The 57491-nt window shown below is 68.1% G+C and carries 50 protein-coding genes (1 of these 50 running past the window's edge); 15 read left to right on the top strand and 35 right to left on the bottom strand.

Translation table 11 applies throughout. The annotated features are described in order from the left end of the window. From ACHAA4_RS13725 to ACHAA4_RS13670, 12 genes are all read right to left on the bottom strand, one after another. Positions 1-1023, bottom strand: partial view of a glycosyl hydrolase gene (locus ACHAA4_RS13725; RefSeq protein WP_435774736.1) — the start only. It extends 1674 nt beyond the left edge of the window; 1023 of the gene's 2697 nt are visible here — the first part of the coding sequence; its start codon is at positions 1021-1023; its stop codon lies beyond the left edge, outside the window. Positions 1024-1144: 121 nt separating this feature from the next. Beyond that, complete coding sequence (locus tag ACHAA4_RS13720; protein ID WP_435774735.1) at positions 1145-2428, bottom strand: ABC transporter substrate-binding protein; 1284 nt, start codon at positions 2426-2428, stop codon at positions 1145-1147. Positions 2429-2753: 325 nt separating this feature from the next. Then, positions 2754-3935 carry a multiple monosaccharide ABC transporter permease gene (gene mmsB, locus ACHAA4_RS13715; RefSeq protein WP_435774734.1) on the bottom strand — a complete coding sequence of 394 codons (1182 nt, stop codon included), beginning with the start codon at positions 3933-3935 and terminating at the stop codon, positions 2754-2756. A gap of 3 nt (positions 3936-3938) precedes the next feature. Beyond that, a complete protein-coding gene (gene mmsA / locus ACHAA4_RS13710) occupies positions 3939-5480 on the bottom strand; it encodes a multiple monosaccharide ABC transporter ATP-binding protein (RefSeq protein ID WP_435774733.1) in 1542 nt (513 codons plus the stop codon). A gap of 116 nt (positions 5481-5596) precedes the next feature. Then, positions 5597-6757, bottom strand: a complete 1161-nt coding sequence (gene chvE, locus ACHAA4_RS13705; protein WP_435774732.1) for a multiple monosaccharide ABC transporter substrate-binding protein — start codon at positions 6755-6757, stop codon at positions 5597-5599. A gap of 80 nt (positions 6758-6837) precedes the next feature. Further along, positions 6838-8364 (bottom strand): L-arabinose isomerase, encoded by a 1527-nt coding sequence (gene araA, locus ACHAA4_RS13700; RefSeq protein WP_435774731.1) that lies wholly within the window; start codon positions 8362-8364, stop codon positions 6838-6840. Continuing rightward, a complete protein-coding gene (locus ACHAA4_RS13695) occupies positions 8361-9134 on the bottom strand; it encodes an L-ribulose-5-phosphate 4-epimerase (protein WP_435774730.1) in 774 nt (257 codons plus the stop codon). Before ACHAA4_RS13695 ends, araA begins: the two co-directional genes overlap by 4 nt. After that, positions 9131-10810 (bottom strand): ribulokinase, encoded by a 1680-nt coding sequence (araB, locus tag ACHAA4_RS13690; RefSeq protein ID WP_435774729.1) that lies wholly within the window; start codon positions 10808-10810, stop codon positions 9131-9133. The genes ACHAA4_RS13695 and araB overlap by 4 nt, the downstream gene beginning before the upstream one ends. Before the next feature lie 136 nt (positions 10811-10946). Continuing rightward, complete coding sequence (locus ACHAA4_RS13685; RefSeq protein ID WP_435774728.1) at positions 10947-11987, bottom strand: LacI family DNA-binding transcriptional regulator; 1041 nt, start codon at positions 11985-11987, stop codon at positions 10947-10949. 69 nt (positions 11988-12056) lie between these two features. Further along, entirely contained in the window at positions 12057-15713 is a 3657-nt protein-coding gene (locus tag ACHAA4_RS13680) for a right-handed parallel beta-helix repeat-containing protein (protein ID WP_435774727.1), read from the bottom strand. Between the two features lie 134 nt (positions 15714-15847). After that, positions 15848-17158, bottom strand: coding sequence for an ABC transporter substrate-binding protein (locus tag ACHAA4_RS13675; protein WP_435774726.1), 1311 nt, complete (start codon positions 17156-17158; stop codon positions 15848-15850). A gap of 128 nt (positions 17159-17286) precedes the next feature. Beyond that, the gene (locus ACHAA4_RS13670; RefSeq protein ID WP_435774725.1) at positions 17287-18303 is read right to left on the bottom strand and encodes a LacI family DNA-binding transcriptional regulator; all 1017 of its coding nucleotides are present in this window, start codon (positions 18301-18303) and stop codon (positions 17287-17289) included. Between the two features lie 153 nt (positions 18304-18456). Between ACHAA4_RS13670 and ACHAA4_RS13665 the strand changes: the two genes are divergently transcribed. Genes ACHAA4_RS13665 through ACHAA4_RS13640 form a run of 6 tightly spaced genes read left to right on the top strand, consistent with a single transcriptional unit; the run spans position 18457 to position 25542 of the window. Next, positions 18457-19623 (top strand): Gfo/Idh/MocA family protein, encoded by a 1167-nt coding sequence (locus tag ACHAA4_RS13665; RefSeq protein ID WP_435774724.1) that lies wholly within the window; start codon positions 18457-18459, stop codon positions 19621-19623. 44 nt (positions 19624-19667) lie between these two features. Continuing rightward, entirely contained in the window at positions 19668-20882 is a 1215-nt protein-coding gene (locus ACHAA4_RS13660) for a dihydrodipicolinate synthase family protein (protein ID WP_435774772.1), read from the top strand. Further along, positions 20879-21790 carry a sugar phosphate isomerase/epimerase family protein gene (locus tag ACHAA4_RS13655; protein WP_435774723.1) on the top strand — a complete coding sequence of 304 codons (912 nt, stop codon included), beginning with the start codon at positions 20879-20881 and terminating at the stop codon, positions 21788-21790. The genes ACHAA4_RS13660 and ACHAA4_RS13655 overlap by 4 nt, the downstream gene beginning before the upstream one ends. After that, a complete protein-coding gene (locus tag ACHAA4_RS13650; RefSeq protein WP_435774722.1) occupies positions 21787-23934 on the top strand; it encodes a DUF6807 family protein in 2148 nt (715 codons plus the stop codon). Before ACHAA4_RS13655 ends, ACHAA4_RS13650 begins: the two co-directional genes overlap by 4 nt. After that, positions 23924-25057 (top strand): M24 family metallopeptidase, encoded by a 1134-nt coding sequence (locus ACHAA4_RS13645; protein WP_435774721.1) that lies wholly within the window; start codon positions 23924-23926, stop codon positions 25055-25057. The genes ACHAA4_RS13650 and ACHAA4_RS13645 overlap by 11 nt, the downstream gene beginning before the upstream one ends. A gap of 56 nt (positions 25058-25113) precedes the next feature. Then, positions 25114-25542, top strand: a complete 429-nt coding sequence (locus tag ACHAA4_RS13640; RefSeq protein ID WP_435774720.1) for a universal stress protein — start codon at positions 25114-25116, stop codon at positions 25540-25542. Positions 25543-25683: 141 nt separating this feature from the next. Here ACHAA4_RS13640 and ACHAA4_RS13635 read toward each other — a convergent pair whose 3' ends face one another. The 4 genes from ACHAA4_RS13635 to ACHAA4_RS13620 all read right to left on the bottom strand — a co-directional run bounded on the left by ACHAA4_RS13635 (position 25684) and on the right by ACHAA4_RS13620 (position 30056). Next, a complete protein-coding gene (locus tag ACHAA4_RS13635) occupies positions 25684-26613 on the bottom strand; it encodes an NAD-dependent epimerase/dehydratase family protein (protein ID WP_435774719.1) in 930 nt (309 codons plus the stop codon). Beyond that, entirely contained in the window at positions 26606-28009 is a 1404-nt protein-coding gene (locus ACHAA4_RS13630) for a Gfo/Idh/MocA family protein (RefSeq protein WP_435774718.1), read from the bottom strand. The genes ACHAA4_RS13635 and ACHAA4_RS13630 overlap by 8 nt, the downstream gene beginning before the upstream one ends. 138 nt (positions 28010-28147) lie before the next feature. Beyond that, entirely contained in the window at positions 28148-28996 is an 849-nt protein-coding gene (locus ACHAA4_RS13625) for a carbohydrate ABC transporter permease (protein WP_435774771.1), read from the bottom strand. A gap of 130 nt (positions 28997-29126) precedes the next feature. Continuing rightward, positions 29127-30056, bottom strand: a complete 930-nt coding sequence (locus ACHAA4_RS13620; RefSeq protein WP_435774717.1) for a carbohydrate ABC transporter permease — start codon at positions 30054-30056, stop codon at positions 29127-29129. A 414-nt stretch (positions 30057-30470) separates the two neighbouring features. Here ACHAA4_RS13620 and ACHAA4_RS13615 point away from each other — a divergent pair, with 414 nt between their 5' ends. Then, positions 30471-31610 (top strand): mandelate racemase/muconate lactonizing enzyme family protein, encoded by a 1140-nt coding sequence (locus tag ACHAA4_RS13615; protein WP_435774716.1) that lies wholly within the window; start codon positions 30471-30473, stop codon positions 31608-31610. A gap of 34 nt (positions 31611-31644) precedes the next feature. Next, positions 31645-32814, top strand: coding sequence for a glycerate kinase (locus ACHAA4_RS13610; protein ID WP_435774715.1), 1170 nt, complete (start codon positions 31645-31647; stop codon positions 32812-32814). A 116-nt stretch (positions 32815-32930) separates the two neighbouring features. Here ACHAA4_RS13610 and ACHAA4_RS13605 read toward each other — a convergent pair whose 3' ends face one another. From ACHAA4_RS13605 to ACHAA4_RS13585, 5 genes are all read right to left on the bottom strand, one after another. Then, a complete protein-coding gene (locus tag ACHAA4_RS13605) occupies positions 32931-33734 on the bottom strand; it encodes a SurA N-terminal domain-containing protein (RefSeq protein WP_435774714.1) in 804 nt (267 codons plus the stop codon). A 134-nt stretch (positions 33735-33868) separates the two neighbouring features. Continuing rightward, positions 33869-34201, bottom strand: coding sequence for a DUF202 domain-containing protein (locus tag ACHAA4_RS13600; RefSeq protein ID WP_435774713.1), 333 nt, complete (start codon positions 34199-34201; stop codon positions 33869-33871). Then, the gene (locus ACHAA4_RS13595) at positions 34201-34593 is read right to left on the bottom strand and encodes a YidH family protein (RefSeq protein ID WP_435774770.1); all 393 of its coding nucleotides are present in this window, start codon (positions 34591-34593) and stop codon (positions 34201-34203) included. The genes ACHAA4_RS13600 and ACHAA4_RS13595 overlap by 1 nt, the downstream gene beginning before the upstream one ends. 160 nt (positions 34594-34753) lie before the next feature. Then, on the bottom strand, positions 34754-35941 hold the full coding sequence (locus ACHAA4_RS13590; RefSeq protein WP_435774712.1) for a pirin family protein: 1188 nt from the start codon (positions 35939-35941) through the stop codon (positions 34754-34756). Between the two features lie 153 nt (positions 35942-36094). After that, the gene (locus ACHAA4_RS13585) at positions 36095-36517 is read right to left on the bottom strand and encodes an organic hydroperoxide resistance protein (RefSeq protein ID WP_435774769.1); all 423 of its coding nucleotides are present in this window, start codon (positions 36515-36517) and stop codon (positions 36095-36097) included. Positions 36518-36635: 118 nt separating this feature from the next. Between ACHAA4_RS13585 and ACHAA4_RS13580 the strand changes: the two genes are divergently transcribed. The 4 genes from ACHAA4_RS13580 to ACHAA4_RS13565 all read left to right on the top strand — a co-directional run bounded on the left by ACHAA4_RS13580 (position 36636) and on the right by ACHAA4_RS13565 (position 39770). Next, positions 36636-37970 carry a galactokinase gene (locus ACHAA4_RS13580; protein ID WP_435774711.1) on the top strand — a complete coding sequence of 445 codons (1335 nt, stop codon included), beginning with the start codon at positions 36636-36638 and terminating at the stop codon, positions 37968-37970. 61 nt (positions 37971-38031) lie between these two features. Next, complete coding sequence (locus ACHAA4_RS13575) at positions 38032-38691, top strand: pyroglutamyl-peptidase I (RefSeq protein ID WP_435774710.1); 660 nt, start codon at positions 38032-38034, stop codon at positions 38689-38691. 124 nt (positions 38692-38815) lie between these two features. After that, the gene (locus ACHAA4_RS13570; RefSeq protein WP_435774709.1) at positions 38816-38998 is read left to right on the top strand and encodes a hypothetical protein; all 183 of its coding nucleotides are present in this window, start codon (positions 38816-38818) and stop codon (positions 38996-38998) included. A 100-nt stretch (positions 38999-39098) separates the two neighbouring features. Continuing rightward, the gene (locus tag ACHAA4_RS13565) at positions 39099-39770 is read left to right on the top strand and encodes a hypothetical protein (protein ID WP_435774708.1); all 672 of its coding nucleotides are present in this window, start codon (positions 39099-39101) and stop codon (positions 39768-39770) included. A gap of 23 nt (positions 39771-39793) precedes the next feature. Here ACHAA4_RS13565 and ACHAA4_RS13560 read toward each other — a convergent pair whose 3' ends face one another. Next, positions 39794-40816 carry a helix-turn-helix transcriptional regulator gene (locus ACHAA4_RS13560; RefSeq protein WP_435774707.1) on the bottom strand — a complete coding sequence of 341 codons (1023 nt, stop codon included), beginning with the start codon at positions 40814-40816 and terminating at the stop codon, positions 39794-39796. A 93-nt stretch (positions 40817-40909) separates the two neighbouring features. Here ACHAA4_RS13560 and ACHAA4_RS13555 point away from each other — a divergent pair, with 93 nt between their 5' ends. Further along, positions 40910-41986, top strand: coding sequence for an SDR family oxidoreductase (locus ACHAA4_RS13555; RefSeq protein ID WP_435774706.1), 1077 nt, complete (start codon positions 40910-40912; stop codon positions 41984-41986). Here ACHAA4_RS13555 and dnaB read toward each other — a convergent pair. Beyond that, complete coding sequence (gene dnaB / locus ACHAA4_RS13550) at positions 41983-43344, bottom strand: replicative DNA helicase (protein WP_435774705.1); 1362 nt, start codon at positions 43342-43344, stop codon at positions 41983-41985. The genes ACHAA4_RS13555 and dnaB overlap by 4 nt on opposite strands. Continuing rightward, positions 43341-44906 (bottom strand): condensation domain-containing protein, encoded by a 1566-nt coding sequence (locus tag ACHAA4_RS13545; RefSeq protein ID WP_435774704.1) that lies wholly within the window; start codon positions 44904-44906, stop codon positions 43341-43343. The genes dnaB and ACHAA4_RS13545 overlap by 4 nt, the downstream gene beginning before the upstream one ends. An 84-nt stretch (positions 44907-44990) precedes the next feature. On the opposite strand from ACHAA4_RS13545, the gene ACHAA4_RS13540 reads away from it, so the two are divergent. Beyond that, positions 44991-45773: an alpha/beta fold hydrolase gene (locus ACHAA4_RS13540; RefSeq protein ID WP_435774703.1), complete on the top strand. Its 783-nt coding sequence runs from the start codon at positions 44991-44993 to the stop codon at positions 45771-45773. A gap of 680 nt (positions 45774-46453) precedes the next feature. After that, complete coding sequence (glsA, locus tag ACHAA4_RS13535) at positions 46454-47464, top strand: glutaminase A (protein ID WP_435774702.1); 1011 nt, start codon at positions 46454-46456, stop codon at positions 47462-47464. Between the two features lie 77 nt (positions 47465-47541). Here glsA and ACHAA4_RS13530 read toward each other — a convergent pair whose 3' ends face one another. From ACHAA4_RS13530 to ACHAA4_RS13480, 11 genes are all read right to left on the bottom strand, one after another. Beyond that, positions 47542-48663 carry an LLM class flavin-dependent oxidoreductase gene (locus tag ACHAA4_RS13530; protein WP_435774701.1) on the bottom strand — a complete coding sequence of 374 codons (1122 nt, stop codon included), beginning with the start codon at positions 48661-48663 and terminating at the stop codon, positions 47542-47544. A gap of 199 nt (positions 48664-48862) precedes the next feature. Further along, on the bottom strand, positions 48863-49315 hold the full coding sequence (gene rplI / locus ACHAA4_RS13525) for a 50S ribosomal protein L9 (RefSeq protein ID WP_106122656.1): 453 nt from the start codon (positions 49313-49315) through the stop codon (positions 48863-48865). A gap of 33 nt (positions 49316-49348) precedes the next feature. Continuing rightward, a complete protein-coding gene (rpsR, locus tag ACHAA4_RS13520; protein ID WP_036475751.1) occupies positions 49349-49588 on the bottom strand; it encodes a 30S ribosomal protein S18 in 240 nt (79 codons plus the stop codon). Positions 49589-49704: 116 nt separating this feature from the next. After that, positions 49705-50286 (bottom strand): single-stranded DNA-binding protein, encoded by a 582-nt coding sequence (locus ACHAA4_RS13515; protein WP_106122657.1) that lies wholly within the window; start codon positions 50284-50286, stop codon positions 49705-49707. A gap of 56 nt (positions 50287-50342) precedes the next feature. Continuing rightward, positions 50343-50642 carry a 30S ribosomal protein S6 gene (rpsF, locus tag ACHAA4_RS13510; protein WP_036475747.1) on the bottom strand — a complete coding sequence of 100 codons (300 nt, stop codon included), beginning with the start codon at positions 50640-50642 and terminating at the stop codon, positions 50343-50345. Positions 50643-50816: 174 nt separating this feature from the next. After that, the gene (locus ACHAA4_RS13505) at positions 50817-52136 is read right to left on the bottom strand and encodes a M18 family aminopeptidase (protein ID WP_435774700.1); all 1320 of its coding nucleotides are present in this window, start codon (positions 52134-52136) and stop codon (positions 50817-50819) included. A 36-nt stretch (positions 52137-52172) separates the two neighbouring features. Then, positions 52173-52982 (bottom strand): response regulator transcription factor, encoded by an 810-nt coding sequence (locus ACHAA4_RS13500; RefSeq protein WP_435774768.1) that lies wholly within the window; start codon positions 52980-52982, stop codon positions 52173-52175. Positions 52983-53079: 97 nt separating this feature from the next. Continuing rightward, a complete protein-coding gene (locus ACHAA4_RS13495; protein WP_435774699.1) occupies positions 53080-54459 on the bottom strand; it encodes a sensor histidine kinase in 1380 nt (459 codons plus the stop codon). Positions 54460-54552: 93 nt separating this feature from the next. Next, complete coding sequence (locus ACHAA4_RS13490) at positions 54553-55455, bottom strand: DUF2705 family protein (protein WP_435774698.1); 903 nt, start codon at positions 55453-55455, stop codon at positions 54553-54555. Then, the gene (locus ACHAA4_RS13485) at positions 55452-56363 is read right to left on the bottom strand and encodes an ABC transporter ATP-binding protein (RefSeq protein ID WP_435774697.1); all 912 of its coding nucleotides are present in this window, start codon (positions 56361-56363) and stop codon (positions 55452-55454) included. The genes ACHAA4_RS13490 and ACHAA4_RS13485 overlap by 4 nt, the downstream gene beginning before the upstream one ends. Before the next feature lie 34 nt (positions 56364-56397). Next, the coding region (locus ACHAA4_RS13480; protein ID WP_435774696.1) for a DUF418 domain-containing protein at positions 56398-57491 on the bottom strand (1094 nt) is incomplete at its 5' end.

The following is a 57491-nucleotide window of genomic DNA, read 5'->3' as shown; positions in this document are numbered from 1 at the left end:
GCCCCAGCCCTCGCCTTCGAAGGCGTCGGCGTGCCGGTAGGAGCTGATGGTGACCGGGGGCTGCCCGTAGCACTGGATGCGGAACTTCAGCCCCTTCGCGCGCGCCCAGTCGCCGATGACCTGGATGAAGTTGGTCTCCACGAGCTCGGTGAGCGTGCGGTGGTAGTCGGCCTGGAACGCGGCGCCTGTTCCATCGGTCAGCGTGAGCTGCCAGAGCTTCGGCAGCGGGTCGTAGCCTCGGCGGGCGGCGAATTCTGCGGGGACGGATGCGCTGTAGTCGGCGTTGAAGACCTCCAGGCTGTCGCAGAACACGGTGGTGATCCGGTCGACTCCGGCAGCGGCGACCAGCGGCTCGGCCACGGCGTCGATGTGGGACTGGGCGGCGGCGGGATTCATATGATCGAGCACCCAGCCCTCGGCACCCTTAGAGGCGCGCTTCAGGGTCTGGCCGCTGAGCCGGCTGATGGCGAGCAGGATCACTCGCGGTCCGTGGCCGGCGGGGATGATCAGCTCGCCGTCCTCCACCTCGAGCTGGACGCAGCTGGTCGGGGGCTCCCACCGGGTGCCCTCCCCGATATACCCGGCGATGAACTCGTCGCTGGGCCAGGTCTGCGGGATCGGGAGCCGCTGAGCAGCCATGAGGACCTCCTCGCGCTCCCAGTGCAGCCGACGCGAGGCGGTGGTCTCATCGATATGCGGTCCGCCATAGGGCCAGCCGGACCCCAGCGTGACGTCGAAGCGCAGCCCCCGGTCCACGGCTACGCCCGCGGCGAAGCCCACGTCCTCGAGGAAGCTGGGCGAGCCGAAGGAGTCGCTCTCGGAGCCCATCGGATACACGAAGGAGCATTCGACGCCGCCGATGCCCGCGGCGTCCATCTCATCAAGGTCCCGCAGCAGGTCCTCGCGGACGACGTCGGGGCCGAACCACCACCACCGCATCATCGGACGGGCGGCGGGATCTGGCGCCAGGAATCCGGCGTGCAGCTGTTGAACCTCGGTCATCATGCGGGTCTCAGTCTCCATTTCTGGTGTGCGCGGGCAGCCGCCGACACGACCGCCGCCGCCCTCTCCGGGAAATCCCAGAGCGGACGACGGCGGACGATGGAGCTCGGTCAGCGGCTCAGCTGATCAGTCGTGGCGCTGATCACTCGTTGCCGGCGAGGATCTCTTCGACCTCGGTGACGAAGGACTCGGCGGCCTCGGCCGGGGTCATCCGCTCGAAGTAGACGTCCTGCTGGCGGTTGGTCAGTGCATCGGAGATTCCGGTGAAGCCCACGGGAGGCAGGACCTCGGAGTCCGTGATCTCACCGTCGAGGTCGGCCACGAACTCGGCGGCGACGAGGTCCTGGCCGTCGACCTGTTCGATGACGCTCTCGCGCACCTCCTGGTTGGAGGGCAGTCCACGGTCCATCAGGTTGGCCTGACCAGCTTCTTCTGAGTTGACCATGAAGTCGATGAACTGCTGGGCCTCCTCCGGGTGGTCCGTGGAGCCGGTGGCGGCGACCAGCATGGTGTTCTTGAACCAGAGACCGTTGTCCTCGACGTTGCCCGACTCACTGGGGAAGCGCAGTGGGATCAGCTCGTTGCCGGAGGCCTCGGACATCACCGGGAGCTGGTTGGTCCAGGACATGCCCATGGCGGCCTGGTTGGTGGCGATCAGCGCGTCCTCCAGAGTGGCGGACTCCTCTTCGACCAGCTCGGACGCGCTGGCCAGTGCGTGGGAGTCCATCATGTCCACCAGCAGGGTGAAGTATTCTTCGGCGTCCTCCTCGGTGAAGCCGATGCCGCCGTCCTCGGTGAACATCGACTTGTCCTGCTGGCGCAGCCACACCATCATCGTCTGCGCGATGGGCTTGTTGGTGCCGTAGGCGCCGGTCTCCTCGTGGATGGTCTCGCTGATCGCGAGGTAGTCGTCCCAGGTCCAGGTGGTGTCGTCGGGGATCTCCACGCCGGCCTCGTCGAAGAGCTCCGGGTTCGCCAGCATCACCAGCGCGTTGACCCCGGTCGGGATCGCGTACTGGGTGCCGTCGGCCTGACCTCCCTCGACCACGGCGGGATCCATGTTGGAGGTGTCGACGTCGGTGAGCTCGAGCAGCGCGCCGCGGTCGGCGTATTCGCTGATGAACTCATCGTCGAGCTGGACGATGTCGGGGCCGTCGCCGGAGGCGACCTGGGTGGCGAGCTGATCCTGGTAGCCGGTCCAGTCGTTGTAGCTTCCCTCCACCGTGATCCCGGGATTCTCGGCCTCGAAGGCGTCGATGATCTCCTGGGTGCTGGCGTTGCGGTCCTCGGAGCCCCACCAGGCGAAGCGCAGCTCGATGGGATCTTCTTCGGTTCCCTCGGCCTGGCCTCCGCCGCCGCATGCGGTCAGGGCAAGGGCGCCGATGGTGGTGGCTGCTGCGAGTTTGCTGAATGTCTTGAAGCTCATGTGATCCCTCATCTTTGATGGGCGAGTGTGCTGAATCGATTCAATTGGAGATTGTGCAAATCACCGGAATCCCTGGACGACACGTTACTTGTGATGTGTGACACACGCAATAAATCGATTCAAAGAATCCCCTATGGCTATGGCGTGATGCCAGTCCAGCATGACCGGGCTCCTCGAACCGCGAGGCGCACCGGCCGCTCGCCTGCAGCACCCCGACACATGGGGAGGGCCGCCCCCGTCGTCGTGACCGGGGGCGGCCCTCGCCGCGTGTGCTCATCGCTCAGCGTGGATCACCCGTGGACCGCGCGATCCGAATGGGCCGGCGTCAGGCGCTCACCGATGACCGCTTCTTGCTCCATACGTCGAAGGCCACTGCGAGCACCAGCACCACGCCGCGCACGACGTTCTGAGTGGACTGGTCGATGCCCAGGATCTGCATGCCGTTCGACATCACCGCCATGATCAGTCCGCCGATGATGGCGCCCTGGACCTTGCCGACACCGCCGGTGACGGCGGCCCCGCCGATGAACGCCGCAGCGATCGCGTCCAGCTCGAACATGTTGCCCGCCGCCGGCTGCGCCGAGTTCGAACGCGCCGAGTAGACGATGCCGGCGATGGCGGCCAGCACGCCCATGTTGACGAAGAGCATGAAGTTCACCCGCTTGGTCTTCACACCGGAGAGCTTCGCCGCATCGAGGTTGCCGCCCATCGCGTAGATGTGGCGCCCGAAGACGGTGCGCTGGGTGACGAATCCGTAGATCAACACCAGTGCGGCCAGCAGGATCAGCACGATCGGCATGCCGCGGGCGTTGGCCAGCTGCCAGCCGAAGGCCATGATCACGGCCACGACGGCGAGCACCCGGATGGCGAAGAGCCACAGCGCCTCCACCGGCTGCTTGTATTCGAGCTTGCGCATCCGCCCGCGCCACTGCTGCACAGCGAAGCCGACCGAGGCCAGCGCGAAGATCAGCAGCGTGAAGACGTCATACCCGGGCCCACCGAGAAGCCCGTTGAGGAAGCCGCCAGCAATCTGTCGGTATTCCCCGGGGAACGGGGAGAGCGAGACGTTGTCAAGCACCTGCATCGCGAGACCGCGGAAGATCAGCATGCCCGCAAGGGTCACGATGAACGCGGGTATCCCCACGATCGCCACCCAGAAGCCCTGCCAGATGCCCACCAGGACACCGGTGATGAGCGCTGCGATGATGCCCACCCACCAGGGCATGCCCTCACGGATCACGACGACCGCGGCCACGCCGCCGGTGAGTGCCACCACCGAGCCCACGGAAAGGTCGATGTGGCCCGCCACGATGATCATCACCATGCCGATGGCAAGGATCAGGATGTAGGAATACTGCAGCACCAGGTTCGTGATGTTTCCGGGGCTCAACAGCGTGCCGCCGGTGAGGACCGTGAAGAGCAGCACGATGAGCACGAAGGCGATGTAGATGCCGCTCTGACGCAGATTCCGCGTCAGAAGCTCCATGAGATTAGATGTACCGGTCATGCCTCAGTCCCTCTCCATAGTCATGAGCTCCATGAGGCGCTCCTGGTTGGCATCTTCCACGGGAAGCTGCCCGGTGATCCGGCCACTGGACAGCGTGTAGACGCGGTCACACATGCCCAGCACCTCCGGCAGCTCGGAGGAGATCACGATGATCGCCTTCCCGGAGGCCGCCAACTTGTTGATGATCGAATAGATCTCGTACTTCGCTCCGACGTCGATCCCGCGGGTGGGCTCATCGAGGATCAGCAGCTCCGGTTCGGTATAGAGCCATTTGCTCAGCACCACCTTCTGCTGGTTGCCTCCTGAGAGCTTGCCCAGGACCGACATGACCGTCGGCGCTTTGATGTTCATCGACGTGCGGTAGCGATCGGCCACCGCGATCTCTTCGTTCTCGTTGATCCAGCCGCGGGGGGCGATCCGTTTCAGCGCGGCCGAGCTCACGTTGCGACGGATGTCGTCGATCAGATTCAGCCCGTAGCGCTTCCGATCTTCACTGACGTAGGCAATCCCCGCCTTGATCGCGTCGGAGACGGTCTCGATCTTCACCGGCTTCCCGTGCATATACACGGTTCCTGTGATGTCTCGGCCGTAGGACTTCCCGAACACGCTCATCGCCAGCTCGGTGCGTCCCGCTCCCATGAGGCCCGCGATGCCGACGACCTCTCCTGCACGTACGTTCAGCGCCGCACCGTCCACGACCTTGCGTTCCCGCTGGGTCGGGTGCCTGACGTGCCAGTCCTCGATGCGGAAGACCTCTTCTCCGAGGGTCACGTCCCGCCCCGGGTACATGTTCTCCATGTCCCGTCCGACCATGTCGCGGATGATCCGTCGGGTGAGATCCTCACCGTTGGCGGAGGCTTCCGCCATGTTGATCGTCTCCACGGTGCTGCCGTCGCGGATGACAGTGGTCGAGTCGGCCACCGCAGCGATCTCGCCGAGTTTGTGCGAGATGATGATGCAGGTGACGCCCTCGTCGCGCAGATCGCGGATGAGACCGAGCAGGTGGGCGGAGTCGTCGTCGTTCAGCGCGGCGGTGGGCTCGTCGAGGATGAGCAGCTTCACATCTTTGCTGAGCGCCTTGGCGATCTCGACGAGCTGCTGTTTGCCCACGCCGAGGTGACCCACCGGGGTCACCGGGTTCTCTCGCAGACCGACCTTCTCGAGCAGGGCCGCCGCCTCAAGATTGACGTCGTGCCAGTTGATGATTCCTGCGCGACTCTTCTCATTTCCCAGGAAGATGTTCTCGGCCACCGAGAGGTGCGGCACCAGCGCCAGCTCCTGGTGGATGATGACGATGCCCAGGTCCTCCGAGTCGTTGAGTGAGGAGAAGCTCACCTGCTTCGACTCGAAGTGGATCTCGCCCTCGTAGGTGCCTGCCGGATGCACGCCGGAGAGCACCTTCATCAGGGTGGACTTTCCTGCCCCGTTCTCGCCGCAGACCGCGTGGATCTCTCCCCGTTGCACCTGCAGGTTCACGTCTTGGAGCGCCACCACCCCGGGAAACTTCTTGGTGATGGAGCGCATCTCAAGGATGTTCTCATTCATGGGCCCTCCTTAGAACCTCTGCCGAAGGTCGGGCCCGGGGCTTCCGCCCCGGGCCCGACCGGCGAAACTGGTGAGCCGTGCTCAGCTCAGTGGTAGATCAGGGACGCTGATCCGGATCACTGCTGGCCGGACTCGACCTGCTCCTCGGTGTAGAAGTCGGAGTCGACGAGGATCTCCTCGTAGTTCTCCTCCAGGATCATCTCCACCGGCAGCAGGTAGGAGGGGATCACCGCGGAGCCGTTGTCGTAGCTCTCGGTGTCATTGGCCTCGGGCTCTTCGCCGTTGAGGAAGGAGTCTGCGGCGTTGACAGCCTCATCGGCGAGGTTGCGGGTGTCCTTGAAGATCGTGGAGTGCTGCACGCCGTCGGCGATCAGCGAGACCGACGCGATCTCGGCATCCTGACCGGTCACGATGGGCAGGCCGCTTTCGATGTCGTTGCCCATGCCGGCGCTGCGCAGGGCGTTGATGATGCCGCGGGAGAGCGGATCTGCCGGGGAGAGCACACCGTGGAGCTCCTCCTCACCGCGGTAGTCGCTGGTGAGCAGGTTCTCCATGCGCTCCTGGGCGGTCTCCTGCTCCCAGCGCTGGGTGGCAGCCTGTTCGATCGTGGTCTGGCCGGAGGGAACCGCCAGGGTCCCGTCCTCGATATAGGGCTCGAGCACATCCATGGCGCCGTCCCAGAAGAAGCGGGCGTTGTTGTCATCCAGGGATCCGGCGAAGAGCTCCACGTTCAACGTCTCCTCGGGGGCATCCTCGGCCTCCTCGAAGTTCTCGTCGAAGACTCCCAGGCCGTAGAGCAGCGCGTTGGCCTGCTCCTGGCCCACGGCGAAGTTGTCGAAGGTGACGTAGAAGTCGACGTTCTCGCTGTTGGTCAGCAGGCGGTCATAGGAGATCACCGGAATGTCTGCTGCTGCGGCGGCATCGAGCTGGCTGGTCAGCGCCGAGCCGTCGATGGAGGCGATGATCAGGGCGTCATACTCCTGGGTGATCATCTGGTCGATCTGCTGCTGCTGGGTGGGGATGTCGTCGTCGGCGTACTGCAGGTCAGCCGTGTAGCCCAGCTCCTCCAGGCCCTCCTCCACGGAAGCGCCATCGTTGAGCCAACGCTCGTAGGTCTGGGTCGGCATCGCGACGCCCACTGTCATGTCCTCCGGTGCGGCGTCCCCGCCACCGGCGTCATCGCCGCCGTCGCTGCCGGCGCCTCCGCCGGAGCATGCGGTGAGGCCCAAAACCAGGGCGGCCGAGACGCCCAGCATCTTCATTGATCGGTTCTGCATGATGTTTCCTCCTGGGTTTCGTGCCTGCCCCTGCGGTAGGCACGTGGTGCGAGTGAGTGGTTCATATTCCAGCGCCGGGTCTAAAGCCCCTGCGCAAGTCTGTAGTAGGCCGCGTTGTGTCGCAGCTCCTTCGCGAACCCCCGAGCCGTGGTGTCGGCATCGATGACCGCCAGCTCCATGCCCGCGATCTCCGCGAGGTCCTCGAAAGCCCCCAACCCCGCGCCGGTGGAGAGCACTGTGTGATGCGCGGCTCCAGCGGTGAGCCAGCAGGTCGCGGACGTGGCGAAGTCAGGGCGCGGCTCCCACACCGCGCGGGCCACCGGAAGGTTCGGCAGCGGCTCGTCCGGGGCCACGAGATCCACCAGGTTCGCGGTCAGCCGGAACCGTTCGCGCAGATCAGACATGGCCACCACGACGCCCTCGCCGGGATCGGTGTCGAAGACCATCCGCACCGGGTCCTCCCGGTCCCCGATGCCCAGCGGGTGGATCTCGATCCGCGGGGTGGAGGTGGTCAGCGAGGGACAGATCTCGAGCATGTGCGCGCCGAGGATCTTCTCCTTCCCCGGTGTCATCTCGTAGGTGTAGTCCTCCATCAACGAGGCACCCCCGGGCAGCCCATGACCCATGACCTTCGCGGCCCGAACGAGCAGCGCGGTCTTCCAGTCCCCTTCGGCGCCGAACCCGTAGCCGGCGCTCATGAGTCGCTGGACGGCCAGGCCGGGGAGCTGGCGCAGGCCGCCGAGGTCTTCGAAGTTGGTGGTGAACGCGGAGAACCCGCCCTCTTGAAGGAAGGACCGCATCCCGGCCTCCTGCCGGGCGGCGTAGGCCAGGGATTCCCGACGCGCCCCGCCTGCCTGAAGCTCGACCGCGACGTCGTAGTTCGCGTCGTAGACGGCCAGCAGCTCATCGACCTGGTCATCGGTGACGGCGTCGACCCGGGCCACCAGATCGTTGACAGCCCAGGTGTTGATCGAGGTGCCCAGTCGAATCTCGGCCTCGGTCTTGTCTCCCTCGGTGACCGCGACGTTGCGCATGTTGTCCCCGAAGCGGCAGACCCGCATGTTCTGCAGCGCATTCCACCCGGCCGCCGCACGAGCCCAGGTCGCCACCTCGTCCTGCACCCTGGGGTCGGTGCTGTGCCCGACCACGGTCTTCCGAGCCACCCCGGTGCGGGTCGCGATGTAGCCGAACTCCCGGTCCCCGTGGGCGGCCTGGTTCAGGTTCATGAAGTCCATGTCGATATCAGCCCAGGGCAGCGCCTGGTTGGCCTGGGTGTGGAAGTGCAGCAGCGGCTTCGCCAGGGCCTCCAGTCCGGCGATCCACATCTTCGCCGGGGAGAAGGTGTGCATCCACACGATCACCCCGAGGCAGTTCTCATCCGCGTTGGCCTCGCGTGCGGCGGTGCGGATCGCGTCGCGCTCGGTGAGCACCGGCTTCCACACGATCTGAACCGGGATCTGTTCTGCCGCGTCGAGGGCGGCGGTGACCTGCTGGGACTGCTCCGCCACCTGATCCAGGGTCTCGGGCCCGTAGAGGCCCTGAGATCCGGTGAGGAACCAGATCGACTTGCCCTCGAAGGGCGAGGAATCCGGGGTACGAGTGCTCATGCGTGGTCCTTCTGTCCATAGACGTTCTGGTAGCGGGCGTAGAGCGCATCGATCTGGTCCTGGTCGATCCGCTGCGGATCCCCGTAGGCGCGGGCGAAGTGCACGGTGCGCGCGACCTCCTCGCAGAGCACCGCGGCCTTCACCGCCTGGCGGGCGTCGGCCCCGATGGTGAAGGGCCCATGCCGGTCCATCAGCACCGCCCTCGACCGGGAGGCCTCCAGGGTCTCCACGATCCCGCGGCCGATGGAGTCGTCCCCGATCAGCGCGAAGGGCCCGATGGGGATGTCTCCGCCGAACTCATCAGCCATCATCGTCAGCACGCACGGGATCGACTCACCCCGGGCCGCCCAGGAGGTCGCGTAGGAGGAATGGGTATGGACCACCCCGCCCACGTCAGGCATGTGCCGGTAGACATACGCGTGGGCGGCAGTGTCTGAGGACGGGGAGAGCCCGATGGAGGTGTCGTCGTCGATCTTGACCCCGTCCAGGGTGCAGACCACCATGTTCCCCGGCTCGAGCTCGTCGTAGCTGACCCCGGAAGGCTTGATCACGAACAGTCCCGACACATCACCCGAGACGTGGCCAGCAGCCTCGGCGGCGGCCTGCGCAGCCTCCTTCGGCAGGTCCACCCGGGCCGAGACGTTGCCGGCGGTCCAGGCCACCAGGTCATTGCGCGGCAGCTCGGCATGCAGCGCGGCCACAATCTCTCGGGCCTCAGCGATGGCCTCGCGGGCGGTGAGCGAGAAATCGTTCAGATGCAGGGCGTTCATGCGGTGACCTCCTGGTGGTGTGCCCGACGCCGGATGGCCTTGAGCCGGCGCATGACGTCGTTGCCGCCGCGTCCGAAGTGGTCATGCAGCGCCCGGTATTCGGCGTAGAGCTCGTCATAGGCGGCGGCCGCCTCCGGCTGAGGGGTGTAGGCGTTCTTGCGGCGTCCGCCCATGACGGCACCGGCGGCGGAGGCGTCCGGGTAGGCGCCGGCGGCGACGGCGGCGTGGATGGCCGATCCCAGGGCGGGGCCCTGGGTGGAGACGATGGTCGAAATGGGCAGCCCGGTGATGTCGGCGTAGAGCTGCATCAGGAAGGCGTTGCGCAGCAGTCCCCCGGCGACGACGAGCTCGGTCACCGGCACGCCTGAGTCGTTGAAGGCCTCGATGATGGTGCGGGTGCCGAAGGCGGTGGACTCCAGGAGGGCTCGGTAGCCGTCCTCGGGCTTGGTGGCAAGGGTCTGGCCGAGCACCAGGCCGGAGAGCTCGTGGTCCACCAGCACCGAACGGTTGCCCGAATGCCAGTCCAGGGCCACCAGTCCGTGCGCGCCGACCGGCTGCACGGCGGCCTTCTCGGTGAGCAGCTCGTGTACGCTCAGGCCCCGGCTCTCGGCTTCGGCGCTGACGCTTCCCGGCACCTGGTTCTCCACGTACCAGGCGAAGATGTCGCCGACCCCGGACTGTCCGGCCTCATAGCCCCAGAGCCCGTCGGTGATCCCGCCGTAGACGGCGCCGCACATCCCCGGCACCTCGGCGAGGCGGTCTCCGTTCATGACGTGGCAGGTCGAGGTGCCCATGATGGCGACCATCTGTCCCGGCGCCACCGCATCGGCGGCGGGGGCGGTGACGTGGGCGTCCACGTTGCCGACGGCGACGGCAATGCCCTCGGGCAGCCCGGTCCATGCGGCGGCCTCGGGGCTCAGCCCGCCGGCGCGCTCTCCGAGCTGGCCGATCCGGTGGTCGAGCTTCTCCGTTACAAAGCCGGAGAACTCGGGGTTCAGGGCGGAGAGGAACTCCGCGTCGGGGTAGCTGCCGTCCTGGTAGATGCCTTTATAACCGGCCGTGCAGGCGTTGCGCACATACTCACCGGTCAGCTGCCAGACGATCCAGTCAGCGGCCTCGACCCAGTGGTCCATGGCCGCGTAGATCTGCGGGTCCTCCTCGAGGATCTGGAGTCCCTTGGCGAACTCCCATTCGGAGGAGATGAATCCGCCGTAGCGGTTGATCCAGGACTCCCCGCGGGAGTGGGCCAGCTCATTGATCCGGTCGGCCTGCGACTGCGCGGCGTGGTGCTTCCAGAGCTTCACGTAGGCGTGGGGGCGGTCGGCGTATTCGGGCAGCTCGCTGAGCGGGGTGCCCTGGGTCGTCGTGGGGACCATGGTGCAGGCAGTGAAGTCGGTGGCGATGCCGATGACCTGTTCGGGGGCGACGCCGGCCTCGCGCAGGGCGGCCGGGACCGCGGACTTCAGCACGTCGACATAGTCACCGGGGACCTGCAGCGCCCATTCCGGAGGAAGCGGCTCCCCGCGGTGAGCGGTGAGCGTCGCATCCATGACCGCGTGCCCGTAGGCGTGGACGGCGGAGCCCAGCTCTGCGCCGTCGCTGACCCGGACCACCAGGGCCCGTCCCGAGAGCGTGCCGTAGTCGACACCGATGACGACTGCGTCAGCAGCAGGCATTGAACACCGTTCTTCCTTGAACCGAATCGGGCTCCGGGCCGGTCATGACCGCGGGCTGGTGGTGGGGTGATGTGAGTCACGTGATCCACGTCTCAGCAATGTTAACGTTAACATCGACCTTCGCGTCAAGACCCTTTCAAATTTTTCTTTCCGCTGCGGGGGCGGTGGACCCACGTTCGACCAGTTCCGGGGAGATGAAGTTCGGCACGTGGGTCAGTCCGTCGCTCACGTCGAGCAGCAGCTCCAGCGCGGCACGGCCGGCATCCTCGAAGGGCTGGCGCACCGTGGTCAGCGGTGGGGAGAAGTACCCCGCGGCGTCGACGTCGTCGAACCCGACCACCGAGATGTCCCCCGGGACCGAGAGTCCGCGTTCGGAGAGCGCACGGATCAGTCCCAGCGCGATGAAGTCATTGGAGGCGAAGATCGCGTCCGGCAGCACCGGCAAGCTGAAGAGCTGCTGGGCGGCCTCATACCCGGCCTCTGCGGTCCAGCCTGAGGCGCGGATCATCCGCGGAGCGCTGAGATCGGCGACGGCGAGCGCCTGTCGCCACCCGACCACACGTCCACGGGCGTCGAACCAGTCCATGGGTCCGGCAATGTGTGCGATCGAGCGATGGCCACAGTCGATCAGATGCTGGGTGGCCCGGCGAGCGCCGAGCTCCTGGTCGATACCCGCCACGTTCATGTTCCCGGCGGGCCAGAGCCCGGAGGTGACCAGCACCAGCGGGACCCGGGTGGAGAGCTGCTTGGCCGCCTCGGCCAGGGCGGGCACCGGGGTGATCACCACGATCCCCTCGATGCCGTGGCTGAGGAAGAAGTCCAGCGTGGAGTCCACCGTCTCGGCGCCCTGATCGCGGACCACGCTGAGCGCGGTGGCGTAGCCGCGCTGTCGAGCGGCATTCTCGATGGCCCAGGTCATCCGGGTCGGTCCGAAGTCGGTATCGCCCTGGCTGACCACCCCGATGAGTCCGGTGCTCTGGGTCTTCAGCGCTCGGGCCTGGCTGTTGCGCCGGTATCCCAGGGTGACCATGGAGCGTTCGATCCGCTCGCGGGTGTCCGGATGGACCGTCTCGGGAGCGTTGAGCACACGGGAGACGCTCTGATGCGATACACCGGCATGCTTGGCGACGTCGACCATCGACGGCCGCCTCGCACCTTTGCGCTTGGCCACGCTCACCCCGCGGCTCCTCTCCCTCGCCCGAGATGATCCTGCCACATCCGCGCGCGAGGGAGATCAGCTCGGCCCTCAGCCCCCGAAGACGGGGTGATCAGGCCGCTGCGGGCCCTTGCCGTTCCCCGGCCCGTTGCCGTTCCCCGGCCCGTTGCCGTTCCCCGGCCCGTTGCCGTTCCCGGGCCCGTTGCCCTGGCCCGGACCGCTCCCGTTGCCGTTGTTGTTGCCAGGTCCGCGCGGCGGGCCGGACTGCTCCTCCTCCTGGTCCTCCCCGTCGCCTGTGGAGCCCACGGGGGGCAGCACCTCAATACGGGTGGGGTCTGGATTCGCCGTCAGCCGAGCACCGGTGTCCTCCGGCGCCCCGCTCGTGAGCTCCAGCAGCCCGTCCATGTCGACCGACCCGTCCTCCGCGATGCTCGGTCGCAGCGAAAAGTCCATGGAGCTGAACCAGTCCTCACTGACCTGCACCGAAGAGTCATCTGCGCGAAGACCGTCGAAGTAGTTCGTGGGATCACTCAGCGCGGAGGTGTCCTCCTGGTCGAGCTGGATCGCGTCGGCACGGCCGCCGCGGAAGGAGAGCACGCCGCCGAGCTGATAATCGGTCTGCTCGGCGTTGGTGTAGAGGTTGATGTTCGACCCCTCCCGACCCTCGGTCACGGCGCCGTTGGCCACGGCGGTGACGTCCTGGACCCGGACATCGGGCCCGGAGTTCGAGGTGACGCCGCTGGCGAGGTTGTTGAAAGAGATGGAGTTGCTCAACAGGTGATCGCCGGGCATGGACTCGCCGCCCAGCTTGAACCCGTTGCCCTCACCGAGCAGGTCGAACCCGCTCTCCTCGAGCCAGCCGTTGTTATAGGCCACCGAGTCCTCGATGAGCACAGTGCCGATGGGGCCTTCAGTGGACTTCGCGTAGAGGTCCCAGCCGTCGTCGATGTTGTGGTGGGCGATGCTGTCCCGGAACTCGTTGCCCTCCCCGACCGTCAGCTTCGCGGCGAAGCCGTCGGCGTCGTTGGCCGTGGGGTCCACGTTGTTGTGCGACTCGGTGGAGAGCACCAGGTTGTTCGAGGGCCACATCTCGGTGGGCTCCTCGGCCAGGCCGGAGATCTGGACGCCGGTGTCCTGGTTGTGGTGGGATTCGATCTTTTCGATGGTGTTGTGATGGCCCTGGATCAGCAGCGGCTTCTCATAGCCGCGCGATTCGGTGATCTCCAGGTCATAGAGATGCCAGTGGTCACCGCGCAGGAGGATGCCGCCGCCCACCGATTCGGAGAGGTCCAGCGTCACCTCTGCCCCGGGTTCCGCCAGCATGGTGATGGGGTCCTCGGCGGTGCCGTCGCGTCCACGTTCGATCACGATCGCTTCCTCGGGACGGTAGGTGCCGCCGGTGAGCACGATCTGCTGCCCGGCGTCAGCGTAGGCCACCGCGGTGTGCACATCGAGCGGGCTCTCCTGGGTCCCCTCTCCCTCCGCGGAGCCATCCGGGGAGACCCAGATGGACTCTCCGGGACTGCCGTAGGAGTCCACGGTGAAGCTCAGCTCCAGCTCCACCGGCTCGCTGGATTCGAGCTCCTCGCGCTCGGTGAACTGGGGCTGCTCCTCGTCCGGGGTGAAGACCGCGGTGTAGGAATTCTCGCCCGGGTTGAGCCCCTGCAGATCCAGCAGGCCCTGTACGCCGGGGTCGAGGCGCACCGTGTCGGTCACCGCCTCGCCCTGGGCATCCACGATGGCGGCCTCACCGTGCAGGTTCGCCACCAGGGGCACCTGGATCCGATCCTTCGGCGTCGTGGAGGTGATGTCCGCGCTGAGCTCCGGGGTCACGAACTGGGCCGGCGCCTCCTCGGCAGGCGCGTCCTCCTCGGGTGCGATGGTGGTGAAGTCAAGGTCCGAGACGGTGACGGCGATGTCCCGTGCGGCGAAGACTCCCAGGGAGAAGCTCTCCGAGTCCTGGACCAGCAGCGCATCGGGGTCGTACTGGATGACCTCTTCGATCTCGCCGTCGCGCTCCCAGATGGAGTGGAACCCGGTGTTCGAGCGGCGCAGCGTGAACTCGTAGGTCTCGCCCGCCTCGAAGCGCGGCGGGTTCGCGTTGCTTCCCTCGGTGTAGTCGGCCTTGTAGTCCCAGTCGAAGGCGCGAGAGTCGCTGAGGTCGCGTGCCGCGCTCGAGGTCGAGGGGCCTTCGGTGTAGCCGTTGACGAACTTCGCACCGGGAGTGCCGTAACGGACCCCCTCCTCGCCGTCGGCGCCGAAGGTGTACTTCGCCGCCATGGTGCCGGCGGAGTTGAAGTAGCGCGCCGAGCTGTCCCCGGGGATGAAGTCGTCCACCGCGATGATGCCGAAGCCGCTCTGGTTGTCCTTCCCTGCGTCCTCGTCCACGGTGAAGCTGGCGCTGAGGGTGAAGTTCTCGCTGCTCGGGTCGATCTCGGTGTAGTGGTACCAGAAGCCGTCCTCGGAGTCGGCGATCTTGGAGTTGTTTCCGAGCAGGTCGAACTCGAGGCTGCCGTCCCCCTGTTCAGTGACCTCGCCTCCGGATCCGACGCCGGCGTGGGCAGTGTCCCACCGCTGGACCGCACCGGCCACGGTGAAGTCAAAGGCCTCCGACGACGACGTCTGCTCGCCCCGCTCGGCCGTGACCTGCAGCTCATAGCTGCCGCCCACCTCAAGGTCGCTGATCACCGCCTGGGTCTGTTCGGTGGAGTCCACCGCCGCGGTGAACTCTCGCTCTCCGAATTCCCGCACGCCCACGCTGTAGGACTCCGCTTCGGGCACCGCGTTCCATTGGGCGGTCGCCGCTGCGTTCTGATCCTGCACCTCCGTGGTGAGCACCGAGGTGATCTCAGGGGCGCTCAGCGGCAGCACGAACTCCTCGTGCAGGACCGGATCTGAGACCAGCGGCTCCTCCTGGTCCTCGCGCTCGATCTGGACCGCCACCTCATAGTCTCCGGAGGCGGGCGGAGTCAGCGCGATCGTGCCACCTTCCCCGGGGGTGACGCTGAGCTGTTCGTCGATGACTTCGCCGTCGCCGTCGAGCAGCTGGGCACGGGCACGGTCACCGCCCTCGGGGCCGACAGTGCCGCGGTAGCTGACCTGGATCCGAGCCGGGTCCTCCTGGCTGACCGCCGTCTCCTCGATGACCGGCGCGGAGACCTCCTCCCAGGCTGGCCGCTCTGGAGCGTCCTGGGCGTCGCCGAGGGAGAGCTGGTAGATGTTCACACCCGAGCTGGGCGAGGCGATCCAGTAGCTGCCGTCTGCCTCGATCTCGAACGTCTGGGCGGGGAGAATCTCCCCGGAATCGCCTCGATAGGCCGGAACCTGGTCGAGTTCGCTGAAGGACTCGTCGTAGAGGCCCAGCGCCCGGTCCTCGGCGCCGCCGCCGGACTGGGCGTAGACGGTGACCTGCTCGCCGGCCTCGGCCTCGAACTGGACCGAGCGGCCGTCTGCTCCGCCGGCGCCGTTGAGCTGCAGGCGCTGCGAGAAGGCGGTCCCCTGATCCGATTCGCGCTCGTGCTCTGAGACCGTCACGGGGGAGGAATCCGTCGCGCGGATGGTGAAGTCCCCGGCCACGAGATCTTCCTGGATGTCTCCCAACGGAAGATCGTCGGCATTGAGCGTGCCGGCCGGCGCGCTCGATGCCGCGGCCTGTGGGGCGAGCCCGGCGATCAGCAGTGCGGCGGCGCTGAAGGTCGCAAATGGTCTGCGCAGCGGACGGGATCGCGGGGTGGGTGAGTGCGACATGGATCTCCTCATCGAGATGTATGTGATCCGGTCACACTATGTATGAGCCAGGTCACACTCAATGCAGATCAGCTGTTTCGGCATGACTACTTCGACATGCGGCGATACCCCACCCCGCGCACCGCGGGCGCCGGCTACTGCACCTGGGACTGCATCTCGGCGTACATCGCCTCGGCTGCGTCGGCCGGGCTCATCCGCTCGAAGAGCACCTCGTCGTGGTACCGGTAGAGGATGTCCGGGAAGGTGGAGCCGCCCATCGCGGGCACCGGTTCGGACTCCCCGAGCTCACCCTCGATGGAGTCGATGTACTCGGCCACGGCCAGCTGCGGGCCCTCGAGCTCGGCGGAGATCAGTTCACGCATCTCGGCGTTGGGCGGAATGCCCCGTTCGGCCCGATCGATCTGCGCGGCCTCCTCCGAGTTCACGAAGAAGTCGATGAACTCCTGGGCCTGTTCCGGATGTTCGGTGCCCGCGCTGGCGGAGAGGAACATCGAGGACTTGTACCAGGGCTCTGCGGCCCCGGGCTCCCCGGTGGGGCTGGGGAAGCGCAGCAGCTCAAGGTCCACCCCGGCAGACTCCGAGAGCGCCACCGACTGGTTCGACCACCAGGGACGCATCGCAACCTCGCCGGTGGTGGTCATGGACTGGTCGGGACTCACGGCCTGATCCTCCGACATCGCCGAGGCCGGCGGGGTGCCCCCGGAGTTCATCAGCTCGAGGAAGAACTCGAAGTAGCTCTGCGCATCCTCCACGGCGAAGCCGAGCTCGCCCTCCTCGCTGCTGAGGTGCCCGCCGCGCTGGCGCACCCAGGTCTGGAAGCCGCCGGTCTCGTCGAAGTTGCCCGAGCCCCACGCATCATCGAGGTTCTCGCTGAGCTCCTGCGACATCTCGGTGTAGTCGTCCCAGGTCCAGGTGGTGTCATCGGGCAGCTCCACGCCGGCCTCCTCAAAGAGGTCCGGGTTCGCGAGCATGGTGAACGCGTTGATCCCGATGGTGACCCCGTAGAGCCCGCCCTCGGTGCGCCCGCTGTCCACCACGGTCTCTTCGAACTGGGAGACGTCGACCTCGGCCAGATCCAACAGCGCGCCGCGGTCGGCGTATTCACGCAGGTAGAGCTCGTCCATCTGGATGATGTCGGGGGCATCGTTGCCCGCGGTCTGTGTGGCCAGGGAGTCCCAGTAGCCGTCCCATTCCCGGTAGGTGGGTTCGATGGTGATCTCCGGGTGCTCTTCCTCGAAGGCGTCGATGATCTCCTGAGTGTTCTGGTGCCTGGCCTCCGAGCCCCACCAGGTGAAGCTCAGCGTGACCTCACCGTCCTCAGCGTCCGCATCCCCGGAGCCACATCCGGCGAGCAGGAGAGCGACGGCGCTCAATCCCGCCACGGCCCGCGGCAGCCCGCCGCGCAGCTTGATTCTGCGATGCTCCGTCGCTGGTCTGTGCCCCATCACCCTGCACCTCCACTCATCAGGCGCCACCCCTCCGGACGCCTCGCAGCTGCTCGCGTGGTCCGCGAGCTGAGCCCGATGCTACGTGAGCTGGATCACAAGGAAAAGGCTTGCCTGGATTCCGCGGGTCAGCGCAGCCGGGTGGAGTCGCGCAGCACCGGTGTGCCCTCGACGACCAGGCGGCGGTCCATGTCCCCGTCGGCGAGCAGCATCTCCGCACTCATCCGTCCGATCTCCTCCAGCGGCAGCCGCACGGTCGTGATGGTGGGGTGCTGATCCGCCAGCGTGGGGATGTCGTCGAACCCGGCCAGGGCGATGTCCTGGGGCACCGAGAGCCCGGCCGCCCGGACGGCCGCCAGGGCGCCGAGCGCCATCACATCGTTGACGCAGAACACGCACAGCGGTCGGCGCGACTCGGCCTGCAGCACGCCGGACTCGATGAGCTCAGACATCATCAGATACCCGCCATCCCGCGTGAATGCGCCTTCCAGCACCACCTCTGGGGCGACGGCGGAGGCGCGGAGCTTGCCCAGGAACCCGGCGGCGCGCTGCGCGGAGGTCGAGAGCGTGGGCTCCCCGGAGAGCACCGCGAAGCGGCGATGACCCTGCCGCAGGAGCGCCTCGGCAAGATCAGCGGCCCCGGACTCGTTGGCGATCTGGACTCCCCCGGCATTGGGCAGCGGCTGGCCGATCATCGCCACGCGGCCGCCGTTCGCGCGGTAGATCCGCAGCACCTGGTCCAGCAGGGCGTCGTCGGCGAGGCCTCGGGAGCCCGCAAGAAGAATCGCATCAGTCCGATATGACATGAAGGTGCGCACCGCGTCGACCTCCGCCTCGGCCCCGCGCTCGGTGGAGGCGAGCATCAGCTGGATGCCCGAATCGGCCAGGGCGCGCTGGGCTCCGCGGGCGATGGAGGAGAAATAGGGGTCAGCGATGTCGTGGACCACCAGCCCCATCAGGCCTGCGCTGGAGCGGGCCAGCGCCTGCGCCTGGGCGTTGGGGAAATAACCGAGGCGCTCGGCCGCGTCCCGCACCCGGGCCGCGATCTCGGGCTTCGGACTGCGCGCTGAGCCGTTGAGCACACGGGAAGCCGTGGACTGGGAGACTCCTGCCGCGTCGGCAACATCTGCCAGGCGTACCGCCATTGCACTTCCCTTCGATTCTTTTCCGGTGCCGTCGCAGACCCCCGCACGGGGTGCGGGGAGCTCATCGGCCACTGTGACGGTTGACACAGTGCACCTTACGATACTAGCTTGGAAAGCGCATTCCAATGCCTGTCGACCAAGGAGTCCCCCACAATGTCTGAGCCCCGCGTCCTGCGCATCGCCATGAACGGCATCACCGGCCGAATGGGATACCGTCAGCACCTGCTGCGGTCGATCCTGCCCATCCGCGACCAAGGCGGCATCACCCTGGCCGACGGGTCCAAGGTCACCGTCGAGCCCATCCTGATCGGGCGCAACGAGGCGAAGGTCAAGGAGCTGGCCGCCAAGCACAACGTCGAGCACTACAGCACCGACCTCGACGCCGTGATCAACGACCCCTCCGTGGACATCGTCTTCGACGCCTCGATGACCTCGCTGCGCTATGCCACCCTGTCCAAGGCCATCGGCGCCGGCAAGCACATCTTCACCGAGAAGCCCACCGCCGAGACCCTGGAGGAGGCCGTGGATCTGGCGCGCCAGGCCAAGGCCGCGGGCATCACCGCCGGCGTCGTCCACGACAAGCTCTACCTCCCGGGCCTGGTCAAGCTGCGCCGCCTGGTGGAGGAGGGCTTCTTCGGCCGCATCCTCTCGCTGCGCGGGGAGTTCGGCTACTGGGTCTTCGAGGGCGACCACCAGCCCGCCCAGCGCCCCTCCTGGAACTACCGGCTCGCCGACGGCGGCTCGATGACCACCGACATGTACTGCCACTGGAACTACGTGCTCGAGGGCATCATCGGCAAGGTCAAGACCGTCACCTCCAAGACCGCCACGCACATCCCGCAGCGTTGGGACGAGCAGGGTGAGGCCTACACCGCAGACGCCGACGACGCCGCCTACGGCATCTTCGACCTCGAGACGCCCCAGGGTGATCAGGTCATCGGCCAGATCAACTCCTCCTGGGCCGTGCGGGTCTACCGCGACGAGCTGGTGGAGTTCCAGATCGACGGCACCCACGGCTCCGCGGTGGCCGGTCTGAACAAGTGCGTGGCGCAGCAGCGCGCGCACACCCCGAAGCCGGTCTGGAACCCGGATCTGCCGGTCACCGAGTCCTTCCGCGACCAGTGGAGCGAGGTGCCCGCCAACGGCGACCTGGACAACGGCTTCAAGGCGCAGTGGGAAGAGTTCCTGGCGGACGCCGTCGCCGGACGCGAACACCGCTTCGGTCTGCTCTCCGCAGCCCGCGGCGTCCAGCTGGCCGAGCTCGGACTGCAGTCTGCCGCAGAACGCCGCACCCTCGACATCCCGGAGATCACGCTATGAGCACCCCCAGCGCTGTCGGCACCGCCGGCACAGAGACCGCCACCCTGCCCACGCTGCGCCTGCCCTCCCCCGAGGGACAGCTGCTGGACTACACGATGTCCGGTCCCGCAGACTTCGCTCCGCCGAGCAAGCCGCTGACCTCCCGGAAGGTCTACGCCGCGGCACACGTGGTGCCGGTGATGACCGCTGAGAACGTCCCCGGCGCACCCGCGCAGCTGGACTGGGAGGCCACCCTGGCCTACCGGCATGAGCTGTGGTCCTACGGGCTCGGCGTCGCCGATGCCATGGACACCGCCCAGCGCGGAATGGGTCTGGACTGGGCCGCGACCCAGGACCTGATCCGCCGCTCCGCCGCCGAGGCCGCCACCGTGGTGCGCACGCAGCGCCACCCCGCGGTGATCGGCCGCTCGGTGCGGGACCTGATCGCCTGCGGCGCCGGCACCGACCAGCTCGATCCCAGCTCCGTCGAGCCGGGACGGACGGGGCTGCAGGCCGTGCTCGCCGCCTACCAGGAACAGCTCACGGTGGTCGAGGATTCTGGGGCCAAGGTCATCCTGATGGCCTCCCGCGCCCTGGCGAAGGTGGCCGGCGGACCCGAGGACTACCTCGCGATCTACTCACAGCTGCTCGATCAGGCCAAGGAGCCGGTCATCCTGCACTGGCTGGGCACCATGTTCGACCCCGCGCTCACCGGCTACTGGGGCTCCACCGACGTCACGGCGGCGACCAGCACGTTCCTGAAGCTGATCCAGGACAACGCCGAGAAGGTCGACGGCGTGAAGGTCTCGCTGCTCGACGCCGCCCATGAGAAGCAGCTGCGCGCCGACCTCCCCGAGGGCGTGCGCCTCTACACCGGCGATGACTTCAACTACCCGGAGCTGATCCACGGCGAGGACGGCGTCCACTCCGATGCGCTGCTGGGCATCTTCGCGGCGATCTACCCGGCGGCCTCGGCGGCGCTGCAGGCCTATGACGCCGGAGACCCGGAGCGCGGCCTGGAGATCATGGACTCCACCCGGGCGCTGGGCAAGCACATCTTCGCCGCCCCCACCCTTTACTACAAGACCGGCATCGCGTTCCTGGCCTGGCTCAACGGCCACCAGAGCGGCTTCCAGCTGGTGGGCGGGCTGCACTCAGGACGCTCGCTGAGCCACCTGGCACATACCTTCGTGCTCGCCGACCAGGCCGGGCTGCTGCGTGACCCGCAGCTCGCGGCCGAGCGGATGACCTCGCTGCTGAAGACCGGAGGACTGGGATGAGCTTCGAACTCTCACTGAACACCGGCACGACCCCGAACCTGACCCTGGAGGAGGCGGCCGAGGCGGTCGCCGCCGCCGGGCTCAAGCACATCGGCCCCTGGCGGCACCTGCTGGAGCAGGCCGGCGGGGCCGAAAAGGCTGCAGGCATCATCGCCGGCGCCGGCCTCACCGCCACCACTCTGTGCCGCGGCGGGTTCCTCACCCCGGCGGACCCGGAGGGCCGCCGGGCCGCCCTGGAGTCGAACCGCGCCGCGATCCGCGAGGCGGCGACCATCGGGACGGGCGAGCTGATCATGGTGGTCGGCGGACTGCCGGCCGCCGCGCATCTCATCGGCGGCCGCGGCGACGCCGCGGAGAGGAACAGCGCGGACAAGGACATCCTCGGGGCCCGGGGACGCGTCGCCGAGGGCATCGCCGAGCTGGTGCCCTACGCCGCCGAACACAAGGTCCGACTGGTCCTGGAGCCGCTGCACCCGATGTACGCCGCAGACCGCGCGGTGCTCTCCACCCTGGGCGAGGCCCTGGACCTGGCGGCCCCGCACCCGGCGGAGACGGTCGCCGTCGTCGTCGACACCTTCCACGTCTGGTGGGACCCGCAGCTGCGCGAGATGATCGCCCGCGCCGGCGCCGAGCACCGGATCGCCAGCTATCAGGTGTGTGACTTCAACCTGCCGCTGGCCGCGGACGCGCTGAAGTCTCGCGGCATGATGGGCGACGGCTACGTGGACTTCCCGACGATCAGCCGCTGGGTGGCCGAGGCCGGCTACACCGGTCCCGTGGAGGTCGAGATCTTCAACCAGCAGATCAATGACCAGGACGCCGCGACCACGCTGGAGACCATGAAGCAGCGCTACGCCCAGCTGGTGCTGCCCTCCCTGGAACAGTCCCCCGCCGGGACCCCCGCATGAGCACAGCAGAGCTGAGCTCGGCCGATCCGGGCCTGGAGAAGCACGACGTCGAGAAGTCGGACCTCGCGGCGTCGAGCGAAGCCGTCCGGACCGTGGTGCTGATCGGTCTGGACGGCTTCGGCCGTCAGCACCTGCTCAACCTTGCCCGGCTCGCCGAGCTGGGCAAGGTCCGGCTGATCGCCGGCGTCAGCTTCTCAGACCCCGGGCCCGAGGTCCGCGGGGACATTCCGGTCTTCGAGACCTTCGCGCAGGCCCGGGCCGCCGGTCACCAACCCGACATCGTGATCGTCTCGACACCGATCAACACACACAGCGAACTCGCGATCGAGGCGCTGCGCTCCGGCGCCGACGTGCTGCTGGAGAAGCCGCCCACGGCCACGCTGGAGCAGTTCACCCAGCTGCAGACGGTCGCCGAGGAGGTCGGCGGACGGGTCCAGGTCGGCTTCCAGTCGCTGGGCTCGCATGCGCTGCCCGCGATCACCGACCTGCTCACCGGCGCCCAGGGCGAGCCTGGGGTCATCGGGCGGCTGCGCGCCGTCGGCGCCACCGGCCTCTGGGTGCGCAGCCTCTCCTACTACCAGCGCTCCCGCTGGGCCGGGCGGCGTGAGATGGACGGAGTCCCGGTGGTGGACGGGGTGGTCACCAACCCGCTGGCCCATGCGGTGAAGACCGCCCTGCACATCGCCGGAGCCAAGACCCTCGAGGATGTGGCCTCGCTGCACACCGAGCTGCATCACGCCCACGACATCGAAGCCGACGACACCTCGATCGTGGCGCTGCGCACCCGCGCCGGGATCCCGGTCACGGCCGCGCTGACCCTCTGTGCTGCGCAGCAGCAGGACCCCTGGATCACCATCTCCGGGACCGAGGGCGAAGCGATCTTCTACTACACCCGCGATGAGCTCGTGGTCCGGCCCAACCCGCAGCGACCCGGCTACGCCGAGGTCGCGCCGCAGACCTATCAGTTCGAGCGCACCAACCTGCTGGAGAACCTGATCGACGTGCAGCGCGGGGCCCGCGACGACGACGGCGCCCCGGTCACCCTGCTCTCCCCGCTGCGCGATCAGGGCGCCTTCATGCAGGTGCTCGAGGCCGTGCGCACCGGGGACGCCCCGGCCGGGATCGACTCCGAGCATGTGCAGTGGCTCGGAGACGACCAGGAGGCCCACCCGGTGATCGCGCACATCGAGGACTACCTCGCCCGCGCGATCAAGGCGGCCCCGTCGAGCTTCTCCTCGCTGGGCGCACCCTGGGCCGCAGAGCCTGCCGGTGCCGGCGAGCTCAGCGTGGTCCGTGGCGAGCAGCGCAGCCCGGTCGCGACCCTGCGCACCGGCGCGGACATCTCCCCCACGGACTCCCCGCGACCCTTCCTGGATCAGGTGCGGACCCTGGGCGGCGTGGTGGTCACCGACCAGCAGCCGCTGGATCACACCTGGCACCTCGGCGTCGGGGTGGGGCTGCAGGACGTCAACGGCACCAACTTCTGGGGCGGACGGACCTACACCCGTGAGGCGGGCCGCTACATCTGGCGGGAGGACCACGGCCGGATCGAGACCACAGACCAGCGGCTCCTCGAGACCGGTGCCGGCACCCAGCTCACCAGCCAGCTGGTCTGGATCGACCCCGCCGGCACCGCGCTGCTGCACGAGCAGCGCGAGGTGACGGTGTCCGGCGGACCCGCTGCGAGCGCCTGGGACATGGACTTCTCCACCACCCTGCGCAACCCCGGAGAGCTCGACGTCGCGCTGGGCAGCCCCGGGTCCAACGGGCGGGTCGAGGGCGGCTACGGCGGATTCTTCTGGCGGCTGCCCGCACTGGGCGCCGCGGAGTTCTTCACCGCCGAGGCCAGCGGGGAGGACGCCGTCCACGGCAGCCTCACCGACTGGCTGGCGGTCAGCGCCGAGTTCCTGCCGCTGCCCAGCCGCGCGGGCGGCCCCGGCGAGGCCACGCTGGTGTTCCTCCGCGAGGAGTCGAACCCCGACCCGTGGTTCGTCCGCCATGCCTCCTACCCGGGCGTGGGAATGTCCCTGGCCTGGGACGCCACAGTGACCCTGACCCCCGGAGAGCAGCTGACCCGCCGGGTCCGCGTGCTCATCCTCGATGGCCGGCTCGATGCAGAACAGGTGGCTCGACATGTGCGCTGAGAACCCAGTCGCGACGGAGTTCGCGACCAAGCATGCGCGATTGGTGCGCATCCTTGAAGAGCGCGGCGCCGACGCGCTGCTGCTGAGCTCCACCGGGGCGCTGTCCTGGCTGCTGATCGGCGCGCGGGTGCACATCTCGCTCGCCGGACCACCGATCCTCGCCGCCGTGGTGCATCGCGACGGGGTCGAGGTCGGGGTCTTCTCCAACGAGTCTGGCCGGATCCGCGAAGAGGAGGTCGGCGCGCTGCTGGAGGGGTCCGGGCCGCTGCTGCGAATCCACGAGCTGCCCTGGTACGGAGATCTCGGCGCGACCGCGGACTGGCTGCCCGGCAGCGCCCCGTGGGAACTGTTGGACGAGGACGCGGCGGCACCGCAGCTGCGCGCCGCCCGGGCCGAGCTGCTCCCCACCGAGATCGAGCGGTATCGCGGCCTGTGCACCGATGCCGCCGTGGCGCTGACCGATGTGCTCACCGAGGTCACCCCGGAGACCACCGAGCGGGAGCTCGCCGCCGCGCTGGCCCCCCGCGTCATCGACGCCGGGGCCGACCCGGTGGTGCTGCTCGTCAACGGGGCCTCCCGAGCCGCCCACCGCCACCCGCTGCCCACCGACGCCGGACTCGGCCACCGCGCCATGGCCGTGGTCTGCGCCCGCCGCGGCGGGTTGATCGCCAATGTGACCCGCTGGGTCGGCTTCGAGGCTCCACGCCCGGGTGAGGCCGAGTGGGACGCGGCGATCAGCGCCGTGGAGGCGGACGCGTTCGGCGCGCTGGTCCCCGGCGCCGAGCTGGCCTCGGTGCTGCAGGAACTCAGACTCGCGTACCCGCGTCACGGCTTCGACCCGCAGGAGTGGACCCGGCATCACCAGGGCGGCGCCGCCGGATACCAGGGCAGGGACCCGAGGCTCAGCCCGGGGGTCCCCGACCTGATCCATCCGAACCAGGCCTTCGCGCTGAATCCCACCGGCTTCGACCCGCAGCGAGGCCTCCCGGCCAAGGTCGAGGACACGGTGGTGCTGCGCACCGACGATGCGTCCTCGGCCTGGATCGACGTGCTCTCGGTCGACCCGCGCTGGCCCACTGTGGAGGTCTCCGGACGACCGCGACCCGGCGTTCTGCGTCGCTGAATCACCTCGACTACGCTGAAGCGTGGCAAAGCTCACAACACGAGAAGGAGAACATCATGACCGGACCGATCGTCGTCGGTGTGGACGGAAGTCCGACAGCCCAGCGCGCCGCCCATAAGGCACGCGACCTCGCGCTGCGCCTGGAGGTGCCGCTGCACGTGGTCTCCGCGCACACCGATGCCACCATCGAGCACGTGAACAGCGGCTCGGACCAGTGGGTCGTCTCAGGGGCCGACAATGCGCTCTACATCGCGGAGAGCGTCGTCAAGGGGCTTCGCACTCCGGGGCTGAAGATCCAGGCGGGCTCCGCCCAGGGGAAGCCTGCAGAGGCGCTGATCGACTACGCGGAGAAGACCGGTGCCGAGATGATCGTGGTCGGCAATCAGCGGATGCGCGGCGCCAAGCGGGTGCTGGGCAGCGTGGCCAACTCGGTCTCGCACACCGCCGCCTGCGACGTCTACATCGCGAACACCTACTCCGAGTGACCTCAGCAAACTGAGCACCACGATCAGAGGCCCGTTCCGCTCGATGGCGGAACGGGCCTCTGGCGTCTCAGAGTGCCAGACGTACGGCCGCGTGACACCGGAGGGCACTGCCGCGCGGGCATCTGAGGACACGCCGACGCGTCAGTCCGCGCGCACGCCCGGCTCCCCCGCCAGCTCGGTGCGCCAGGACCGGGTGGGCTCCCAGCCGAGCACCTCTTTGGCCTTGCTGATCGAGAACGCCGGGGAATCCCCGGTGAGTCCCTCCGCCAGGTGGGCCAGCGCCGGGAAATGCTCAGGCACCAGCTCGGCCAGCGGTCGGCGCGCCATCGCGTCCTTGGCGCCGACGAAGAACACCGCCCCGTTCTGGACCCGATCGATGTTGGCCAGCGCGGTCAGCAGGAAGTCCGTCACGTCGCGGGCGTCGACATAGTTGAACAGCGCCACCGCCGAGAGCGCCGGATCATCGAGCCGTTCCGCGATGGTGTGGCCCTGCTGGGTCGGTGCGCCCGCCCACTCTTCGGGGGCGATGACGTAGCAGGGGCGGAAGCTGATGAACTTCACGTCCTCGGTCTGCTGGGCGAACATCGCCGCGACCTGCTCGGCCACGTACTTGCTCAGCCCGTAGGCGTGCCAGGGCTGCGGCGTCACCTCCTCGTCCAGCGGCAGCCGCGGCGGGACCCAGCCTGCTGGTGAGCCGTACCCCATGATCGAAGGGCTCGACGCGATGATGACCTTCTTCGCCCCGGAGGCCACCGCCGCCGCGGTGACGCTGTGGGCGATGCCCGCGTTGGTCCGCAGGATCACCTCCTCGGGGGCGCTGAAAGGCACCGCGATGGCCGCCAGGGAGACCACCGCGCTGGGCTTGAGCTCCTCGAAGAGCGCTCGCGTGGCCGCTGCGTCAAGCAGGTCGATGCTGCGGTAGGTCACTCCTTCGGCGGGGTCCTCGGGCATCGACTGGTCCAGGCTGATCACGTCGTGGCCTGCCTCGGTGAAGCCGGCGACCACGCTGCGCCCGAGCCGACCGGAGCCTCCGGTGATGATCACCCGCTCAGACATCTCGCGCTCAGACATCGGCCGCGGCCTCCAGTCCCAGATCGAGGTCCGCGACCTTCACGGCGCTGCCGGTGGCCAGCGACTCGTTGCCGCAGACGCCGACCGCGATGGCCTGGATCCCGTCGACGAGTCCTGCAGGGCGCTTATAGGGATCCTCACCGGCGCCGCGGAAGACGTCCGCCAGCAGCAGCCGGTCACCGCCGCCATGGGCGCCCTCGCCGTTGACGATCTCGAGCTCTCTGGCCTCTTCCCAGTGCCGCTGCAGCAGCAGCCGCTCGCCCTTGGCGCGCAGCCGGTTGGACTGGGCGTCGTCGCTGACCGAGGGGTCCACCGGGGAGCCCCCGGCTGCGGGCAGCACCGCCGCCCGTTCGATCACCTCCAGTTCGAGCCGGCCCTCGGTGCCGTTGACCGCAACCCGGTAGCCCTCCCAGGGGCTGTGCGCGTTCAGCGAGTAGTTCAGGATGGCGCCGCGGGAGTAGTCCACCACCAGGGCGAGGTTGTCCTCGATGGTGATTCCGGGGGAGAAGACGTCCTGGTCACGCCGGTATCCGTCGTGGTGCTCATTGTTCAGGTACAGCGCCTGGAGCCGTTCGTCCGAGCGCAGATCCAGCGCGAAGGGGTCGGTCTCTGAGCCGTCCCGGGTGCCGCGCTCGGCCGCGTCGATGCCGCGCTTCGACGCCGATTCGGACCCGTAGAACTTCAGCCCACCGGAGGCATAGACCCGCTGCGGGGTGTCGGCGATCCACCAGTTCACAAGGTCGAAGTGGTGGCTGGCCTTGTGGATGAGCAGGCCCCCGGAGTTCTCCTTGATCCGGTGCCAGCGCCGGAAGTAGTCGGCGCCGTGGACGGTGTCGAGCACCCAGGTGAAGTCCACCGAGGTGACCTCGCCGATGCTGCCGTCCTGGATGGCCGCCTTCAGCGCAGTGTTGCGTGGGGAGTAGCGGTAGTTGAAGGTCACGATGACCTCGCGCCCGGTCTCGCGCACGGTCTGTGCGATCCGGGCGCTGGCCTCGGCGCTGACGGTCAGCGGCTTCTCCACGACGACGTCGGCGCCCGCGGTGAGCGCCTCGACGATGTAGTCCGCGTGGGTGAAGTCGGGGGTGGTGATGATGACCCGATCGATGCCCTCGGCCTGGATGTACCCGGTGAGCGTCCCGGGGTCGAAGCTCGCCGGTCGCTGGCTGTGCTCGGTCTCGACCTGATCCTGGTAGAAGTGCACCCGTCCCGGGTTGGTGTCGGCCAGGGCCACGAGCTCGGCCACGTCGGCATGCGGTCCGGCGATGGCGTGGATGTACATCTCGCACCGGTTGCCCATGCCCAGAATCACGTAGCGGGTGCGGGCCGGCTGGGACGAGGCCTCCTGGGCTGAGGGATCTTCTGCTGTCGTGGGGTGTGCTGTGGCTGCTGCGCTCATGGGGAGCCGCTCCTTGATGCTGGTCTCGAGGATGGGGGTATCGCGGGGTGTCGGGGAGGTATCGGTGGGTGTCAGCGAAAAAGCGACCGCCCGCCGTCGTGGACGGGGACGGTCGCTTCTCACGGAACCGGCGGGGTGCTACTTGATGCCGGTGGTGGCCATGCCCTTGATCAGGAAGCGCTGGCCGAAGAGGAAGATCAGGAACAGCGGCAGGATCGAGACGATCGACATCGCGAACATCCCGCCCCAGTTCGATTCTCCGGTGGAGTCGATGAACGCCGAGAGTGCCAGCGGGACCGTGTACATGTCCGGCGAGGTCAGGAAGATCAACTGGCTGAACAGGTCGTTCCAGGTCCACATGAACGTGAAGATCGTCGTGGTCGCCAGCGCCGGGATCATCAGCGGCAGGATCACCTGGAGGAAGATCCGGATGTGCCCGGCGCCGTCGATGCGGGCCGCCTCATCCAGGTCCTTGGGGATGCCGCGGATGAACTGGATCATCAAGAAGATGAAGAAGGCATCCGTGGCGAGCATCTTCGGCACGATCAGCGGCAGGAACGTGTTCACCCAGCCGAGGTTCGAGAACAGGATGTACTGCGGGATGATCACCACGTGCACCGGCAGCATGATGGTCAGCAGCATCAGCGCGAACATCGGCTTCTTGAACCGGAAGTCCAGCCGGGCGAAGGCGTAGGCCGCCATGGAGCACGAGACCAGGTTCGCCAGGATCGAGCCGAAGACCACGATCGCCGAGTTCATCAGGAAGTGGCTGAAAGGGTGGCTCAGCGCGTTCCAGCCCTGGACGTAGTTGTTGAACTCCAGGGTGGTCAGCAGGATGCCGGGTTCGCGGAAGATCAGATCGTTGGGCCGCAGCGAGGAGACGAGCATCCAGAGCAGCGGGTAGATCATCACCAGCGAGGCCAGGACCATCAGGATGTGCTTGATGACCGCTTTCACACCCCGCTTGCGCGGGGAGGTGGAGCGCATCGGGCGCTTCTCGTTGGAGGCGCTCGTGGCGGCGTCGGCCAGGGAAGATGTCGCGACGGACATCTCCTTCTCAGCACGGGTGTCCGTGATCGCGCCGGACTTGGTGCCGGTGGAGGAGGTGTAAGTGGAATCAGTCATCGTAGTGCACCCAATACTTTGAGAGCCAGAAGTTAATTACCGTGATGGCGGAGATGATCAGGACCAGCAGCCAGGCCATGGCTGAGGCGTAGCCCATGTCGAAGCGGTTGAAGCCCTGCTGATAGAGGTACAGCGTGTAGAACAGCGTGGAGTCCGCCGGTCCGCCTGTGCCGCCCGAGACCACGAAGGCCTGCGTGAAGTTCTGGAACGCGCCGATCAGCTGCAGGACCAGGTTGAAGAAGATGATCGGGGTCAACAGCGGGATGGTGATGGAGAAGAACTGCTTGAAACGGTTGGCCCCGTCGATCGCGGCAGCTTCGTAGTACATGTCCGGGATCTGCCGCAGACCGGCGAGGAAGATCACCATCGGTGCCCCGAAGGTCCAGACGTGCAGGATGATCAGCGTGGAGAGCGCGGTGTCTGGACTGGAGACCCAGCCGCGCCCCTCGATGCCGACCATCTCGAGCACCTGGTTGATCAGGCCGCTGTGGCCGAAGATCTGGCGCCACAGGACGGCGATCGCGACGGAGGATCCCAGCATCGAGGGCAGGTAGAACACCGAGCGATAGAACGGCAGGGCGCGCATGCCGCGGTCGAGCAGCATCGCGATCGCCAGCGAGACCGCCAGCTGGATCGGCACGCCGACCAGCACGTAGGTGAAGGTCACCTGGATCGAGTTGTGCAGACGATCATCCCCGATCATCCGGGTGATGTTCTCCATCCCGATCCACTCGGGAGTCTGCAGCAGGTTGTAGTCGGTGAACGCGAGGTACAGCGAGGCGGCCATCGGGAACAGCGTGATCCCGAAGAGTCCGATGGTCCACGGGAGCAGGAACAGGTGTCCCGGCTTATTGTCCTTGTGCTTGCGGCGCTCACCTTTGGGCCCCTTGCGAAGCTGCTGAATCTCGGCGACGACACTCATGGCGCCACCTTTCCGCTCACCTGGGGATCGGTCTGCGTTCGCAGGCCCCTGTGATGTATCTGGGACAGCACGGCTGCCTCCTCGGGAGTGATTGGGAAATCGCTTTCCAAACTGGGTCGTGACCACCGTAAGATAAGTCACATTGTGAGGTCAAGCACATCAACCGTTTCAGACAAAATGGGAGCCCTTCACAGCGCGGGTCTGCAGAGCCAGATTCTGCATCGTTCCAATGGAGCCGCAGAAGCGCGGGGGCGACGGACGGCAGACGGAAAGCGAGCCCGGAATCGATACCGGTTGAGCATCAATTCATGTCGAGAGCAGCTGTGGACCGCATCACACCCGATGGCTAAGCTCGAACAGGCCGACGCCAGGGGCCTCCCGCCTCACACCGCCACACTCTCCAGGAGGACCTGAATGACCGAGAAGAAGCCCGTCGTGGCGGGGATCGAGCTGTTCCTGGTGTCCATGCCGTTCAGCGCAGGTCGCCGCGTCCTCGGTGAGGAGTCCATCGACGAGTACAACGCCTCGTCCCAGACCTTCACCCAGATGGAATCCCTGATGGTGAAGGTCACCGACGCGGACGGCCGCAGCGGCTGGGGGGAGGCCTTCGGCCACCGCACCAACCCCGCCTCCTGGGCCGCGCTGGAAGACATCGTTGGGCCGTTTTATCTGGGCCGCCCGGCGGACCCCTGGAGCACCCGCCGCGATGCGGAATACGCGTTCCACGCATTCGGTCGCACCGGACCGGTTCACTACGCCCTCTCGGCCGTGGACACGGCGCTGTGGGACCTTGCGGCTCAGCGGGCGGAGAAGCCGCTGCGCAGACTCCTCGCCGACTCCCCCCGGGACGAGATCGACTGCTACGCCTCACTGGTGCACTACGGCGAGGACCCCGTGGAGGTGGCCCATCACATCGGCCGCGCCCAGGAGCAGGGCTACACCGCCTTCAAGCTCCACGAATCCTCCGCGAAGGCGATCGCGGCCGCGCGCCGCCAGGCGGGCCCGGCCGCGGCGCTGATGACCGATGTGAACTGCCGCTGGTCGCCGCAGGAGGCCGCCGAGGCGATGGAGGCACTGGCACCGAGCGAGCTGCTCTGGATGGAGGAGCCGATCTTCCCGCCCGATGACACCGAGGCGCTGCGGTCGCTGAACCAGCGGTTCGGGGGGATCTCGGCCGGGGAGAACGCCTCCGGGGTGCAGGGGATGATCGAGCAGATCCGGACCGGGGCGGTGGCCTTCGCCCAGCCCAGCGTGGGCAAGATCGGGGGGATCTCCGCGATGTTGGAGGTCTTCGCCGCAGGGGCTGAGGCCGGCGTCGGCGTCGTGCCACACTGCTTCTATTACGGGCCGGCCCTGCATGCCTCGGCCGAGCTGATCGCGACGCTGGGCCCCGAGGTGCAGCTGGAGGTGCCCTTCCTACAGTGGAGTGATCAGCTGCACGCGTTGCACGGCGCCGGGCCGCGGATCCGGCTCTCCGAGGAACCAGGGTTGGGATTCCAGCCCGATGATGAAATTCTGCACAGACACCTGACCCGCCGCGCCACGCTCTCCTGAGCCTGGTGGCTCGCGACCCGAAAGGCTCCCCTCCATGAGCACCACTGCGGCTGCCGTGCAGCGCATCGTCTGCGTCCCCGACTCCTTCAAGGGATCCGTCACTGCTGCTGAGGCGGCCGCGGCGATGGCCCGTGGGGCACGCCAGGTCTTCGGCGCGGCAGAGATCGTGGAGGTGCCCTTCGCCGACGGCGGCGAGGGCACCTTGGAGGCGCTGCTCGCCGCCTGGGGACGTTCGGCGCAGACCCTCGAGGTCAGCGACGCGCTGGGTCGGCCGGTGACCGCGCAGTACGGGCGCTCCGCCGACGGGCGCACCGGGGTGATCGAGGCGGCGCAGGGCAACGGGCTGCCGCAGGTCTCCGATGTGGCGCCGCAGCCGCTGCGCGCGGACACCTTCGGGGTGGGACTCATCGCGCGTGCCCTGCTGGATGATCCCGACTGTGCCGAGATCCTGCTCTGCATCGGCGGATCGGCGAGCACCGACGGCGGGACCGGGCTGCTGCGCGCCCTGGGCGCCGAGTTCCTGGATTCCGCGGGCGACCCCGTGGCCCCCGGCGGCGGCGGACTGAGCCAGATCAGCTCCGTGGACCTCACCGATCTCGACCCGCGGGCCCGCACGGTGGAGTGGCGCATCGCGGTGGACGTGGACAACCCGCTCACCGGCGAACGCGGGGCGGCGGCGGTGTTCGGACCGCAGAAGGGCGCCACTTCCGAGGACATCCGTCTGCTCGACGACGGTCTGGACCATCTCGCGGAGGTGCTGGGCGCCGAGAGCGGCACCGATCCGCAGCGGCTGCGCGAGACGCCGGGCTTCGGGGCCGCCGGGGGCATGCCGCTGGCGCTGTCGGTGCTGCTCGGGGCGAGGGTGCTGCCCGGCTCGCAGATGGTCGCCGAGGCGCTGGACCTGCGGGGAACCCTTGCCCAGGCCGATCTGGTGATCACCGGGGAAGGCTCGCTGGACGCTCAGTCGCTCGGCGGCAAGGTCGTCCAGGCGGTGCGGCGCTATGCGCCCTCCGAGACGGCGGTGCTGGTGATCGCCGGCGGAGTCCAGCTCGGGGCGGCGCAGTGCCGCGAGGCGGGACTCACGGCGGCGTTCTCGATCGCCCCCGGCGCGGCCTCGCTGCAGGATCTGCTGCGCCGGGCACCTGAGCTGATCGAAGAGACCACCGCCCAGGCCTGTGGGCTGCTCAGGCACAGCCTGTCCTGAATCACAGGCTGTCTTGAGTCACAGCCTGTCTTGAGTCACGGCCTGCCCTGAGTCACAGCCGGCGGTGACCCATCTTTCAGCAGGTCACCGCCGGCCCTGATCCCGTGAGTGCTGGATCAGAGGTGGGTCTGAATGTCTGCCTCGTCGCGCAGCTCGTCGACGTGGGCCAGTGCGGCCTCGCTGCGGGCCTCATCGGTGGCCTGCGCCTCAAGGTCCTCGCGCACCTCCTCGAACGGTGGGATCTCGGCGGCTTCTGCCCCCTCAGCGCCTTCAGCACCTGAGGCTTCTTCCTGGGCGGCGACGGCCTCGTCATAGACCTCACGCAGCTCCTCCTCGGAGGGCTCCGGGACCTCGAGCTGCTCGAGCACCTGGTTGATCAGCACCTGGCTCTCAGCATCCGAGGTGAGCTGCTCCTCATCCATGCCCTGCTCTTCATAGGCCTCGATGAACTCCTCGGAGGAGCCCAGGCCCGCGGTCTCCGCGGCGTCCGCGATGATCGCGTCGACCTCCTCCTGGGAGGCCTCATAGCCCTCATCCTCGGCGTCCTGGAGCAGCAGCTCGTTGCCGATCATCGATTCCAGGGTCTGCTGCTTGAGCTGATCCTGGTCCGGCTCCTCGCCGGTCATCTGCGACTGCATCGCCATCTGCTGGAACTGGGACTCGTAGAGCACTGTGAAGTCCTCGCCGCTGAGCTCGTCTCCATTGACCTCCGCCACGACCTCCGGGATGTCCGAGGTGTCCGCCTCAGGCATCTCGGCCTGCTCGCCGCTGGCGCCCTCTTCGGGGGCTGCGGCCCCTTCCTGCGAGCTCTGCTCCTCGGAGCCGGCATCCGCGGACTCGGGGTCGGATGAGTCGCCGCATGCGGACAGCGCCAGCACGCCGGCGAGTGCGAAACCGGTGGTGATCATTTTCTTCGACAAGGCAAGGACCTCCTGTTGGTAGTCGAGCGGGCAACGTAGCACGCTGAACCCGACAGCGAGACCAGGCCGTGTTCAGCTCGGGTTCAGCTCGACGCTTGAGCAGCAGGTGAGCGGATCCGGTGCGCGCCAGCTGCTCAGATCCGAGCCAGCACGGCCAGGATCCCCATGAGGCCGAGCACCACGGTGGCCAGCGTGGTGGTCAGCACGGCGGGCACATCGGCCTCCACCTGTTCCGCCGCGATGCCGCGAGACTGCCGCGAGTACCGCCGCCGCTGGGTCGCGTAGATGGCACCGGCGACGAGGGCGCAGCTCAGCGTCAGTCCCACCGTCCAGAGGCCGTAGTGCGGCAGCCAGCGCAGGAAGACCGCGCCCACCACCGCGAAGAGCATCATGGTCCGGCCCCAGGAGAGGACCGTGCGTTCGGGCTGCAGGCCCGGATCCGCATGCAGCGGCGCCGCGGGGGACATCAGTCCAGCACCACCAGCACGATGACCACGGCCATGGCGGCCCCTGAGGCGAAGCTGAGCAGCGGAATGATCAGCGGCATCGGCAGCGGCTGGCCCAGCCGCATGCTGCGCTCCACGTTGAGCCAGCGCATCGCCGCGCCGACGCTGATCAGCAGGCCCACGCTGATGGTGAGCACCGAGACCACCGTCCGGTAGGGATCGGCGAACACGTCGGCGGCGAACGCCTCCACCGCGACGCCGCCGGCGAGGAACGCCAGCGCGGTGCGGATCCAGGCCAGGAAGGTGCGCTCGTTGGCGAGGGTGAAGCGCGGGTCAGGCTCCTGGCCATGTGCCAGCAGTCGGGAGCTCAGCCGTCCCCGCTCCCGATTCCCACGCAAAGGATCTTCGCCCACGGGGCCTCGACTCGACGCGGTCCCGCTCGATGGGTCTTCGCTCACGGAGCCTCCTGCTCAACGGTCCGGTGCCGCGGGATGCAGGCACGGCCCAAGTCTTGCACAGCGGGCATAACCGCCTTGGCGGCGCCAGCCCCCCCCCGCTGCCCAGTCAGCCGCGCTAGCCGCGGGGCTTCATCCGGGTGTTGGGCAGCTCCGGTGCCGGCAGCGGAGCTGCCTGGCCGGGCGGGAAGTCCCCGAACTGCGGGAACACCCGGCCGTCGTCGTACCGGGCGTCGGCCAGCGCGTCGCGCAGCCTTCCGTGCACGGGGTTCCCCAGCGCCCCGGCAGGGACCGCGACCTGGTGCTCCGAGCCGTCAGGCCGGGCCGCCCGTTCCGTGGAGCCGGCCTCGGCAGCCCCGCCGAGGGTGTGCAGCGGGGAGTCCTGCGCCGGTGGCTCGAAGCCCATCTCCGCCTGGTAGGCGTTGCGGAACGCCACGATCTCGTCGTGGCTGCGGCCCACGAAGTTCCACCACATCACGATCTGTTCGCCGAGCGGCTCTCCGCCGATCAGCAGGGCCAGGACCGGCTCATCCAGCGCCTCCACGCGCAGAAGGGTGGTGCCGGTGTCGATCACCGCGAGATGGTCCTCACCCACCAGGGCTCCGTTGAGCCGCACCGCGCCGGAGATCCGCAGCAGCCCGTGCTCGTGCTCGGCCGGCACCTCGATCTCGAGCACTGTGCCCGGCTCCAGCCGGAGCTGAGCCCCGGTCAGCGGGATATAGGTCTTGACCGGTGAGCGCTGTCCGAGCAGCTCGCCCAGGAACACACAGGCCTCCCAGCCGGGTCCCTGCACCGGATCCGGGCGGTGGGTCTCCAGCGAGGGCTCCACGAAGCGGTGCGCGTCGGGGAAGGCGTACCAGAGCTGGGCCCCGTGCAGCACCGTGGTGTCGGCCGAGGAGTACTCGGAGTGGCTGATCCCGCGGCCCGCGTTCATCAGCGCCACCTCCCCGGGGCGCACGGTGGCCCAGTTCCCGGCGGAGTCCATATGGTCGATCCGGCCCTCGAAGAGCCAGGAGACGGTGGCCAGTCCGGTGTGCGGATGCCGGGGCACCCGCATGGGCGTGGCCTCGGTGAGGTCATCGGGCCCGTAGAAGTCCAGAAAGCACCAGGCCCCGACGAGCGAACGCGCGCGCTGCGGCAGAGTCCGGCGCACCGTCATCGCCCGGGGCCCACCCAGCGGCACCGTGCGCGGCTCGAGCAGCTCCACCCCGTCCTCTGCGCGGGTGACGCCATCACGCAGACCCTCGAAGGTATAAGGCCCGTTGATGCAGACCTGCTCCTGCGGTTCGGTCTCGGTGCTGCTCATTGCCGTCTCCTTGTCCTGCTGATCGGGTTCGGCCCAATTGTTTCAAAATTGAACGACGAAGCCCAGGCTGTCCGCCCCGGGCGCAGAGACTCGGTCCGTCCCGGCTGGGCCTCAGTCGTCAGAGACTGGCGTCAGCCGTCAGAATCGGGACTGTCAGTCGTCAGAGACCGTGACCGTGACCTCGATGTTGCCGCGGGTGGCCTTGGAATAGGGGCAGAAGGCATGGGCCTTCTCGGCGAGCGCCTCGGCCTGGGCCTGGTCGACGTGCGGGATGACCACCTCGATGACCACGGCGAGGCCGAAGCCGCCGTCGTCGTCCTTGCCGATGCTCACCTTCGCCCCGACTGAGGAATCGCTCACATCAGCGCCCTCGCCGGAGGCGATCTTGCGCAGCGCCCCGTGGAAGCAGGCGGCGTAGCCGGCCGCGAAGAGCTGCTCCGGGTTCGCCCCCTCACCCGAGCCGCCCATCGGCGCGGGAGTGCTCAGATTCAGGTCGATCATGCCGTCTGAGGTGCGGGTGCGCCCATTGCGTCCGTCTCCGGCGGCCAGTGCTTCTGCGGTGTACACAGTCTCGATCGCCATAAAGGGATCCTCTCGATATTCCTGCGGTGTCTGCGGCACCGCGGTGAATCCACCGCGGTGCCGGTCATCCCTATAAAACACCACGCCGCTGTGGGTGGCACAATGGAACATCGTGCGAACTACCGATGCCGTCTGGCTTGCCCCTGGCGAACCACAAGAGATTCAATCTGACCTGGTCAGCCGCTTCCAACAGGAGTACGGCCGGGCAGCTTCGGGTACCTGGTTCGCGCCCGGCCGGGCCAATCTCAACGGCGAGCACATCGATTTCCACGCCGGCCGCTGCCTGCCGATGGCCCTGGCACACGGGACCTATGTCGCCGCGGCTCCGCGCACCGACGGCCAGCTTCGCCTGCGCACGCTCGACGCCTCGCTCGACGACGGGGTCACCACCCTGACCCCGGAGCAGATCGGACCAGACGCCGCGGCAGACGACGCCCACTGGAGCCACTACGTGTCCGGGGTCCTGTGGGCGCTGCGTGAACTGGGCACCACCCAGCCGGCGTTCGCCGTGGATCCGGACTTCGGCGCGGACCTGCTGGTCGTCTCCACGCTGCCGATCGGCGGGGGACTCTCCTCCTCTGCGGCGCTGGAGTGCGCCTCGATCCTCGCGTTCCTCGCCCTGGGCACCCCCTTCGGCCAGGACAACCCGCTTCAGGACCTCAACGCCGCACTGACCCGCCAGAACCGCAAGGACCTCGCCGCCGCCTGCGTGCGCGCCGAGGTCGAGGTCGTCGGCGCCGGCACCGGCGGCCTGGATCAGACCGCCGCGATGCGCGCCCGCCCGGGCAAGGTGCTCTCGCTGGACTGTCGGGACTTCAGCGTCGCCCCGCTGGACATCGGCTGCATCCAGCGCGGGTACCGACTGATCGCCGTGGACACCGGGGAGGCGCACCGGTTGGCTGACGGCCAGTTCGGGGATCGACGGGCCGACGCCGAGGCCGCCGCCCGACTGCTGGGCTTCGACCGGCTGCGCGACGCGCTGCCCGAGCATCCGCGCAAGGCCGACGTCTCCCATGTGCTGGAGGAGTTCGACCGGCTCGCAGAGCAGCTCGAGACCCTCGAGGGGCGCAGCATAGCGGCCTGCCGGCGACGGCTGCGTCACGCCCTGACCGAGATGGTGCGCTCCGAGAAGCTGCACCACCTGCTCTCCGGAGAGGCCTACGGCGTCCGCCACATCGCCTCCACGGTCGGAGACATCCTCACGGCCGGACATATGAGCATGCGCGACGACGCGGAGGTCTCCTTCGACGTCGCCGACCTCGTGGTGGAGACCGCACTGGCTCAGGGCGCCGAGGGGGCCAGGCTGATCGGCGGCGGCTTCGGCGGATCGGTGCTGGTGCTGATCTCCCCCGCTGCGATCCCCAAGCTCACTGCGGCGCTGGAGCGGATCAGTCGCGGCATCCGACTGCTCGACGTCGCGCCCTCGGCCGCCGCGCACGCGCTGTGATCTCGCCGCGAACCGCCCGACGCCGCGGCACCTTCGACCGCGCCGCTGCCCCGGGCGTCCGATGAGCTCTTCCCGCACGGTGCTGCTGACCGGGTTCGAGCCCTTCGCCGGCATGGACCACAACCCCTCCTGGGACGTGGTCGCCGAACTGGCCGCCGTTGCTGAGCGACAGGGGCTGCACGCCCAGCAGGTCCACGGCGCCCTCGCCGTGCGCACGGCGCTGCTGCCGGTGGAGTTCAGCGCCAGCGCCGCGCGGCTGCTCGAGCAGATCACCGCCTGCGCCCCGGATCTGGTGATCGCCGTGGGTCTGGCAGCCGGCACCGAGGCGGTGCGGCTGGAACGCGTAGGCCTGAACCTGCGCGACGCCAGGATTCCGGACAATGCAGGGCACCAGCCCACCGAGGAGCCCGTGGTCTCCGGCGGTCAACCGGCACTGTTCTCCACGCTGCGACTGAAGTCGGCACATGCGGCCATCGGCGCGGCAGGAATCCCGGTGGCGCTCTCCCTCAGCGCCGGCAGCTTCGTGTGCAACAGCCTGCTCTATTCTCTGCTCCACACGGTCCCGACGTCGGTGCCGGCCGGCTTCGTCCATGTCCCGGATCTCACCCGCGAGGACTCACCGGTGAGCCGCGCTCAAGCGGTGCAAGCCCTGGATCTGCTGATCACCGAGTCCCTGCGCCCGGAGCCCGATCTCCAGGCGCCGGGCGGTCAGCTCCACTGAGCTTCTCGGCTGCCCGGCGAAGCTTTACCTCCCGCTCAGCTGATCTCCAGAGATCCTTCCTAGACTCCAGGTCAGAACGGTCTGACCATCCATCCGGCACGGCTCCGCCAAGCGAGGTGCACGAATGTCATCTCATCCCGCACGTTCCCCCCATCGGGGCCTGGATCATCCGACCCCGGCACCGACATCCAAGCACGCCCCTGAACTCGGGCGCTCCAACTCCGACGTCACCGTGGCGATCACCCTGGGCGTCGGCATCGGAGTGATCGTGTTCCTCATGGTTCTCCCTTACCTCGGTGGGATCTGACCCAGCAGTACCGAGGATCTCCCGTGGACATCTCGCTGATTCACCGCTCCGACGCACCCTTACTCCTGGTCAGGCGCTGGTGCCGGTACGCTGACACGCTGTGAGCACCAGCAAGAAATCCGCCGCGAAGAAGCCCGCCGGCGCGTCCTCGGCCCGGGCGCGGAAGAAGAGCACGACGACGACGCGTCGCGCCTCCTCCAGCGCGTCGCGCGCCAGCACCGGATCACGGGCTGGCACGGCCACGCGAAGCACGTCCGGACCCCGCGGCACAGTTTCCCGCGGGGGCGCGACTCGCGCTCCGGCACGCCAGGCTGGGAAGTCCGGCTCACGCAACACCCGCTCCACCGGCAGTACCCGCTCCTCCACCAGCGTCCGTCCCACCGGCAGTGCTCGCGCCCACCGGGGAACCCGCTCCCCCGGCCAGGCACCTGCCGCGTCGTCGTCCGAGCAGCCCGGGCTGCTGCGACGGATCGCCGGGGACTGGGGCCGGTATCTCTGGGCGCTGGTCACCGCCGTGGTCATCGCGGCCCTGCTCTTCGAGTTCACGATGATCTGGACCATCGGCGTGGGCTTCTACATGCTCGCCCTGGGCGAGTTCACCGGGCTGTGGCTGCTTGTGGGCGGCTACGCGATGGCCTGCACCCCGGCGGCCTTCGGCCTGCTCATCGCGACCGGTCAGTTCTGGAAATCCCTGACCCATTCGCTGTGGATCGGCCTGCTCTACGGCACGCTGGGGTTCACCTTCCTCGACGTCATCCTCGACGCCTTCTAGGGCTCTTCTCCGCCCACGCGCTCCTACGTGCCGCGGTGGCGGTCCACCAGCTCTTGGGCGCGCGCAAGCACCAGCTGACGCAGCGACTCCGGGGCGAGGACCTCCACCCCGGGCACGGTGAGCAGCTGGGAGGCCGCGATCTCCACGTCTTCCATCAGCAGCTGGACGCCCGCGCGAGTGGTGTCGGCGGTACGGGTCTCGGCGGCGCTGGTCTCGGGGAGAGTGGCGATGCGGGCGGAGTCCGTGGTCTCGGCGGCGCCCTCGAGCGGCTTCATCGGCGCCCCGGGGGCGGCGGCTCGCAGGAGCTCCACCGCACCGGCCGGCACGGTGACCTGGACCGGCAGGGTGTGCAGCGAGGCTTCGAACGCGGCCCGGGAATCCTGCCAGTGCTGCGCCAGGGAGAAGTCCTCAGGGCGCCAGGCCGCTTCTGGCAGCTCCTCCACCCTCCGGATCCGGGTCACCCGGTAGGTGCGCGGGGTCCGTCGATGCGCCGCCACCAGATACCAGTGCTCACGCTTGAGCACCAGGCCCAGCGGGTCCACGACGCGCATCGCGGCGGCACCGTCGGCTCGCTCGTAGCGGATCCGCAGCCGATGACCGGCCCAGACGGCCTGCGCCACCTCCGGAAGAGCATCCGGGCTCTCGGGTTCGGTGAACCAGGCCTCATGGTCGAGCAGGAACCGCTCCTGCACCGGTTCGATCGCGGCGCTCTGGCCGGTCTTCGCGGTGGCGGCGAGCATCTTCAGCCGCGCCGTCTGGAACTCCACCTCCAGACCGAGGCCGCGCGACCCGGCCTCGCCGATGATCAGAGCCTGCAGCTCCGGAGCGGTCATCCCGGTCAGCGGCGAGCGCCATCCCTCCACCAGGCCGACCCCGCCGCCCGGTCCGGTCCGTGTCCACAGGGGCACCCCCATGGCCTGCAGCGCGGCGATGTCCCGTTCGATGGTGCGCGAGCTGACCCCGTGGTCCGCGGCCAGTCGCGCCACGGTGCTGACCTGCGCGCGGCTGAGTTCGAGCAGGAGCGCCACCAGCCGTGAGGATCGCATGGCAGAAGTCTAGGCAATTTCCGACAGCGGTTGTCGGTAATTGTTGAGAACCTGTTGCTCGACATCCGATGCCACGACCCTTGGAGGACCATCATGTCTGCCCCATCCACTCCAGCCCCATCCACGCCAGCACCGTCCACTCCATTCCTTTCGGCCGCACCATCTACGCTGCCCTCACCGGAGCAGCGCCCCATTGAGGCGGATCCCTCAACGTCCCCCCAACCCCTGACCCACCCGGACCTCTCCGGACGGGTCGCGCTGGTCACCGGGGCCACTCGCGGAGCCGGGCGCGCGATCGCCCGGGAGCTCGCCGCCTCCGGAGCCGTGGTGTACTGCACCGGGCGTTCGACGGCGAACTCCCCTTCCGACTATGGTCGGCCCGAGACGGTGGAAGACACCGCGCGGCTGATCCAGGATGCCGGCGGCACCGCGCATCCGGTGATCGTGGATCATCTGGTGATCGAGCAGGTCCGAGCGCTGGTCAGACGGATCGATGTCGAACAGGGGCGGCTGGACATCCTGATCAATGACATCGGCGGAGAGGCCTATGTGGAGTTCGGCAAGACGCTGTGGGACCACGATCTCACGGCCGGGAAGAAGCTCTTCGACACCGGGTTCACCACGCATCTGAACACCAGCCACGCCGCACTGCCGCTGCTGATCCGCCGCCCCGGGGGTTTGGTGGTGGAGGTGACCGATGGGACCCGCAGCTACAACGCCTCCCATTTCCGCGAGAGCGTCTTCCACGACCTCACCAAGACCGCCGTGGACCGGCTGGCCTTCGCGCAGGGCCATGAGCTCGCCCCCCACGGCGGGACGGCCGTCTCGGTCTCCCCCGGCTGGCTGCGCTCAGAGATGATGCTCGACGGCTTCGGGGTCACCGAGCAGACCTGGCGCACCGCCGCCGAGGCCAACCGCGGCAAGACCGAGGTGGTCCCGCCCTATGAGTTCGTCATCTCCGAGACCCCGGCCATGCTCTCCCGGGGCATCGCCGCGCTGGCGGCCGACCCGGGACGGGCGAGGTGGAACACCTCCTCGATGAGCTCCTTCGAGCTGGCCCAGCACTACGACCTCACCGACGTCGACGGCTCCCGCCCGGACGCGTGGAGCTTCATCACGACGCTGGAGACCGCGGACGCCGCGACGCTCGAGGCCGCCGAGTACCGCTAGAAGTCGCGGGCCATGTCCTGGAAGCGGGCGTAGTGGCCCTGGAAGGCGACGGTGATGTCGCGGGTAGGACCGTTACGGTTCTTCGCCACGATGATGTCGGCCTCTCCGGCGCGCTCGGTCTCCTTGTCATAGACCTCGGGCCGGTGCAGCAGCATGACCATGTCCGCGTCCTGCTCGATCGAACCGGATTCACGGAGGTCAGAGACCTGGGGCTTCTTGTCCGGGCGGGACTCGGAGCCGCGGTTCAGCTGGGAGAGCGCGATGATCGGTACGTCGAGCTCCTTGGCGAGCAGCTTCAGGGTTCGCGAGAACTCGCTGACCTCCTGCTGGCGGGACTCCACACGCTTGCCTGAGGAGAGCAGCTGCAGGTAGTCCAGGATCACGAGCTTGAGGTTGTGACGCTGCTTGAGCCGGCGGCACTTCGCCCGGATCTCCATCAGCGACATGTTCGGGGAGTCGTCGATGAACAGCGGCACATCGTTGAGCCGGTCCACCGCCTCAGACATCTTCTCCCAGTCCTCGTCGCGGATGTTGCCCTTGCGCAGGTCCGAGAACAGGATCCGGGACTCCGCAGAGAGCAGACGCATCGCGATCTCGTTGCGGCCCATCTCCAGCGAGAAGAAGGCGGCGGTCATCTTGTTGTTCACCGCAGCCGCGCGGGCGAAGTCCAGCGCCAGGGTGGACTTACCCATGGCGGGACGGGCGGCGATGATGATCATCTGTCCGCCGTGGAATCCGTGGGTCAGGTCGTCGAGTTCGCGGAACCCGGTGGGGATGCCGGTGAGCCCGCCGTCGTGGGCGGAGTTGGTCTCGATCTCGTCGATCGTGGGGCCCAGGATGTCGGAGAGCGCGACGTAGTCCTCGCTCTGCCGGTTCTCGGCCACGTTATAGATCTCGGACTGCGCCTGGTTGACGATGCCCTCGACCTCACCGTCGGCGGTGTGTCCGAGCTGCACGATCTTGGTGCCGGCGTCGACGAGTCGACGCAGGATGGCGCGTTCCTGCACGATCTGGGCATAGAAGCCGGCGTTGGCGGCGGTGGGCACAGACTGGGCCAGGTTGTGCAGATAGGCCGGGCCGCCGATGCGCTGGAGCTCGCCGCGCTTGGTGAGATGGTCCGAGATGGTGACCACGTCGGCGGGCTCACCGCGGCCGTAGAGGTCGATGATCGCGTCATAGATCAGCTCATGTGCGGGCCGGTAGAAGTCCGAACCGCGCAGCACCTCGACGACGTCGGCGATGGCGTCCTTGGAGAGCATCATGCCGCCGAGCACCGACTGCTCGGCCACCATGTCCTGCGGGGGCGTGCGGGAGTCCACCCCTGCCGGGGATCCGGTGTCGTAGAGCTCTGTAGTCACCCCTCCACGATACTCGGTGCACGCAGTCCCTCGACCACGGCCTCCAGCCATGTGTGCATGGTCTCCCGAGCCTGTGGGGTATCGGGATAGCGGCAGCGCAGGTGCAGCCCGGTCTCATTGACGACGAACCAGATCATCACCCCATCGGTCTGCACCACCGCGGAGATGTGCTGGGCATTCAGCGCCTCTTCCACGTTGATCGGCAGCTTGCGGTGATCGAGCCAGCTCATCGCGAACATGCCCGGTTCGGCCGGCATCCCGCCGTAGGGCCGCATGATCGGAGCCATCGGATGCGAGCCCAGCCGGATCGCCTCCTTGACGGCCTGGTAGCTGCCGCGCAGGCTCTCGTCGTCGTTCTCCAGCACCGCGTTGGTGATGAACCACCCCACCGAGTCGAACCAGCGCGGCTCGTCTCGGCTGTGCACCGGAAAGACCGTGCGCAGCGGCTGGTCTCCCAGTTCGCGGAAGAGCCGGGTCATCACCGAGACGGCGACGGCGATCAGCCTGACCCCCTCCTCCTTGGCGTGGGCCTCGAGCTTGTCGAGCTCGGCGGAGTCCAGCACGTCCCGGACCTCGACCTTCTCACTCACCGGCAGTGAGATATCGCCCAACGGAAGCGGGAAGGTCGGCATCACCCCACCTCCTGCCTCCAAGATCTCCCGCCAGCGGGTGACGACCGCCTCGGGGGGAAACGGCTTGGCCTCCATCGCCCGGGTGTGCGCCGCGAAGGACTCCGGCATGGGGAGCCCCTGGGCCGCGGGGTGACCGGCCCGCAGGTTGTTCAGCACCGCGTTGAAGTCCCGGACCAGCACCAGCAGCGACCAGGCGTCCACGTGGGAGTGGTCAGCCCCGATGACGATCTGCGGGGAGCCGGCGGTATCGCGCACCGCGGCCGACTCACCGTCGTCGATGACACAGAGCCGGTGCGAGGGCGTGCCGAAGGGGTCGCAGGCGGCGTCGAAGTGGGCACGCAGGGCGGCCTTGACCTCCGCCGCACTGAGATGTTCGCTCGGGGCATCCAGGTGCGCGGTCTGCAGCGCCACCCGGGAGCCGGTGCTGAATCCGATCGGGCTGCGGGGCTGCTCCGGGGCAGCGAGCTGCTCCCAGGTGCCGGGCAGCATCGTGACCTCGCGCAGGAGCAGGTCGCTCACCGGGCCGCCGGAGTCCCCTCCAGGACCGGTGTTGCCGTGATGCGTGTCACTGCGGCGCGGAGAATGCTCCGGCCGCCAGTCGAAGACCGTGCGCAGCGTCCCGTGACGCTGGACCACCACCTGCCAAGCGGCGGCGATCTCGTCCAGGGAGGCGGGGCCATCGAGCTGAAAGGAAACCGCCATCCAGGATCCGGGCCGAGACCCGAAGCTGACATGGCGGTTTTGATCGAAGGACACCGGAAGTCCCCCGGGGGGATCGGATGCCTGGGCACCGGATTCCCAGGGCTCGGCGCTGAAACCGGCGACGGTGCCCTGGCGCGTGGGAATGGCGGCGGCTGGCTGGGCCACCACCGAGTAGCTGGACAGACGTCCGGGCCTGGCGTGCATCTGCGCCACATTGGTCAACCGCATACGGCGTAGTCTAGGTGGCGTTCACTTCGCCGGCATGCTTCCGGCGCAACTTGTTGTCCACCTGAGATGGAGGAGTCGGAGATCGTGGGGCTTTTCCAGACAGCCGGGGCGAAGCTCGCCTACGAGGTCACCGGCGATGGTCCTACCTTCGTTCAGCTGCACGGACTGACCTCTTGCGCCTCCCGCGAACAGCGCGCCGGCCTGGACATGACGGTCAGCCTCGATGGCTGCCGAGTTCTGCGCTACGACGCCCGTGGACACGGATCCTCCACCGGACGTGCGGTGCCGGAGGACTATCTGTGGCCGCGGCTCGCCGAGGACCTGCTCGAGCTGCTCGACGAGCTCGCCCCCGGGGAGAAGGTCCACGCCGCGGGCCCCTCGATGGGTGCCGCGACGCTGCTCTATGCGGCGCTGCGCGATCCTGACCGCTTCGCCACGTTGACCCTGATGGTGCCGCCCACCGCCTGGGCCACCCGGGCCGGGCAGGCAGAGACCTACCAGAAGTCCGCCGAACTGATCGAGGACCACGGCATCGGTGCCTTCGTGCGCGTGGGGCGCCAGGTGCTGCCGCCGCCCGCCCTGGCGGACCGTCGGAAGGAGCGGGTGCCGGCGGTCAGCCAGGAGCTGCTGCCCTCGATCTTCCGCGGAGCCGGGGTGACTGATCTGCCCAGCCCGGATCAGGTCTGCGAGCTCGCGGTGCCCACGCTGATTCTGGCCTGGGTGGATGACTACGCACACCCGGTCTCCACGGCGGAGAAGCTGCACCAGCTGATTCCTGGTGCACAGCTGCAGATCGCCGAGACCCCGGAGGAGCTCGACACCTGGCCCCGCCGGGTGGCTCGCTTCATCGCCGCGCATCCCTGCTGAGGGCAGCTCGCCGGGGACGAGGATCGGATCGCCGGGAGACGCAGCAGGATCACGAGCGGTGAGCGCGTGATCCCCTTCCCTTGGCCGGTGTCCCGGCGACCCGATGTGCCTCCAGATCCTGCCGCGTGATGTCCTGCAGCGGAGCGCAGGGGCGCGGAGATCAGGATCTCCTCGGATGTTCCGAGGCCTCGGACACGTCGACCACGGTCACACCGGGAATCTCTTCCCGGCCCCGTGTCTGCGCTCCCGCCGCGCAGTGCGGCGCCGCGTGAATGCGCGCTGGGCGGGGCCCAGCCAATATTCACGTCCGAGGGACTTTCCACACTTTAGGTCCCGAGTCCAGCAGGGGCAATAGGACGGAATGCCCCTGCCTGTGGAGAAAATGTGGACTATGCGGCGTGTCTTGTGCACAACGTGTGCAGGAAGCTGTGGATAACGATCGAATAGCGGCGCCAAGTAGCCTCTGACCTGGAGTTATGATGCGACAGCCCTGTGTACTGCAGAATCTTGGTATCAGTTTTTCCACCATTGCGTCGCCTTGCTGTAACCGTGCCGTTAGGTGTATGGGCCCTGCGGCTGATGGTTTTCCACAAGTTCTCCACAACCTGGTGAGAACCTGACCTGAGCGACTCGGCTCCCGGCGGGTAGCGTAGAGAAACCAACACACGAGGAGCCACCCGGTGCACGAATCGATCAACACCTATCTGCGCGAGGTGCTCAAGGAATCCAGCGCCGATGTCAGCGGCAAGCTCGCCGCCTACATCCCGCGGCTGCGCGACGCCGATGAGAACCTGCAGGCGCTCGCTCTGGCGACCGCAGACGGACAGGAGTGCTCCGCCGGAGACGACGAGCACCTCTTCACCATCCAGTCGATCTCCAAACCCTTCGTGTATGCCCTCGCCCTGGATGACATCGGCCTGGACCGGGTCCGTGAGATGGTCGGGATGGAACCCTCCGGCGAGGCCTTCAACGAGCTCTCCCTGGAGGGGGGCACCGGTCGGCCGCTGAACCCGATGATCAACGCCGGCGCCATCGCCACCCATCACCTGGTCGACCACACCAGCCACGAGGAGCATCCCGGCGGCCGCCACAGCGATTCGCGCACCTCCGAGGTGCGCAGCCGGACCACGCGGATCCTCGACGGCATGTCGGCCTTCGCCGGACGCGCGCTCGAGATCGACTGGGACGCCGCCGAGGAGGAGTACTCCACCGCGTACCGCAACATGGCGATTGCCCACATGCTGAAGTCCCACGGCTCCCTGGAGACCGAACCCGATGAGGCCGTGCGCGGGTACATCGACCAGTGCTCCATCCTGGTCACCGTCAAGGACATCGCCAGGATGGCCGCCACGCTGGCGAACAACGGGGTCAACCCGGAGACCGGTCAGCGCGTGGTCTCAGCCGAGTCTGCCCGCACCACCTTGGGCATCATGGCGACCTGCGGCATGTACGACGCCTCCGGGCGCTGGCTGACCCAGGTCGGCATCCCGGCGAAGTCGGGCATCTCCGGCGGCATCATCGGGGTGCTTCCCGGCCAGGTCGGCATCGCTTCCTTCGCGCCCCGGCTCAACGAGGAAGGCAGCAGCGTCCAGGGGGTAGCGATGTTCCAGCATCTCTCCAATGAGCTCTCGCTGCACTTGATGAGCAACGAGCGGATCAATGTGATCGAGGAGTTGGAACGCCGCGGCTGACCCGGCCCCTGCGGTCCAGCGGTGCCCCAGCGCGGACAGCGCTGAGGACAGACGGACCTGAAGCTCTTAGTGCATGCTCAGGCGGCAGCGGCTGTGCCGCCGCCTGGGACGGGATCGCGCCCCTCGGCGCGGCGACGGGCCAGGACTGCGTGGGTAGGCGCCTCAGGGGTGCTCTGCGGGGCGCGCGCGGCCACCTCTCGGCGTAGGACCGGGACGACCTCCTCGCCCAAGAGGTCGATCTGCTCCAGCACGGTCTTCAGCGGCAGTCCGGCGTGATCGATGAGAAAGAGCTGGCGCTGGTAGTCCCCGGCGTATTCGCGGAAGCTCAGCGTGCGTTCGATGACCTGCTCGGGGGTGCCGACCGTGAGCGGGGTCTGCGCGCTGAAGTCCTCGAGCGAGGGTCCGTTGCCGTAGACCGGCGCCCGGTCGAAGTAGGGGCGGAACTCACGGATCGCGTCCTGCGAGTTCCTGCGCATGAAGACCTGACCGCCGAGGCCCACGATGGCCTGCTCGGCGGGTCCGTGGCCGTAGTGCTCGAAGCGGGAGCGGTAGAGGTCGATCATCCGCCCGGTGTGTTCCTTGTTCCAGAAGATGTTGTTGTGGAAGAACCCGTCGCCGTAATAGGCGGCCTGCTCCGCGATCTCAGGGGATCGGATGGAGCCGTGCCAGACGAAGGGCGGGATGTCATCCAGCGGACGCGGGGTGGAGGTGAATCCCTGCAGCGGGGTGCGGAAGCGCCCGGAGAAGTCGACCTCGGTCTCGCGCCAGAGCCGGTGCAGCAGCGCGTAGTTCTCCACAGCGAGCGGGATCCCCGTCCGGATATCCTTGCCGAACCAGGGGTAGACCGGACCGGTGTTCCCGCGCCCCAGGGTGAGATCAACCCGCCCCTGGGCCAGATGCTGGGCGAAGGCGTAGTCCTCCGCGATGCGCACCGGGTCGGTGGTGGTGATCAGCGTGGTCGCCGTGGAGAGCAGGATCCGGTGCGTCTGCGCCGCGAGGTAGGCCATGAGGATCGGCGGGTTGGCCGGTGCGACGAACGGGGGGTTGTGGTGCTGGCCGACGGCGAAGACGTCGAGTCCGACCTCTTCGGCCCGCTTCGCGATCGCGACCATCGACTGGATCCGCTCATGCTCGGTGGGCACCCGCCCGGTTGTCGGATCCGGCGTCATATCGCCGATGCTGAATATGCCGAACTGCATAGCTGCTCCCTGCGCCGTCACGGGTGACCCTGTCGATCCCGGCCACTGATTAAAATTTGAACTACACCAAGCATAACCGTGCCTGCGCTGGAGGCATTCCCCTGAGGGTCCGCCCGGGCGCAAGAAAGCCCCGGTCTCCGTGAGGAGTCCGAGGCTTTCTCAGGTCTCAGCCGCGGACGGCTGGGATGCTGCGTGCTGCTTACTTCGAGCCGACGACCTGAAGGTCGAGGGTCGCTGAGACATCAGCGTGCAGGCGGACAGTGGCCTTGTAGTTGCCGACTGCCTTGATGCGTGCGGGGATCTCGACGGTCCGCTTGTCGATGGAGCCCAGGCCGGAGGCCTCGACTGCATCGGCGATCTGTGCGGAACCGACGGTTCCGAACAGGCGACCGGAATCGCCGGTCTTCACGGTGATCTTCACGGGGGCAGACTGCAGCTTGGTGGCCACTGCCTGTGCTTCCTCGACCGTTGCGATCTCGCGAGCCTTGCGAGCGGAGCGCAGGCGCTCCACATCCTTTTCGCCGCCCTTGGTCCAGGCCATTGCGAAGCCACGCGGCAACAGATAGTTGCGTGCGTAGCCGTTTTTGACGTCGACCACATCTCCGGAGGCGCCGAGACCGGTCACTTCCTGAGTCAGGATGAGCTTTGCCATGGGTTGTTCCTTTCCTTCCCAGTCAGTCCTGGATCAGCCGCGGCCTGCGCCGGCGTACGGCAGCAGTGCGACTTCGCGAGCGTTCTTGATCGCCTGGGCGATCTTTCGCTGCTCCTGGACAGTCACGCCGGTCACCCGGCGTGCGCGGATCTTGCCTCGGTCGGAAATGAACTTCCGCAGAAGAGCGGTGTCCTTGTAGTCGATGACCGTGATGTCAGCAGCCTTCAGCGGGTTCGCCTTGGGCTTTGGCTTCTTGAGTTCAGCCTTTGCCATCGTGGTGCTCCTTTTCATTCTCGGAGCCCGCACCTGTGGGATGCGGGATGGTGAATAATGTGTGTGTTTTCAAGCCGCTGTTCGTCGGCTCGAGGAGCGCGTGGCGCTGCTCAGGCTCAGAACGGTGGCTCGTTGTTGTCAGGGGTGCCCCAGCTTCCGCCGCCGGAGGGCTGGCCGCCCCACGGGTCCTGCGGTGCGGAATCGTTGTTCCACCCGCCGCCGGAGGACTGGCCGCCGCCGGAGTTTCCTCCGCCGAAGCCGCCGCCGGAGGACTGGCCGCCGGCGTTGCCGCCGCCGAAACCGCCTCCGCCGCTCGGACGGCCGCCTTGGCCGCCGCTCGAGCGCTGGACGCTGGCAGTCGCGAAGCGCAGCGAGGGACCGATCTCATCGACGTCGAGCTCCCAGGAGGTGCGGTTCTCCCCCTCCTTGGTCTGGAACGACCGAGCCTTCAGGCGACCCTGCGCGATCACGCGGGTGCCCTTGGTGAGGGACTCGGCGGCGTTCTCTGCGGCTTCACGCCACAGGGAACAGCGGACGAAGAGCGTCTCTCCGTCCTTCCATTCGTTTGCTTGACGGTCGAAGAACCGCGGCGTAGACGCGATGGCAAAGTTCGAGACCGCTGCGCCCGAAGGGGTGAAGCGGAGCTCGGGATCTGCCGTCAGGTTGCCTACAACGGTGATGATGGTCTCGCCGGCCATGGAAATGCTCCTTGGTTGCTGGTTCGCCCTGACAGGTGGATAGACCACCTGGAGGATTAATCGATCTTCTGTTCCTCGGGGCGGGTGATCTTGGTGCGCATGATCGTCTCGTTCAGGCGCAGCAGTCGGTCGAGCTCGGCGGCGGCGTCAGGAGTCGAGTGGAAGTTGACGACGGCGTAGACCGCTTCCGTCTTCTTCTGGATCTCGTAAGCCAGGCGGCGACGGCCCCAGACATCGACGTTGTCCACGGTGCCGCCGTCCTTCTTGACGACCTCCATGTACTTGCCGAGAGTCGGTTCCACGGTGCGCTCGTCAACCTCGGGGTCGACGAGCACCATCAGTTCATAGTGACGCATTGTGTTAACCCACCTCCTTTGGCCTTGCGGTCACGGGATTTCCGTAACAGGAGGGTCTATCTGCATCTGCATCTGAGCCCGTCCATCTGCCCTCGGCATGAGGGCAGGCGGAAACCAGGTCAGACAACCTGCACAATGATACCGGCTTTGCGCGAGCGTGACGAACGAACCCGCTCAGCTGTTCAGCGAGGTGGTGAAGAAGCTCGCCACCGCGTCCCTGAGGTGAGCGAGGTCCTCGACTCCGCACATCTCGCGGGCGGAGTGCATCGAGAGCAGCGCGATCCCGACGTCGACGGTGCGGATCCCCAGTCGGGTGGCGGTGATCGGGCCGATGGTGGAGCCGCAGGGGAGGTCGTTGTTGGAGACGAACTCCTGGGTGGGCACCCCGGCGGCTCGGCAGACCTGGGCCCACATCGCCGCGCCCGGGGCGTCGGTGGTGTAGCGCTGGTTGGCGTTGATCTTCAGCAGCGGGCCGCCGTTGGGCAGCGGGCGGTTCGCCGGGTCGTGGCGTTCGGAGTAGTTCGGGTGCACGGCGTGCCCGGCATCGCTGGAGAGGTGCCAGGAGGCGGCCAGCGCCTGGGCGCGCTGGGTGGCGGTGGCGCCGGACTGGCCCGCCGCGCGGCCGAGGCCCTCGTAGATCCGTCCGAGCACCTCTTCCAGGAACGGTCCCGCGGCGCCGGAGCGCGAGGCCGAGCCCAGCTCCTCGTGGTCGAAGGCCGCGAGCATCGGGATGACCGCACCGGTCTCGGCGGCCTCGGCGGTCTGGATCAGGGCGCTGAGACCGGCGTGGACCGAGGAGAGGTTGTCCAGCCGGCTCGAGGCGAGGAACTCCGCCGCCGCGCCGAAGGTCGCCGGGGCCTGGGTGTCGGCGAGGACCACGTCGTAGCCGTCGACTTCGGCGGGATCAACCCCGGCAGAGGCGGCCAGCAGGGCAAGCACGTCGGCGGCGGCGGCCTGCTCGGCGGAGCCGGCGAGTCCCAGGATCGGGCTGGTGTGCGTCTGTTTGCCGAGCTTGAGCCCCTCGTTGACCTGGCGGTCCAGGTGGATGGCCAGTTGTGGGATCCGGGCCACGGGGCCGGTGGAGGCCAGGTGGGTGGCGCCGTCACGGGTGACCAGGCGTCCGGCGAGGCAAAGCTCCCGGTCCAGCCAGGAGTTCAGCAGCGGTCCGCCGTAGACCTCGACGCCGGCCTGCAGCCAGCCCTGACTGATCAGCGTGGACTTGGGCTTGAGCTTGAACCCGGGAGAATCGGTATGCGCGCCGAGGATCCGCAGCGGGGTGGTCGGGGCGGCTCCGGCCGGCACCACCCAGGCCAGCACGGCGCCGTCGCGGACCACCACGTAGCGCCCGGGAGCGGCGGGCCAGTCCTGGTGCTCACCTAGCTGCGTGAATCCGGCGCTGACCAGGCGCTGCGCCGCGACGTCCGCCGCGTGATAGGACGACGGCGAGGCAGTCACGTAGGCGGCCAGGTCTGCGATGAGCTCTTGTGCTGTCATGCCCGCCATCCTAATCAGCCCTCTGGCTCCACAGCCTCAGAGCGGTCCGAGGAGTCCGGTCTGGAACACGTAGACCACTGCCTGCACCCGGTCCCGCAGCTGCAGCTTGGTCAGGATTCGACGCACATGGGTCTTGACCGTGGCCTCGGAGAGGAAGAACCTCGCGGCGATCTCCGCGTTGGAGAGGCCCTCGGCCACGGCGAAGAGCATCTCGGTCTCGCGCTGGGTCAGCGGTTCGCGGGGGACTCCGTCATCCATCGCCTCGGCGATCATTCGACCGTCGGGCAGCGGTCGCGCTGCGCCGGCCTCCGCCGCAATGCCCGCATCTGAAACTCCGGCACCCGGTGGGGTGCCGTCGGCACCTCCGCGAGCGCCGCGAGCTTCCCCGGCGCCGCTCTGCGGGGCTGACGGCGCGGTCGGGGCCCCTCCGCGCAGGTAGACCTCCAGCAGCCGCTGGGTGATCCGCGGAGCCACCACGGCGTCGCCCTCTGCGACCACGCGCACGGCGTGGACCAGGTCCTCCGGGGTGACGTCCTTGAGCAGGAAGGCGCTCGCGCCGGCCTGGAGGCCGGAGAAGGCGTATTCGTCCAGGTCAAAAGTGGTCAGGATGATCACGCGGGTCTGCGGGAACTGCGCGACCACCTCCGTGGTGGCCTCGATGCCGTCCATCCGAGGCATCCGCACGTCCATGAGCACCACGTCGGGGCGCTGCGCCTCGGGCAGCGCGCCCAGCGTCTGAAGCGCCTCGATCCCGTCGGCGGCCTCGGCCACGACCTCCAGGTCGTCCTCACCCTCGAGGATCAGTCGGAAGCCCATGCGCAGCAGGTGCTGGTCATCGACCAGCATCACCTTCAGCGGGCCGCCGCGCGGCTGATCCCCGGGCGGAGCCGCCTCGGGGCGTGCGGGGCGTGCCGCGTCGTCATCGTGGTGGTTGTTCACCTGGTCATCCTTTCTGCGGCGGTTCCAGCACCGCGCGCACCATCCAGCCCCGGCGCGGTGCCGGGCCTGCGTAGACCGAACCGCTGTAGAAGCCGGCGCGCTCCTCCATGCCATGGATGCCCTGGCCGCTTCCCACCGATTCCCGGCGCTCCCCGGGGGTGGGGTGCACGCCGTCGTCGGTGATCGTGAGCACCACCTGTCCGGTGGCCGGCATCCCCAGCGCCGCCTGGTCCGCCGTGCTGAGCCCCTCCGCGCGCAGCCGTCGCGACTCCTTCAACGTAGGGCCGGGGCGGTGCTCGATCTGCACCGCCACCTCGGTGACCTGGCGTCCATAGCGCAGCACGTTGGTCAGCGACTCCTGGATGATTCGGTGGACCGTGAGCCCGAAGCCGGCGTCCTCGGGCATGGAGGGTCCGGTGAGGCTCACGGTCAGCGGCAGGCCCGCCTGGCGGAAGTTCTCATAGAGATCCTCCAGAGATTCTCCGATGGGGCGTCGGGCGGCACCGACATCTTCGCCCTCGCGCAGCACGCCGATGACCCGCCGCATGTCTCCCAGCGCGGTGCGGCCGGTGGCGGAGAGCTCCTCCAGGACCTCTCCGGCGCGGTGCGGGTCCTTGCGCGCCACGATCCGGGCGCCGTCGGCCAGCGAGATCATCACGGAGAGCGAGTGGGCGATCACATCGTGCATCTCGCGGGCGATCCGGTTGCGCTCGGCCACCTGCGCCAGCTGCTGGCTGCGCCGGGCCCACTCCAGGACCTCCTCCTCGTGACGGTGACCGCGCCGCACGGCGGCGCCGATGCCGGCAGAGATCCCGACGGTGAAGAACATCATCACCGCCAGGATGCTCAGGGATTCGAACTCGGTGAGCCCCATCGGGTCGTAGTAGTTCTCCATCCACCAGCTCGGGCCGTGCCGCTCCGACCAGATGTCGGTGCGCAGGAACGTCAGATAGCCCAGCACGCAGGCGGGCAGCCCCGTGATCAGCCCGATCAGCAGGCCGCACCGCAGCGCCACGGCATAGGCGGCAAAGCACAGACCCCACATCTGCACGCCCTGCCAGGGGTAGAAGAGCAGCAGCGCGGCCTCGGCGAGGGCCACCAGCACGAGCACGCTGAGCGGATGTGAGCGGCGGAAGCACAGCGCAGCGACGATGACGCCGTAGCCGATCAGCAGCCACAGCGCCCCGTTGCCCAGATCGTAGAACGCGTAGGGGTAGACCCACAGGGTCAGCAGCACATAGACGCCGATGACCACCGCGTTCATCGACTTCGGATGCCGGCGGAACCAGCCGCGCAGGCCGTGCCGCCGCGCGATGGCGAGGTCTTCGAAGCCGGGGGGCATCGCCTGCCCTGCGGATGCTTCGGAGAGCGCCTGGTTGATCACGGCATCGACTCTACCGAGCCCGTCGGCACGCGGCTCCCACTCAGGCCCAGCCCAGTGGACGAAGACCGAGGACCGGAGACCGGAGGGCGCGGCTCAGGCATCGCGGCGGGTGAACAGCAGCCATCCCGGGATCAGGACGACGCCGGCCCAGACCAGCAGCAGCGCACCGGCCAGGGGCACCGGCAGATCAGTGCCCATGGAGGCGGTCCCGCCGATGAACTGGCGCTGAAGCTGGAAGATCTCGAACCGTGCCAGCTCCTCGACCCACTGTGCGTAGCCCGTGATCGCCATCAACAGTCCCAGCGCGATCGGTCCGCTGAAGAGCAGCAGGCAGTAGGTGACCACCGCGCCGGCGGTGCTGCGCAGCAGCGCGCCGAGCCCGAAGCCGAGCGAGGCGGTGACGATCACCACCGCCCAGTTGCTCACGATCATCCACCAGAGCCCCGGATCCAGCAGCGGGGGGAGGATGTCGTAGAAGCCGGCCATCGGCAGCAGCACCAGGAAGCAGAGCACCACCAGGGCGGCCGTCAGCGCGGCGATGAAGCCGCAGACCGCGAGCAGCTTGGCGGCGAAGAACATGGTGCGGTTCGGCACGGCGGACAGCGAGGACCGGATCGAGCCGGAGGTGTGCTCGCCGGTGATCGCGACCGCCGCGAGCGCGCCCATGAGCAGGGTGACCAGGGTGAAGCTCGAGAAGACGTTCTCGAAGAGGGCAAGCCCGGTCAGCTGCGCCTCGGCCCCCTGCGGCGAGTTCTCGGCCAGCAGGTAGTGGGTGCTCAGCACGGTGGCGACCAGGGTGACGAGGATCAGTCCCAGCGCGGCGAGGCTCAGCCACCAGTTCAGCCGCAGGCTGGTCAGCTTCATCCATTCGGCGCGCAGCGCTCCGGAGATGCTCAGCTCCGCGGTGCCCAGCGCCGCAGCCGAGGCGGGGGTCGGAGCGATGCTGCCGGTGGCGGGGCTGGTGCTGCCCGGGGCGCGGGAGATGTTGGCGTTCATGCGAGTCCTCCGGAGCGGTGTTCGACGTAGTCCCCGGTCAGCTTGAGGTAGGAGTCCTCCAGGGAAGAGTGCAGCGGGGTCAGCTCATGGACCACCACGCCCAGCTCCAGGGCCCGGCGGCCGATGCTGCGAGGGTCGAGGCCGCGCACCTCGAAGGTCTCGGCGTCCCGACAGACCAGTGTGACGTCCGCGCCGGCGAGCGCGGCCATCAGCGTCGGTGAATCCTCGGTGCGGACCAGCACCCGGGTCTCCCCGGCGGCGTCGATGAAGTCGCCCAGCGGCTGATCAGCGATGATCCGGCCCTGCCCGAGCACGATGAGGTGATCGGCGGTCTGCGCCATCTCCGACATCAGATGTGAGGAGATGAACACCGTGCGGCCCTGCGCGGCGAGCCGGCGGACCAGCTGACGGACCCAGCGCACACCTTCGGGGTCGAGGCCGTTGATGGGTTCGTCGAAGATCAGCACCCCGGGGTCGCCCAGCATCGCCGCCGCGATCCCCAGCCGCTGACTCATCCCCAGGGAGTAGCCCTTGATCCGTCGGGAGGCCACCGAGCTGAGTCCGGTCATCTCGATGACCTCCTGGACCCGGGCCTTGGGAATGGCGTGGGTCGCGGCGAGGATGCGCAGCTGCTGCTCCCCGGTCCACCCCGGGTGGCTCGCGCGTGCGTCGAGCACCGCGCCGACCTCACGCAGCGGGGCGCGATGCTCCCTGAGGGGCCTGCCGTTGATGGTGATCTGCCCGGCGCTGGGGCGATCCAGCCCCATGGCCAGTCGCATGGTGGTGGACTTCCCGGCTCCGTTGGGCCCCAGGAAGCCGGTGACCCGGCCCGGCTCCAGCGCGAAGCTGATCCCGTCCACCGCGGTTCGGCTCCCGTAGGTCTTGCTCAGGCCGCTGGCTGTGATCATTCCTCCACGCTAGATCCGCCCGCTGCGGTGCGCATCACGCTGAAGGATGATCCTGTGCCGCTGGTTTCACGGGAAACGGCGTGGCCGCGTAGGTCCAGGCGCGCAGCGGAGCTTCCACCGGGCCGCGGGCGAAGAAGCGCAGCCACAGGTGTGAGATCCCCAGCTGCGTCAGCCAGAGCAGGACGACGACGGCGCCCACCTGGCTCGCACTGAGCTGGCCCGCCAGGCCCAGGCCCAGCGGGGCCCCCAGCGCGGAGAACAGCAGCGCCAGCGCCAGGGACTGGCCCAGATAGTTGCTCAGCGACATCCGCCCGGCCGGGGCCAGGATGCGCACCAGCCAGCCGAACCCACGATGGCGCAGGATCAGCAGCGCCGCGAGCACATAGCCGGTGGCCTGCACCGGTCCGGCCAGGAAGATCAGCCCCGCGCTGAGCGTCTCCGCCCCGAGTCTGCCCGTTTCTGCGCCCCAGACCATCCAGGCGGCGGTCACGCTGAGCGAGCCTCCCACGGCGAGGGCGGGAAGCATGATCGCGACGAGCCGCGTCGTCGGGATCTCTCCAGCGAGGATGCGTTCCATCATCTGGGCGCGTCCGAGAACCAGCCCGAGCAGGAACGCGGCGAAGGCCATCGGGCCCTGCACCAAGAGCATCGAGGGCGCCACCAGCGCATAGGCGCTGAGCTGGAACGCCAGGTAGCTGCCCAGTCCGCCGGTATAGTCCGCGCGCGCCTCATCGGCCGGGACGAGGAGTCCCGAGTTCGCCGCTGCGTCGCTGTCCATCATGGCCGGGTCCATCATTCCCGAGGACTCCATCGCCCAGGTCAGCGCCCCCAGGCCCAGGATCGCCAAAGCCACCGCAGCCCAGAGCCCGGCGGCGAGCAGCAGCGCGGTCCGGGTCCGGATCCTGCGCATTCCCAGCAGCGCGAAGCCCAGCACCGCGTAGGCGAGCAGGATGTCCCCGACGAAGAGGAAGATCCCGTGCAGGATCCCCAAGATCACCAGGCCGGTGAAGCGGCGCTGCGAACGGGCGACCTCGCTGACGCGCGCGCGATGCGCGGCGCTCCACTGCAGCACGAAGGAGAGCCCGAAGAGGAAGGAGAAGATCACATAGGACTTGCCCTCGAAGACTG

This window comes from Nesterenkonia maliinae (genome assembly GCF_051262655.1).
Classification (GTDB): Bacteria; Actinomycetota; Actinomycetes; order Actinomycetales; family Micrococcaceae; genus Nesterenkonia.
The sequence above is the reverse complement of the archived record's forward strand: the minus strand, read 5'-3'. Positions and strand labels throughout refer to the sequence as shown.

Coding starts and splice junctions, on each gene's coding strand:
- ACHAA4_RS13610 (WP_435774715.1), top strand. CDS start 31,645: ATGAGCACCACTGCGGCTGCCGTGCAGCGCATCGTCTGCGTCCCCGAC.
- ACHAA4_RS13655 (WP_435774723.1), top strand. CDS start 20,879: ATGAGCTTCGAACTCTCACTGAACACCGGCACGACCCCGAACCTGACC.
- ACHAA4_RS13635 (WP_435774719.1), bottom strand. CDS start 26,613: ATGTCTGAGCGCGAGATGTCTGAGCGGGTGATCATCACCGGAGGCTCC.
- rpsF (WP_036475747.1), bottom strand. CDS start 50,642: ATGCGTCACTATGAACTGATGGTGCTCGTCGACCCCGAGGTTGACGAG.
- ACHAA4_RS13515 (WP_106122657.1), bottom strand. CDS start 50,286: ATGGCCGGCGAGACCATCATCACCGTTGTAGGCAACCTGACGGCAGAT.
- ACHAA4_RS13645 (WP_435774721.1), top strand. CDS start 23,924: ATGTGCGCTGAGAACCCAGTCGCGACGGAGTTCGCGACCAAGCATGCG.
- ACHAA4_RS13600 (WP_435774713.1), bottom strand. CDS start 34,201: ATGTCCCCCGCGGCGCCGCTGCATGCGGATCCGGGCCTGCAGCCCGAA.
- ACHAA4_RS13575 (WP_435774710.1), top strand. CDS start 38,032: ATGAGCTCTTCCCGCACGGTGCTGCTGACCGGGTTCGAGCCCTTCGCC.
- ACHAA4_RS13640 (WP_435774720.1), top strand. CDS start 25,114: ATGACCGGACCGATCGTCGTCGGTGTGGACGGAAGTCCGACAGCCCAG.
- ACHAA4_RS13490 (WP_435774698.1), bottom strand. CDS start 55,455: ATGAACGCCAACATCTCCCGCGCCCCGGGCAGCACCAGCCCCGCCACC.
- ACHAA4_RS13505 (WP_435774700.1), bottom strand. CDS start 52,136: ATGACAGCACAAGAGCTCATCGCAGACCTGGCCGCCTACGTGACTGCC.
- chvE (WP_435774732.1), bottom strand. CDS start 6,757: ATGCAGAACCGATCAATGAAGATGCTGGGCGTCTCGGCCGCCCTGGTT.
- ACHAA4_RS13615 (WP_435774716.1), top strand. CDS start 30,471: ATGACCGAGAAGAAGCCCGTCGTGGCGGGGATCGAGCTGTTCCTGGTG.
- ACHAA4_RS13650 (WP_435774722.1), top strand. CDS start 21,787: ATGAGCACAGCAGAGCTGAGCTCGGCCGATCCGGGCCTGGAGAAGCAC.
- ACHAA4_RS13625 (WP_435774771.1), bottom strand. CDS start 28,996: ATGCGCTCCACCTCCCCGCGCAAGCGGGGTGTGAAAGCGGTCATCAAG.
- rpsR (WP_036475751.1), bottom strand. CDS start 49,588: ATGGCAAAGGCTGAACTCAAGAAGCCAAAGCCCAAGGCGAACCCGCTG.
- ACHAA4_RS13485 (WP_435774697.1), bottom strand. CDS start 56,363: ATGATCACAGCCAGCGGCCTGAGCAAGACCTACGGGAGCCGAACCGCG.
- ACHAA4_RS13560 (WP_435774707.1), bottom strand. CDS start 40,816: ATGCGATCCTCACGGCTGGTGGCGCTCCTGCTCGAACTCAGCCGCGCG.
- ACHAA4_RS13665 (WP_435774724.1), top strand. CDS start 18,457: ATGTCTGAGCCCCGCGTCCTGCGCATCGCCATGAACGGCATCACCGGC.
- ACHAA4_RS13545 (WP_435774704.1), bottom strand. CDS start 44,906: ATGCGGTTGACCAATGTGGCGCAGATGCACGCCAGGCCCGGACGTCTG.
- ACHAA4_RS13530 (WP_435774701.1), bottom strand. CDS start 48,663: ATGCAGTTCGGCATATTCAGCATCGGCGATATGACGCCGGATCCGACA.
- ACHAA4_RS13675 (WP_435774726.1), bottom strand. CDS start 17,158: ATGGGGCACAGACCAGCGACGGAGCATCGCAGAATCAAGCTGCGCGGC.
- ACHAA4_RS13555 (WP_435774706.1), top strand. CDS start 40,910: ATGTCTGCCCCATCCACTCCAGCCCCATCCACGCCAGCACCGTCCACT.
- ACHAA4_RS13590 (WP_435774712.1), bottom strand. CDS start 35,941: ATGAGCAGCACCGAGACCGAACCGCAGGAGCAGGTCTGCATCAACGGG.
- ACHAA4_RS13500 (WP_435774768.1), bottom strand. CDS start 52,982: ATGCTGGTCGATGACCAGCACCTGCTGCGCATGGGCTTCCGACTGATC.
- ACHAA4_RS13570 (WP_435774709.1), top strand. CDS start 38,816: ATGTCATCTCATCCCGCACGTTCCCCCCATCGGGGCCTGGATCATCCG.
- rplI (WP_106122656.1), bottom strand. CDS start 49,315: ATGGCAAAGCTCATCCTGACTCAGGAAGTGACCGGTCTCGGCGCCTCC.
- mmsB (WP_435774734.1), bottom strand. CDS start 3,935: ATGACCGGTACATCTAATCTCATGGAGCTTCTGACGCGGAATCTGCGT.
- araB (WP_435774729.1), bottom strand. CDS start 10,810: ATGCCTGCTGCTGACGCAGTCGTCATCGGTGTCGACTACGGCACGCTC.
- mmsA (WP_435774733.1), bottom strand. CDS start 5,480: ATGAATGAGAACATCCTTGAGATGCGCTCCATCACCAAGAAGTTTCCC.
- ACHAA4_RS13680 (WP_435774727.1), bottom strand. CDS start 15,713: ATGTCGCACTCACCCACCCCGCGATCCCGTCCGCTGCGCAGACCATTT.
- ACHAA4_RS13720 (WP_435774735.1), bottom strand. CDS start 2,428: ATGAGCTTCAAGACATTCAGCAAACTCGCAGCAGCCACCACCATCGGC.
- ACHAA4_RS13670 (WP_435774725.1), bottom strand. CDS start 18,303: ATGGCGGTACGCCTGGCAGATGTTGCCGACGCGGCAGGAGTCTCCCAG.
- araA (WP_435774731.1), bottom strand. CDS start 8,364: ATGAGCACTCGTACCCCGGATTCCTCGCCCTTCGAGGGCAAGTCGATC.
- ACHAA4_RS13695 (WP_435774730.1), bottom strand. CDS start 9,134: ATGAACGCCCTGCATCTGAACGATTTCTCGCTCACCGCCCGCGAGGCC.
- ACHAA4_RS13630 (WP_435774718.1), bottom strand. CDS start 28,009: ATGAGCGCAGCAGCCACAGCACACCCCACGACAGCAGAAGATCCCTCA.
- ACHAA4_RS13620 (WP_435774717.1), bottom strand. CDS start 30,056: ATGAGTGTCGTCGCCGAGATTCAGCAGCTTCGCAAGGGGCCCAAAGGT.